The organism is Duganella phyllosphaerae, assembly GCF_001758785.1.
GTDB lineage: Bacteria > Pseudomonadota > Gammaproteobacteria > Burkholderiales > Burkholderiaceae_D > Rugamonas > Rugamonas phyllosphaerae.
Genome location: NZ_LROM01000085.1, coordinates 57672 through 115342, shown reverse-complemented (window position 1 = coordinate 115342; position 57671 = coordinate 57672). Strand labels below are relative to the sequence as shown.

52 protein-coding genes and 1 tRNA gene (2 of these 53 cut by a window edge) are annotated in these 57671 nt (G+C 63.6%); 21 read left to right on the top strand and 32 right to left on the bottom strand.

Annotated features, from left to right (window positions below):
* The 7 genes from DUPY_RS12700 to DUPY_RS12670 all read right to left on the bottom strand — a co-directional run.
* Positions 1–1218, bottom strand: partial view of a GTPase domain-containing protein gene (locus DUPY_RS12700; protein WP_070248562.1) — the 5' portion only. It extends 246 nt beyond the left edge of the window; the window shows 1218 of its 1464 coding nt (coding positions 1–1218); the start codon lies at positions 1216–1218; its stop codon lies beyond the left edge, outside the window.
* Positions 1219–1226: 8 nt separating this feature from the next.
* Positions 1227–2699: a DUF2868 domain-containing protein gene (locus tag DUPY_RS12695; RefSeq protein ID WP_070248551.1), complete on the bottom strand. Its 1473-nt coding sequence runs from the start codon at positions 2697–2699 to the stop codon at positions 1227–1229.
* A gap of 59 nt (positions 2700–2758) precedes the next feature.
* Complete coding sequence (locus tag DUPY_RS12690; RefSeq protein ID WP_084640690.1) at positions 2759–3502, bottom strand: phosphatase PAP2 family protein; 744 nt, start codon at positions 3500–3502, stop codon at positions 2759–2761.
* Positions 3474–5204 (bottom strand): phosphoethanolamine transferase, encoded by a 1731-nt coding sequence (locus tag DUPY_RS12685; protein ID WP_084640689.1) that lies wholly within the window; start codon positions 5202–5204, stop codon positions 3474–3476. Before DUPY_RS12685 ends, DUPY_RS12690 begins: the two co-directional genes overlap by 29 nt.
* 104 nt (positions 5205–5308) lie before the next feature.
* Positions 5309–6541: a sensor histidine kinase gene (locus DUPY_RS12680; RefSeq protein WP_070248549.1), complete on the bottom strand. Its 1233-nt coding sequence runs from the start codon at positions 6539–6541 to the stop codon at positions 5309–5311.
* On the bottom strand, positions 6528–7217 hold the full coding sequence (locus tag DUPY_RS12675; protein WP_070248547.1) for a response regulator transcription factor: 690 nt from the start codon (positions 7215–7217) through the stop codon (positions 6528–6530). Before DUPY_RS12675 ends, DUPY_RS12680 begins: the two co-directional genes overlap by 14 nt.
* A 10-nt stretch (positions 7218–7227) precedes the next feature.
* A complete protein-coding gene (locus DUPY_RS12670; RefSeq protein WP_070248545.1) occupies positions 7228–8013 on the bottom strand; it encodes an enoyl-CoA hydratase in 786 nt (261 codons plus the stop codon).
* A 147-nt stretch (positions 8014–8160) separates the two neighbouring features.
* On the opposite strand from DUPY_RS12670, the gene DUPY_RS12665 reads away from it, so the two are divergent.
* Positions 8161–8598, top strand: coding sequence for a universal stress protein (locus DUPY_RS12665; RefSeq protein ID WP_070248543.1), 438 nt, complete (start codon positions 8161–8163; stop codon positions 8596–8598).
* Here the strand turns inward: DUPY_RS12665 and mltA are convergent, their stop codons facing one another.
* Together mltA and apaG are read right to left on the bottom strand one after the other, a co-directional pair.
* Positions 8599–9762: a murein transglycosylase A gene (gene mltA, locus DUPY_RS12660; RefSeq protein ID WP_141749527.1), complete on the bottom strand. Its 1164-nt coding sequence runs from the start codon at positions 9760–9762 to the stop codon at positions 8599–8601.
* 167 nt (positions 9763–9929) lie between these two features.
* Complete coding sequence (apaG, locus tag DUPY_RS12655) at positions 9930–10304, bottom strand: Co2+/Mg2+ efflux facilitator ApaG/CorD (protein ID WP_070248540.1); 375 nt, start codon at positions 10302–10304, stop codon at positions 9930–9932.
* A gap of 178 nt (positions 10305–10482) precedes the next feature.
* On the opposite strand from apaG, the gene rpe reads away from it, so the two are divergent.
* The 6 genes from rpe (at position 10483) to trpC (ending at position 16144) form a co-directional block, all read left to right on the top strand.
* Positions 10483–11154, top strand: a complete 672-nt coding sequence (gene rpe, locus DUPY_RS12650; RefSeq protein WP_070248538.1) for a ribulose-phosphate 3-epimerase — start codon at positions 10483–10485, stop codon at positions 11152–11154.
* Position 11155: 1 nt separating this feature from the next.
* Positions 11156–11869, top strand: coding sequence for a phosphoglycolate phosphatase (locus tag DUPY_RS12645; RefSeq protein WP_208600037.1), 714 nt, complete (start codon positions 11156–11158; stop codon positions 11867–11869).
* Positions 11870–12080: 211 nt separating this feature from the next.
* Positions 12081–13583, top strand: coding sequence for an anthranilate synthase component I (gene trpE / locus DUPY_RS12640; protein WP_070248537.1), 1503 nt, complete (start codon positions 12081–12083; stop codon positions 13581–13583).
* A 1-nt stretch (position 13584) separates the two neighbouring features.
* A complete protein-coding gene (locus tag DUPY_RS12635; RefSeq protein ID WP_070248535.1) occupies positions 13585–14148 on the top strand; it encodes an anthranilate synthase component II in 564 nt (187 codons plus the stop codon).
* A 49-nt stretch (positions 14149–14197) separates the two neighbouring features.
* A complete protein-coding gene (gene trpD, locus DUPY_RS12630; protein WP_070248558.1) occupies positions 14198–15241 on the top strand; it encodes an anthranilate phosphoribosyltransferase in 1044 nt (347 codons plus the stop codon).
* A 102-nt stretch (positions 15242–15343) separates the two neighbouring features.
* On the top strand, positions 15344–16144 hold the full coding sequence (trpC, locus tag DUPY_RS12625) for an indole-3-glycerol phosphate synthase TrpC (RefSeq protein ID WP_070248533.1): 801 nt from the start codon (positions 15344–15346) through the stop codon (positions 16142–16144).
* 16 nt (positions 16145–16160) lie between these two features.
* Here the strand turns inward: trpC and DUPY_RS12620 are convergent, their stop codons facing one another.
* From DUPY_RS12620 to DUPY_RS12580, 9 genes are all read right to left on the bottom strand, one after another.
* On the bottom strand, positions 16161–16478 hold the full coding sequence (locus DUPY_RS12620) for a DUF3325 domain-containing protein (protein WP_070248531.1): 318 nt from the start codon (positions 16476–16478) through the stop codon (positions 16161–16163).
* The gene (locus DUPY_RS12615; RefSeq protein ID WP_070248529.1) at positions 16471–18150 is read right to left on the bottom strand and encodes a PepSY-associated TM helix domain-containing protein; all 1680 of its coding nucleotides are present in this window, start codon (positions 18148–18150) and stop codon (positions 16471–16473) included. The genes DUPY_RS12620 and DUPY_RS12615 overlap by 8 nt, the downstream gene beginning before the upstream one ends.
* Positions 18151–18193: 43 nt before the next feature.
* Positions 18194–18490, bottom strand: coding sequence for an iron uptake protein (locus tag DUPY_RS12610; protein WP_070248527.1), 297 nt, complete (start codon positions 18488–18490; stop codon positions 18194–18196).
* Positions 18491–18768: 278 nt separating this feature from the next.
* The gene (locus DUPY_RS12605; protein WP_070248525.1) at positions 18769–20586 is read right to left on the bottom strand and encodes a M61 family metallopeptidase; all 1818 of its coding nucleotides are present in this window, start codon (positions 20584–20586) and stop codon (positions 18769–18771) included.
* Between the two features lie 14 nt (positions 20587–20600).
* Positions 20601–21170 (bottom strand): nucleotidyltransferase family protein, encoded by a 570-nt coding sequence (locus tag DUPY_RS12600; RefSeq protein ID WP_070248523.1) that lies wholly within the window; start codon positions 21168–21170, stop codon positions 20601–20603.
* Positions 21171–21176: 6 nt separating this feature from the next.
* Complete coding sequence (locus DUPY_RS12595) at positions 21177–23417, bottom strand: xanthine dehydrogenase family protein molybdopterin-binding subunit (RefSeq protein ID WP_070248521.1); 2241 nt, start codon at positions 23415–23417, stop codon at positions 21177–21179.
* A 9-nt stretch (positions 23418–23426) separates the two neighbouring features.
* On the bottom strand, positions 23427–23885 hold the full coding sequence (locus DUPY_RS12590) for a (2Fe-2S)-binding protein (protein WP_070248519.1): 459 nt from the start codon (positions 23883–23885) through the stop codon (positions 23427–23429).
* A 46-nt stretch (positions 23886–23931) separates the two neighbouring features.
* Positions 23932–24666: a DsbC family protein gene (locus DUPY_RS12585; RefSeq protein WP_070248517.1), complete on the bottom strand. Its 735-nt coding sequence runs from the start codon at positions 24664–24666 to the stop codon at positions 23932–23934.
* A gap of 25 nt (positions 24667–24691) precedes the next feature.
* Positions 24692–25912, bottom strand: a complete 1221-nt coding sequence (locus tag DUPY_RS12580; protein WP_070248516.1) for an FAD-dependent monooxygenase — start codon at positions 25910–25912, stop codon at positions 24692–24694.
* A gap of 77 nt (positions 25913–25989) precedes the next feature.
* On the opposite strand from DUPY_RS12580, the gene DUPY_RS12575 reads away from it, so the two are divergent.
* Positions 25990–26065 (top strand) — tRNA-Phe (locus DUPY_RS12575).
* A 95-nt stretch (positions 26066–26160) separates the two neighbouring features.
* Here DUPY_RS12575 and DUPY_RS12570 read toward each other — a convergent pair.
* Positions 26161–26733 (bottom strand): histidine phosphatase family protein, encoded by a 573-nt coding sequence (locus tag DUPY_RS12570; protein ID WP_070248557.1) that lies wholly within the window; start codon positions 26731–26733, stop codon positions 26161–26163.
* 208 nt (positions 26734–26941) lie between these two features.
* On the opposite strand from DUPY_RS12570, the gene DUPY_RS12565 reads away from it, so the two are divergent.
* The 8 genes from DUPY_RS12565 to DUPY_RS12540 all read left to right on the top strand — a co-directional run bounded on the left by DUPY_RS12565 (position 26942) and on the right by DUPY_RS12540 (position 31694).
* Positions 26942–27994, top strand: coding sequence for a stealth family protein (locus DUPY_RS12565; protein ID WP_084640687.1), 1053 nt, complete (start codon positions 26942–26944; stop codon positions 27992–27994).
* Between the two features lie 32 nt (positions 27995–28026).
* Entirely contained in the window at positions 28027–28722 is a 696-nt protein-coding gene (locus DUPY_RS12560) for an SDR family NAD(P)-dependent oxidoreductase (protein ID WP_229255346.1), read from the top strand.
* 109 nt (positions 28723–28831) lie between these two features.
* The gene (locus DUPY_RS12555; protein ID WP_070248514.1) at positions 28832–29161 is read left to right on the top strand and encodes a YciI family protein; all 330 of its coding nucleotides are present in this window, start codon (positions 28832–28834) and stop codon (positions 29159–29161) included.
* Positions 29162–29255: 94 nt separating this feature from the next.
* On the top strand, positions 29256–30026 hold the full coding sequence (locus tag DUPY_RS12550) for a ParA family protein (RefSeq protein ID WP_070248512.1): 771 nt from the start codon (positions 29256–29258) through the stop codon (positions 30024–30026).
* A gap of 109 nt (positions 30027–30135) precedes the next feature.
* A complete protein-coding gene (locus DUPY_RS12545; RefSeq protein WP_229255345.1) occupies positions 30136–30681 on the top strand; it encodes an MFS transporter in 546 nt (181 codons plus the stop codon).
* Positions 30669–30962 carry an MFS transporter gene (locus DUPY_RS28885; RefSeq protein ID WP_229255344.1) on the top strand — a complete coding sequence of 98 codons (294 nt, stop codon included), beginning with the start codon at positions 30669–30671 and terminating at the stop codon, positions 30960–30962. The genes DUPY_RS12545 and DUPY_RS28885 overlap by 13 nt, the downstream gene beginning before the upstream one ends.
* Before the next feature lie 10 nt (positions 30963–30972).
* Positions 30973–31179, top strand: a complete 207-nt coding sequence (locus tag DUPY_RS27215) for a DUF2256 domain-containing protein (protein ID WP_071651629.1) — start codon at positions 30973–30975, stop codon at positions 31177–31179.
* 23 nt (positions 31180–31202) lie between these two features.
* On the top strand, positions 31203–31694 hold the full coding sequence (locus DUPY_RS12540) for a host attachment protein (RefSeq protein ID WP_070248511.1): 492 nt from the start codon (positions 31203–31205) through the stop codon (positions 31692–31694).
* A gap of 15 nt (positions 31695–31709) precedes the next feature.
* Here the strand turns inward: DUPY_RS12540 and DUPY_RS12535 are convergent, their stop codons facing one another.
* From DUPY_RS12535 to DUPY_RS12495, 9 genes are all read right to left on the bottom strand, one after another.
* Entirely contained in the window at positions 31710–34610 is a 2901-nt protein-coding gene (locus DUPY_RS12535) for a M16 family metallopeptidase (RefSeq protein ID WP_070248510.1), read from the bottom strand.
* Entirely contained in the window at positions 34600–37473 is a 2874-nt protein-coding gene (locus DUPY_RS12530) for a TonB-dependent receptor (RefSeq protein WP_084640685.1), read from the bottom strand. The genes DUPY_RS12535 and DUPY_RS12530 overlap by 11 nt, the downstream gene beginning before the upstream one ends.
* A gap of 95 nt (positions 37474–37568) precedes the next feature.
* Positions 37569–38543: a FecR domain-containing protein gene (locus DUPY_RS12525; RefSeq protein WP_070248505.1), complete on the bottom strand. Its 975-nt coding sequence runs from the start codon at positions 38541–38543 to the stop codon at positions 37569–37571.
* Entirely contained in the window at positions 38540–39028 is a 489-nt protein-coding gene (locus tag DUPY_RS12520) for a sigma-70 family RNA polymerase sigma factor (protein WP_070248503.1), read from the bottom strand. The genes DUPY_RS12525 and DUPY_RS12520 overlap by 4 nt, the downstream gene beginning before the upstream one ends.
* 127 nt (positions 39029–39155) lie before the next feature.
* Positions 39156–41786: a TonB-dependent receptor gene (locus tag DUPY_RS12515; RefSeq protein ID WP_070248501.1), complete on the bottom strand. Its 2631-nt coding sequence runs from the start codon at positions 41784–41786 to the stop codon at positions 39156–39158.
* A gap of 276 nt (positions 41787–42062) precedes the next feature.
* Positions 42063–42464 (bottom strand): YgiW/YdeI family stress tolerance OB fold protein, encoded by a 402-nt coding sequence (locus DUPY_RS12510; protein ID WP_070248499.1) that lies wholly within the window; start codon positions 42462–42464, stop codon positions 42063–42065.
* A 90-nt stretch (positions 42465–42554) separates the two neighbouring features.
* Positions 42555–43916 carry an ATP-binding protein gene (locus DUPY_RS12505; RefSeq protein ID WP_070248497.1) on the bottom strand — a complete coding sequence of 454 codons (1362 nt, stop codon included), beginning with the start codon at positions 43914–43916 and terminating at the stop codon, positions 42555–42557.
* The gene (locus DUPY_RS12500) at positions 43906–44571 is read right to left on the bottom strand and encodes a response regulator (protein ID WP_070248495.1); all 666 of its coding nucleotides are present in this window, start codon (positions 44569–44571) and stop codon (positions 43906–43908) included. The genes DUPY_RS12505 and DUPY_RS12500 overlap by 11 nt, the downstream gene beginning before the upstream one ends.
* A 46-nt stretch (positions 44572–44617) precedes the next feature.
* Entirely contained in the window at positions 44618–45298 is a 681-nt protein-coding gene (locus tag DUPY_RS12495) for a DNA-binding protein (RefSeq protein ID WP_070248493.1), read from the bottom strand.
* A gap of 216 nt (positions 45299–45514) precedes the next feature.
* On the opposite strand from DUPY_RS12495, the gene DUPY_RS12490 reads away from it, so the two are divergent.
* Entirely contained in the window at positions 45515–45970 is a 456-nt protein-coding gene (locus DUPY_RS12490) for a fasciclin domain-containing protein (protein WP_056147126.1), read from the top strand.
* A 115-nt stretch (positions 45971–46085) separates the two neighbouring features.
* Positions 46086–48776 (top strand): bifunctional acetate--CoA ligase family protein/GNAT family N-acetyltransferase, encoded by a 2691-nt coding sequence (locus DUPY_RS12485; RefSeq protein ID WP_070248491.1) that lies wholly within the window; start codon positions 46086–46088, stop codon positions 48774–48776.
* Between the two features lie 95 nt (positions 48777–48871).
* Here the strand turns inward: DUPY_RS12485 and DUPY_RS12480 are convergent, their stop codons facing one another.
* Positions 48872–49591, bottom strand: a complete 720-nt coding sequence (locus DUPY_RS12480; protein WP_070248489.1) for an NADPH-dependent F420 reductase — start codon at positions 49589–49591, stop codon at positions 48872–48874.
* A gap of 206 nt (positions 49592–49797) precedes the next feature.
* Positions 49798–50718: a transcriptional activator NhaR gene (gene nhaR / locus DUPY_RS12475; RefSeq protein ID WP_070248487.1), complete on the bottom strand. Its 921-nt coding sequence runs from the start codon at positions 50716–50718 to the stop codon at positions 49798–49800.
* A gap of 144 nt (positions 50719–50862) precedes the next feature.
* Here nhaR and DUPY_RS12470 point away from each other — a divergent pair, with 144 nt between their 5' ends.
* Together DUPY_RS12470 and DUPY_RS12465 are read left to right on the top strand one after the other, a co-directional pair.
* Positions 50863–51819: a TerC family protein gene (locus DUPY_RS12470; RefSeq protein ID WP_070248485.1), complete on the top strand. Its 957-nt coding sequence runs from the start codon at positions 50863–50865 to the stop codon at positions 51817–51819.
* Positions 51820–51874: 55 nt separating this feature from the next.
* Complete coding sequence (locus DUPY_RS12465) at positions 51875–52285, top strand: TerB family tellurite resistance protein (RefSeq protein ID WP_070248483.1); 411 nt, start codon at positions 51875–51877, stop codon at positions 52283–52285.
* A gap of 28 nt (positions 52286–52313) precedes the next feature.
* Here DUPY_RS12465 and DUPY_RS12460 read toward each other — a convergent pair whose 3' ends face one another.
* The gene (locus tag DUPY_RS12460; RefSeq protein ID WP_070248481.1) at positions 52314–55079 is read right to left on the bottom strand and encodes a M16 family metallopeptidase; all 2766 of its coding nucleotides are present in this window, start codon (positions 55077–55079) and stop codon (positions 52314–52316) included.
* Positions 55080–55246: 167 nt separating this feature from the next.
* Between DUPY_RS12460 and DUPY_RS12455 the strand changes: the two genes are divergently transcribed.
* Positions 55247–56170: a DUF2167 domain-containing protein gene (locus tag DUPY_RS12455; RefSeq protein ID WP_070248479.1), complete on the top strand. Its 924-nt coding sequence runs from the start codon at positions 55247–55249 to the stop codon at positions 56168–56170.
* A gap of 66 nt (positions 56171–56236) precedes the next feature.
* Here DUPY_RS12455 and DUPY_RS12450 read toward each other — a convergent pair whose 3' ends face one another.
* Positions 56237–57671, bottom strand: partial view of a M28 family metallopeptidase gene (locus tag DUPY_RS12450; RefSeq protein WP_070248477.1) — the 3' portion only. 224 nt of this gene lie beyond the right edge of the window; the window shows 1435 of its 1659 coding nt (coding positions 225–1659); the start codon falls outside the window, past its right edge; it ends in the stop codon at positions 56237–56239.

The window sequence follows — 57671 nt, the reverse complement described above, 5'->3', positions numbered from 1 at the left end:
CAGCACGCCGACTACGACCAGGTTACGCATGAAAGCGTCGGTAAATTGCACGGCAGCGACGTTGCGGTCGGTGCTGGCGTTGAAACCCCAGGCGGCGCCGGCAAAAGTAAGCGCCCCCACCACCCCGCCGATGATGGCGCCGCCGCCTAATGTCAGACCGCCGGCCATTACGTCGGCCGACAAGCCGGTGGCGGCACCAGACAACATGGCGCCCAGCAAACCGGCTTGCGCCTTGTCGATCGGTGCGCGCACGGCAAAGCTCTCGCGCACGCGCTCGTTGATCTTGCCGGCGTCGGTGGGGTCAAGCTGGTGCAGGATCAGCAGCTCGCGCGTGCTCTCGATCGAGCGTTGATTGAGGCGCGCGACCAGGGTAGCCATCGCCCGGTCCTGGCGCTGCTGTTCCTCGTTCTTGCCGATGCCCACCACCTTGAGCGCGGACTTGAGCATGCTCCTGCTTTCTTCCACTACCTGTTCGCTGTCGCGCGCGGCAGTGGCCAACTGGTCAGCAAGCAGATGGGTGGCGCGGTCGTAGCGCTCGGCATTGCGTGCCTGCCAGGTGGCGAACAACCGGGCATAACCGGCCTGCAGCGAGGGGTCGAGCAGCTTGCCGACGGTGTCGTAAAACACCCGCTCGTGCACCCAGCAGCGCGCGAAGGCGTCCAGCGCCAGCACTTCGCGCACGGCCGGATACTGGCGCAGGTGCTGGCGCCAGCGCTCCTGCTCGGCGTGTTCTTCGCCCAGCGGGCGCGGGCGGCCCACCTGGTTGAGCAGCACCACGACCGGCTTGTCGAGCCATTCGAGGATTTTCATTTCCGCCGGCAGGTAGCCGGTGTCGCGCGGATCTTCCGACGAATTGACCAGGTACAGCACCAGGTCGGCCGATTCACGCGCGGTGCGCATCGCCTGCTGGCTGAGCCAGAACGGGCGGTCGCGGTAGCGGTCGATCACTTCGCGCAGGAACCAGCCGATCGGGTTGCCCGCTTGTCCCAGGCGCTTGAGCAGGCGCACCGAGTCGCCAAAGCCCGGCGTATCCCACAGTTGCAGCGCGTCGCCCTGCGGCGTGGTCAACAAGGTATGCGATTCGGCGAAGATGGTGACGTGGGCGGCATCGCGCACCTCGCCGATATCGACGCCAACCAGGGTGCGAGCCAGCGTGGTTTTGCCATTATTGGTGTGCGAAATCAGCGCGAACTGGATCTGTACACCGTCTTTTTGCATGGAAACGGTCATTGTGGGGTCGAGAGTGGCAGCCCGGCTTCGAGCGGATGGGCACCAGGGTTGAGCAAGTTGACCACCGTGGCCCTGGTGTGATGAAAGTGGCAGAACTGCTGCCACAGCGCCACGCGCTCGGCCAGGCGGGCGCGGTCGTCGGGGTGGTCGCCCATGCGTTCGACGTAGCTTGATTCGTCCAGCAGCACGGCAATGCCGCGCGGCGACGACTTGACCAGGTAGTCGAGGAAGGCGCCGTGGTTTTCCTTCTCCGGGGTGGCCGTGATATTAAAGAGCACCGCAGTGATGTTGACGTTGGGGTCGGTCAGATCGACTTCGCGCAGGATCTCGCGCGCCTCTTCACCATAAGCGCTCGATGGCCGCAACATCATGCGGCCCTGCTCGCCGAACGCCATCACTGCGACCTGCACCAGGCCCTGGTGGCGCACCTCGTCCACCGTAAAGCTGTACGGCAGCACGCGCAGCAGGCCGCCGGTGGACACGCCGATGGTGTCATTCAGGCGGCGGAAGTACGGATGGTCGAGGTCGATCGGGAAGCGCCTGGCGAAATGCGCGGCGCGCAGGTTGTAGGCCAGCGCCAGCAACAGGCGCGGCAGCACCACGAACAGGAAGATGGTCGCCGCATATAAATGCACCCAGCGCGCCCCGCCCTCCGCAAGCGTGGTCTGCGGGAAGCGCAGTGCCTCGATCTCGGCCAGGGTAAAACCTTGTAAATTAAATATGAACATCGCCGGCGCGAACAGGAACGACAGCAGGCCATGCACTTGCGACGCATTGAGGAAGGTGCTTTCCCAGCCGGCGCCGTACTGCGCCAGCAGGCCGCGCGCGTACAGCGAGGCGACGGCGCCGAGGGAAAACAGCGCCGCGCTCAAGTGAATGGTGCGGTTGAGCCGGGCGGCCGTCAGTTTGGCGCTCAGTTGCGCCCACTCGCCCATAAAGCTGAGCAAGGCGGTGGCCAGTACCGGCGGCATCTTGCGCGGCAGGACCAGCTTGCCCACGCTCAGGCGGCGCACCATGCCATCCTTGGGCCAGCCCGGCGCACGCGACGGAATGACCAGGCTGATCAGCAATCCTATATAGACCACGAAGTTCCAGGCCAGGATCAGCAACAAGGGCGCGGAGAGCAGATCGACGCGGTGCGGATCGGTAATGCGGTCGAGCGCCACGCCCAATACCAGGGCCAGCAACGGCAGCGCCCAGGTCAAACCTTGCAAGCCGTAGCGGCGCTTGGCAAAGCTGGCAAACGCGGGATTGCGCTCGGCCAGGCGCTTGAGCAGCAGGTCGGAGCGCTGCTGCAGGAAATCGTCGCCGGTCACCTCTGCGTGCTTGCCCGAGGCTTGCCACTGCGCCAGTTCGCGCGCGCTGCGGCTGGCGTACAAGCGGTCGTCTTCGCTGAGAATTTCCTGCTTCTGGTCGGTGGTTTCGATGGCGCGGACCATCACCACATCTCTCGCGATTTGCTCGTTCATGGAATCCCCGTTATAAGTTAAACAACCTGATAGCGGGGATTGTGACGTACTTTATGAAATCAGGCCAACGCTGCACGCCCCTTACGTGAGCCGAGTATCCGATACAGCAAATAAACGATCAGCACCGCGATCCAGATCGACCACAGGGTGTGGGTAAGGAAATGGGCGCCGCGCAACTGCTGCATCCAGCCCACGGCAAAGCCGAACGCCAGCATGAGCGCACCCACGGCAGCGGCCATGCGCGGACGCGCCGGCAGCCAGAACACGGCCAGCGCCAGCAGCCACAGCGCGCTCGAGGCGTGGCCAGCCGGCAGGCAGTGACCGGAAGGTATACCGGCCGGCATCATTTCCAGTAAGCGCACATACGGCTCGTCGCCACCGTAGCGCTGCAAATCCCAAGGGCAGTGCGAATCGCTGAAACGCTTGAGCAGGCTGATGGCCGCCGGCACCAGCAGCGCCGACAGCGCCAGCACGCGCATGCCGGTGCGGCGCGCAGCAGTCCAGCGACGGATCGGCTTGAAGCAATCCCAGCTGGCCACGCCCACCACCGCAAAACCCAGCACCTGTAGCACGGTCTTCAGAATTTCGTGGTTGAAGCGCTCGGCCAGCCAGGCGTGCTGCCAGGGAAAGACGTTATGGGCGCGGTCGAACATGGCGTCGGCCAGGGCCAGGTCGAGATCGGTGTTATTGCCGATCCACAAGATCAGCAGGCCGGCGACGAGCAGTGCCCACTCCACCGGCCGCAACAGGGCGATGCGACGTTTGGCAGGAATATCAGGGCTGGTTGGCAAGGGTACAGGCATGGAACATATCCAGTTGCGGGTTGTAGACGGCGGTGTTGATGTTCAACATGCCCAGGAACGAGTGGAACACATTGTCGTGCGAGAACTCCTGGTCGCGCCGCGCTTCCATGCAGCGCTGGTCGATATTGAAGCGGTCGCGGAAATTCTGGTCCAGCCACAGCATGAACGGGATGTGGCGCTGCTCTTCCGGCGAGATGATGTACGGCGCACCGTGCAAATACATATTCTTCTCGCCCAGCGATTCGCCATGGTCGGAGAAATACATCATCGCGGTCTCGACGTTGTTCTCGGCGCCGGCCGCACGCAGCAAGTCGATGGTCTTGCTGAGGAAATAATCGGTGTACAGGATGGTGTTGTCGTAGGCGGCGACAATCGACTCGCGCGAACATTTTTCCAGTTCATTGCTGGTGCACACCGGGCCGAAGCGCTGGAATGCCGGCGGATACCGCTTCCAGTAAGCCGGGCCGTGGCTGCCCTTCTGGTGCAGCACGATCACGAGGTCGCGCTTGCCGTTGCGGATAATCTCGGGCAAGCCTTGCAGCATGCGCTCGTCGTAGCACTCGTCCTTGCCGCAGAACGGATCGCCGGCTTTCACTTCCGACATGTCTTCGTAGGTGACGCGGTCGCAGGCGCCCTTGCAGCCGGAATTGTTGTCGCGCCACAGCACGTCAATGCCGGCGTGACTGATTACGTCGAGCAAGCCCTCCTGCGCCTTGGCCTTGTCTTCCGAATAATTTTCACGCGTCATGCCGGAAAACAAGCAAGGCACGGAAATCGCCGTCGCCGTGCCGCACGAGTGTACATTTTTAAAATTGATCAGGCCGGCCTGGTGCGACAACAGCGGATTGGTGTTGCGGCTGTAGCCGTTGAGCGAGAAATTCATGGCGCGCGCAGTTTCCCCCACCACCATGATGGTCACCGTGCGGCGCGGCGCCTGCACGCCTGCCGTGGGGTGGTCGGGCGGTTGCGACCACAGCTTGCCCTTCATGGCGTCGCGGCCCATCGGTTCCACCACCAGCGGCTTGGCGAAGTGATGTTTGAAATAAGAGTTGGTGGCCTGGATCACGTTGGTGGGCGTGAGCAGGAAGCGCATTTCGCGGTACTCGCGCACGGCCGGCGCCAGGGTCTTGAAGAATGTCATCATCAAGATCCCCGCTGCGCACACCGACAGCAGGAACACGATGGCATTGGTGACCACGCTGCGGGTAATCGACGGATAGCGCAGCTTGACGTGGTAGACCAGCAGCGACGGCAACACGCCCAACATGGCCATGGTGAACAGCAAATCCCAGCTCAGCAGCTCCTGGGCTTCGTGCGGATCGGTTTCCATCACGTTCTGGACCATGGCAGCGTCGATGGCGATGCCGTAACGGTTCATGAAGTAGCTGGCGCCGGCAGTCATGAAGAACAGCGCGATCAGCACCGGTTTGAGCAGGTAGCGGAACCCCACCAGGCTCAAAAAGGCGTTGAACACCAGCGCCAGCATGGTAAACGCCCCCAGGTACAGCGGGATATTGGACGCCTGCAAGCCGCCGGTGGCCACCACGAAGGTTTTCCAGAAGCTGAAGTTGTAGGCCAGGACCAGGAACACCGCGGCGGCCAGCGTCAGTTGCATCGGATGCAAGGTCAGCTGACGCAGGCGCGGCAGGATGTTGGTGCGCAGTGCCTGTGGCAACTGCATGGTCAGGTTGTGAACGTTCACGCGAGGCTCCAGAAGTCTAGCCTCTACCTTACAAACCTGCCGGTCAAATCGCCGTCACGGCGGCGTTAAGATTGCGTTAAACCAACTTAATTTTGTGATTAGTTTTATGGAAAGCGAATCTCGAACACGCTGCCGCCCCCTGCTCTCTCGCTGTAATGCAGGCTGGCGCCCAGGTAGGCGCAGATGCGCTGCACCAGTCCCAGGCCCAGGCCGGTGCCGGAAGAGCCGCTACCGCTGGCGCCCAGTGGCGCGGCCTCGTGCAGCACCCTGGCGCGCGCGGCCGGTGGCAGGCCGGGGCCGGTATCCTCGACAAACAGCGACCGGTCTTGCAGCACCACCACCACTTCACCCTCCAATGTATACAGGCAGGCGTTGCGCACCAGGTTGCCGACGGCGGCAATCATCAGCTCGCGCGGCGCGGTGACCAGGAAGTCGAAGCCGCCGGCGTAGCGCAAGCTCAACGGCTTGGCGCCCAACAGCGGCTGGCTGCGCGCGCATTCCTCGGCAGCCAGTGCGGCCATCGAAACGGGCGCTGCTTCGAGCTGCTCGGGCGAGCGGGCGAGGCGCAGCAGCACCGTGATCGAGTCGGACGCATCGCGCGCCGCGCGGTAAATGCGCTCGGAGGCGGCCTGGATCGCCGGGTTGCCCGGCGCCTGCGCCATGATCACCTCGGCCGCGCCGCTGATGACGGTGAGCGGCGTGCGCAGCTCGTGGCTGACGTCGCCGGTAAAGAAACGTTCGCGGTCCAGCACCTCGGTCAGCTCGGTGGTGCGGGCGGCAAAGGCGCGCGCCAGGATGCCCAGCTCGTCGGGACTGTCCTGCAGCGGCAGGTCGGTGCGGCGCGCCTGCACGGCCGTGGCCAGGTCCATGATGGGGCGCACCACGCTGTTGCCGATGAACGCCCCGAACATCAACGATGAGACCAGGAAACCGGCAAACCCGATGGCAAACATGCTGTAGACCACCAACTCGATTTTTTCATAGGCGCTGGCGTGGTCCACCACCACGTAGTCGCCGGCAGCATCGCGCCCGGCCAGCACGTGCAGATCCACGCCATCGACGGTGATTTCGTTGGCGCCCTGCGGCAGGCCGCGCAGCGACTGCGGAATTTCGGCATCATGGAAAAAGCTCAGGCCGGCCGGCATTTCCACCGGCAGGCCGCCCGCCTGGCGCGGCGACGCCCAGGCCGCCACTTCCTCGAGGCGCTCGTCGACCAGCTTGACCTCGATCCCTTCGACCGCCACGGCGGCAATGATGGCAAAAAACAGGCTGGCGACGGCGGCAAACAGCAGGTAGGCAACGACGATACGGCGGCGCAGGGATTTAAAGGGGGGCATCGGAGGCGAGTAATTTGTAGCCTATGCCGGACACGGTGCGCAGCATGGCAAAGTCGTAGGGTTTGTCGAGCACCTGGCGCAGCGCATGGATGTGCGTGCGCAGGGCGTCGCTGTCGGGGCGGTCCTCGCCCCATACTTGCTGCTCCAGCATGTCGCGCGGGACCAGCTTGGGCGCCTGGGTCATCAGGCACTTGAGGATGATGTAGCCGGTCCTGGTGAGCACCAGCGGCGTGCCGGCGCGGTGCACCTCGAATTTTTCGGTGTCGAAACGCAGGTCGCCCACCGCCAGCACGGCGGCGCCGGCAGTCTGGCCACGCGCGCGGCGTACCAGCGCGTTCAGGCGCACTTCCAGTTCGACCAGCGAGAACGGCTTGACCAGGTAATCGTCGGCGCCGCTGTCGAAGCCGGCCACCTTGTCCTGCAGCGTGTCGCGCGCGGTGAGCATGAGCACAGGCGTGGCCTGGCGCAGCTCGGTGCGGATCTTGTGGCACAGCTCCAGCCCCGTCATCCCCGGCAGCATGACGTCGAGCACCATCACGTCGTACTCGTGCTGGGCGGCCAGCGCCAGGCCGGCGTAGCCGTTGGCGGCCGAGTCGAGCACGTGGCCCTTCGGCTCCAGGAACGCGTACAGGTTGGCCAGGATGTCCGGATTGTCTTCGATAATCAAGATCCGCATGGAATGCCGGTCACAGTCCGTCGAAGTTGGCGGGACGCTTGGCCAGAAAGGCCTGCATGCCCTCTTTTTGCGCCGGCGTGCCGAACGCGGCCTGGAACAGGCGGCGCTCGTAGGCCACGCCATCGGTCAGCGGGGTCTCGAAAGCGCGGTTGACGGCGTCCTTGACCATCATCGCCACCGAGGTGGGCATGGTGGCGATCTGTGCCGCGATCGCCAGCACTTCCTCGATCAGTTTTTCGGCCGGCACCACGCGCGAGACAAGGCCGATACGCTCGGCCTCGGCGGCGTCGATGGTGCGCGCGGTGAGCAGCATGTCCATGGCCTTGGCCTTGCCGATGGCGCGTGGCAGGCGCTGGGTGGCGCCGGCGCCGGGCGGCACGCCGATCTTGATTTCAGGCTGGCCAAACTTGGCGGTGTCGGCGGCGACGATAAAGTCGCACATCATGGCCAGCTCGCAACCTCCGCCCAAAGCAAAGCCTGCCACGGCGCCGATGACCGGCTTGCGCACCTTGAGGATGTGCTCCCAGTTGCGGCTGATGTAGTTGTCGCGGTAGGTGTCGGCATACGTGTAGTCGACCATGGCGGCAATGTCGGCGCCAGCGGCAAACGCTTTTTCGCTGCCGGTGAGGACGATGCAGCCGATGGCCGGATCGGCATCGAAGCTGCGCAAGGCGTCGCCAAGTTCGTCCATCATGTTGTCATTGAGGGCGTTCAGGGCCTTGGGACGGTTCAGGCGGATCAGCGCGGTCTTGCCGTGTACTTCGACGATCAGGTCTGCATACGGTGCTTGTTGCATGATGTTCCTCCACGGTGGCATAGGTATGGCGTCGATTGTAGCGTCTATCCCGGGCCGGGGCATGATCGTGGTCGTTGTAGTAGCGTGCGACAGGAATCGCGCCAAGATATTAGGCTCACTCCCATCAACCGCCAACTGGAGTGCACCATGTTCAAATCGATTCTTTTCCCTACCGATGGTTCCGAACTGTCGGAAAAAGCCACCGCCACCGCCGTGCAGTTCGCCATGCTGCACCAGGCCCGCATGGTCGGCATCACGGTCGTGCAACCGGTCGCCATGACCCCGATCGGCGATGCCGGCGTGGTCGTGGACGTGGGCGACTTCTCGGTGCAGATGCAGGAAGCCGCACGCGAACACATCGACAAGCTGGCCGCCGCCGCCAATATCGCCGGCGTGCCGTTCGAAGGCATCATCTCCACGTCCACCGTGCCGTTCGAGGAAATCATCGAAGCGTCGAAACGCTTCAACTGCGACCTGATCATCATGGCCACCCACGGCCACACGGGGCTGGACAAATTCCTGCTGGGCAGCCAGACCGACAAGGTGTTGTCAAACACCACCTTGCCGGTCCTCGTGCTCCGCTGATTATTTAGGCAGCAGCACCCACACATTGCCGCGCTGCTTCATGCGGCCGGCATTTTCTGCCGCCTCGGTACCGAAGCCGAAGAAGTAATCGACGCGGATCGCACCACGAATGGCGCCGCCCGTATCCTGCGCCATGACCAGCCGCTGCATCGGAATGTCGGTGTTGGGCTGCGTGGTGCTCAAGAAAATCGGCGCGCCCAGCGGCAGCTGGGTAGGATCGATCGCTACCGAGCGCTGCGGCGTGAGCGGCAAGCCCATTGCGCCTTTCGGGCCGATCTTCGGATCGGGCAAGCGCTCTTCCTTGAAGAACACATAGCTCGGATTGGCGTTGAACAGTTCCTGCATGCGGGTGGGATGGCCGGCAATCCAGGCCTTGATGCCTTGCGCCGACGCCTGGTCCAGCCGCAGTTCGCCCTTTTCCACCAGGTACTTGCCGATCGACTTGTACGGATGGCCGTTCTGGTCGGCGTACGCCACGCGCACGGTTTCCTGGGTATCGGTCAGCTGCACCCGGCCAGAGCCCTGCACTTCCAGGAAGAACGCTTCCACCGGGTCATCGACCCACAGCAATTCCTTGCCCTTGATCTCGCCGGTATCGATCTCGGCGCGGGTAGGATATGGCACCAGCTTCTTGCCCACCAGCTTGCCACGCAGGCGCATCCCCTTCAAGTCGGGATAGACGCTGGCGAGGTCCACGGTGATCATGTCGTCCGGCACCTTGTACAGCGGCGTCTGGTACGGTCCACCCTTCTTGCGGGCGCCGCGCAGCAGCGGCTCGTAATAGCCGGTAACCAGGCCGTCGGTGGCGCCATCGGGCGCGACCACCTGGTTCGGCACCATGAATGCCTCGAAGAAGGTGCGGATGGCCTTGTCGTCGTTGCCGTTAACGGTGCGGGCGATGTTGCACGATTCTTTCCAGTTGGCTTGCTTGGCCAGCGAGGTGCACGAGGCCATGAAGGCGGGCCATGCGGCGCGGACGTCGTCGCGGTCCCAGCCAGGCAAGGCCGAGAAGGTGCTCGGTACCAGTTGCAGCTTGGCTGGCGGCGTGGCCGGGGTGGTTGGCGTGGTGGCGGGCGGCACGACCGGCGGCTTCACGGTCGGCGCCGGCTTGGCGGACTGGTCGGATGGAATGGGAGTCGTGGTACAAGCGGCCAGCGCGAGCATGGCAACACTCGCCGGAACGAGTAGACTACGGCGGGAAAAGTTCATGGAGAATCGCTATGTGGATATTGTTGTTGGAAGTGTGCGTGGCGCTGGGCCTGCTGGTGTTCCTGGTCTGGTGGACGATGTTCCACGGCCGGACCAGGAATAAACGCAAGGACAAACGTTAATCAGTGCAAGGTACGCGGCAGCGACAACACGAATTCGGGAATCTTGGCCTCGAACTGGTGGCCGTCTTCGGCCACGCAGAAGTATTCGCCGACCATCGAACCCTGCGGTGTTTGCAGCGCCGAGCCGCTGGTGTATTCGAACTGTTCGCCCGGTTGCAGCAGCGGCTGGTGGCCGACCACGCCCAGGCCGCGCACTTCCTCGATATGGTTGTTGGCATCGGTAATAACCCAGTGGCGCGAAATGAGCTGCGCCGCCACCGTGCCGGTGTTCTTGATGGTGATGGAATAGGTGAACACGAAACTCGTGCGCTCCGGGTCCGACTGCTCAGGCAGGTACTGGGTTCTGACTGATACAGTGAATTCGTAAGTGGCCATCAAACTTCCCTTAATATTGTCTTTGAATGCAAGTCCTTCATTGCACCGCAAATCGGCAAGGTACGCAAGGACGACTTGGGAGAAATGCGCCCGATCTGCTCTCTAATTAGGCAGACCGGCCACGACCAGCGTAAAATGACGCATCTTTTTTACGCCAGGCCCATGAAGGCCCCCTGCCATGACCCAATACCGCATCGCACCGAGCATCCTGTCCGCCGATTTCGCCCGCCTGGGCGAGGAAGTGCGCAATGTCGTCGCCGCTGGCGCCGACATCATTCACTTTGACGTGATGGACAACCATTATGTTCCCAATCTGACCATCGGCCCGCTGGTGTGCGAAGCGATCCGTCCGCATGTGCAAGTACCGATCGACGTGCACCTGATGGTCAAGCCGGTGGACCGCATCATCCCCGACTTTGCCAAGGCTGGCGCCAACATCATCACCTTCCACCCGGAAGCGTCCGATCACGTCGATCGTTCGCTGCAACTGATCCGCGACCACGGCTGCAAGGCCGGCCTGGTGTTCAACCCGGCCACGCCGCTGAGCTACCTCGAGCACGTGATGGACAAGATCGACATCATCCTGATCATGTCGGTCAACCCGGGCTTTGGCGGCCAGTCGTTCATTCCCCACGCGCTGAAAAAAATCGCCGACGCGCGCCGCCTGATCGATGAATCGGGCCGCGACATCATGCTCGAAGTCGATGGCGGCATCAAGATCGACAACATCGCTGCCGCTGCTGCTGCCGGCGCCGACACTTTTGTCGCCGGCTCGGCCATCTTCGGCAAGCCAGACTACAAGGCCGTGATCGACGCCATGCGCGCCAACCTGGCCAAGGTCGGAGCCTGATATGACCATGGTGACCGTATTGGCCGGCGTACGCGCAGCAATCATCGACCTCGATGGCACCATGCTCGACACCATCCCCGACTTCCACGTGGCCTTGAGCGGCATGCTGGCAGAACTGGAACTGCCACCGGTGGCGCGCGAGCAGATCGCCGTCATGGTGGGCAAGGGATCGGAAAACCTGATCCGCGCCGTGCTGGCACTGCAGTTAAAAGAAGACCCGTATTCGCCGCCGGTTGAAGCGCGCTTCAACGTGGCCATGGAAGCGTACCAGCGCCACTACCTGGCGATTAACGGTCAGCACAGCGCGCTGTACCCGGACGTGCTCGAAGGATTACAAGCGATGCAGGCCGACGGCCTGCGCCTGGCCTGCGTGACCAACAAGCCGATCGCCTTCACCACCCCGCTGTTGAAGCTCAAGGGTCTCGATGGTTTCTTCGAGTTGGTGTACGGCGGCGACTCGCTGGCGCGCAAGAAACCGGACCCGCTGCCGTTGCTGACCGTGTGCGCCGACTTCGGCCTGCAACCGGCGCAGGTGGTGGCGATTGGCGACTCGTCCAACGACGCGCAAGCGGCCCGGGCTGCGGGTTGCCCGGTGTTGACGGTACCGTACGGTTACAACCACGGTGAATCTGTACAGAATATTGATTCCGATGGTATAGTTATCTCGCTGCTGGACGCGGCGCGCCTGATACGTTCGCAAACTACACCAACTTAGCAGAACAAAGACCGAAATGTCTCTCACCAAAAAACTCACCGTCAACCAACCAGGCTCGATTGAGGCCTGGCTTTGGCGACGCTGGCAATCCTGGCAAGACTAACCTCTGAGCCGTATTGCTGCCGTCCGCACCGCTGGTGCACGGCAGGTTTTTTGAACAGCGCCGCCCTCTCCTCACACCAGTGACCGCGCGGCGCCATGGAGAGCACACATGACCGAACTCGAATTCAAATCGTTGGCCAACGAAGGCTACAACCGCATCCCGCTGATCGCCGAAGCCTTTGCCGATCTCGAAACCCCGCTCACGCTGTACCTGAAACTGGCGCAGTCCCAGAACACCGGCAAGAATACCTTCCTGCTCGAGTCGGTGGTGGGCGGCGAGCGTTTCGGCCGCTTCTCGTTCATCGGCCTGCCGGCCAACACCGTTTTGCGCACGTTTGGCAACCGCACCGAGATCGTCAAGAATGGCGCTGTCATCGAAACCCATGACGGCAACCCGCTCGACTTCATCGAAACCTACCAGAAGCGTTTTAAAGTAGCTGTACGTCCCGGCATGCCGCGCTTTTGCGGTGGCCTGGCCGGCTACTTCGGCTACGACACCGTGCGCCACATCGAAAAAACCCTGGCCAGCTCGCCCAACCAGCCAAAAGATGACCTGGGCCTGCCCGACATCCAGCTGATGGTGACCGAGGAACTGGCGGTGATCGACAACCTGTCCGGCAAGCTCTACCTGATCGTGTATGCGGACACCACCCAGCCCGAATCGTTCAGCAAAGCGCGCCAGCGTTTAAAGGACCTGCGCATGATGCTGCGCCGGGGCGTGGAAGCACCGGTCACCAGCGCCTCGGTCCGCACCGAGATCACGCGCGACTTCGCCAAGGAAGATTATCTGAAGGCGGTCGCCCGCGCCCACGAATACGTGATGGCCGGCGATTTGATGCAGGTGCAGATCGGCCAGCGCCTGCGCAAGCCTTACGTCGATTCGCCGCTGTCGCTGTACCGCGCGCTGCGTTCGCTGAACCCGTCGCCGTATATGTACTTCTACAATTTCGGCGACATGCAGATCGTCGGCGCGTCGCCCGAAATTTTGGTGCGCAACGAGACCCTGGCGGACGGCGAAAAAAAGGTCACGCTGCGCCCGATCGCCGGCACCCGCCCGCGCGGCGCCACGCCCGAGCGCGACGCCGAACTGGCCACCGAACTGCTGGCCGATCCGAAAGAAATCGCCGAACACGTGATGCTGATCGACCTGGCGCGCAATGACCTGGGCCGCATCTCCGAGACCGGCACCGTCAAGGTCACCGACCGCCTGGTCATCGAAAAATACTCGCACGTGCAGCACATCGTTTCCAACGTCGAGGGCAAGCTGAAAAGCGGCCTGTCGAACCTGGACGTGCTGCGCGCCACCTTCCCGGCCGGCACGCTCACCGGCGCGCCGAAAGTGCGGGCCATGGAAGTGATCGACGAGCTCGAAATTTCCAAGCGCGGCATCTACGGCGGCGCCTGCGGCTACCTGTCGTTCGGCGGCGAAATGGACGTGGCGATCGCCATTCGCACCGGCGTGATCAAGGACGGCATGTTGTACGTGCAGGCTGCCGCCGGCATCGTCGCCGACTCGATCGCAGAAATGGAATGGCAGGAAACCGAAGCGAAGGCGCGCGCCGTGCTGCGCGCTGCCGAACAAGTACAAGATGGCCTGGATGGGGAGTTCTGACATGCTGCTGATGATCGACAACTACGACTCCTTCACCTACAACATCGTCCAGTACTTCGGCGAACTGGGCGAAGACGTGCGCGTATACCGCAACGACGAAATCACGCTCGAAGAAATCGAAGCGCTGAATCCCGACCGCATCTGCATCTCACCCGGTCCGAAAGACCCGGCGCAGGCCGGCATTTCGATCGCCGTGCTCAAACACTTCGCAGGCAAGAAGCCGATCCTGGGTGTCTGCCTGGGCCACCAGGCCATCGGTGAAGCGTTCGGCGGCAAGGTGATCCGCGCCAAGCAGGTCATGCATGGCAAAACCTCTCTTATCGCGCATACCGGCGTGGGTGTCTTCAAGGACTTGCCCTCGCCGTTTACGGTGATCCGCTATCACTCCCTGGCCATCGAGCGCAGCTCCTTGCCAGCCTGCCTCGAAGTGACGGCATGGACGGATGACGGCGAAATCATGGGCGTGCGGCACAAGGATTACGACATCGAGGGTGTGCAGTTCCACCCCGAGTCGATCCTGTCCGAACACGGCCACGCCTTGCTGAAGAACTTCCTGGTTCGTTAAGCAGTCCGCTGTAGTACATCTGCGTAAAAATTTGAGAGAAGGATTGGTCATGGCGATTACCCATCAAGAAGCACTGCTGCGCTGTATCGAACACCGCGAGATTTTCCACGACGAGATGCTGCACCTGTTCCGCCAGATCATGTCCGGCGAAATGTCGCCCACCATGGTCGCGGCATTGACCATGGGCCTGCGCGTGAAAAAAGAGACCATCGGCGAGATCGCCGCTGCTGCGCAAGTGATGCGCGAATTTTCCACCAAGGTGCCCATGGCCGACACCACCGGCCTGCTCGACATCGTCGGCACCGGCGGCGACGGCGCCCACACCTTCAATATCTCCACCACCGCCATGTTCGTGGCGGCGGCGGCTGGCGCCCGCGTGGCCAAGCACGGCGGTCGCAGCGTGTCGTCGTCGTCGGGCAGCGCGGACGTGATCGAGGCGCTGGGCGCCAACATCAACCTCAAGCCGGAACAGATTGCCCAATCGATCGCGCAAACCGGGATCGGCTTCATGTTCGCACCGAACCACCACGCGGCCATGCGCCACGTGGCGCCGGTACGCAAGGAGCTCGGCGTGCGCTCGATCTTCAATATCCTGGGCCCGCTGACCAACCCGGCCGGCGCACCGAACATCCTGATGGGCGTATTTCACGCGGATTTGGTCGGGATCCAGGTGCGGGTACTGCAACGCCTGGGTGCGCAGCACGCCATCGTGGTCTATGGCCGCGACAATATGGACGAAGTATCGCTGGGCGCCGGCACCATGATCGGTGAACTGGTCAACGGTGAAATTCGCGAATACGAAATCCACCCGGAAGACTTCGGCCTGCCGATGATCGCCAGCCGCAACCTGAAAGTGGGCGACGCCGCCGAATCGAAAGCGAAAATGATGGAAGCGCTGCGCGGTGAACCGGGTCCCGCTTTCGACATCGTGGCGCTCAATGCCGGCACCGCGTTGTATGCTGCCGGGGTGGCCGATTCGATAGAAAACGGCTTGCAACGCGCGCGCGCGGCGATTACCTCCGGCGACGCCTTGAAAAAAGTTGAACAATTTGTGCAGGTTACACAGAACCTTGGTGCCGGTAACAGGGAATGAACGCAGACCAGGCAGCGTTATCAACAACGCTGCCGCGCGCCGATCCGTCATCCTCGCGAACGCGGGGATCCATAAAACGCCCGAATAAGTGAACCGCAAACCATGTCCGACATCCTCAATAAAATCCTGGCTGTCAAAGCCGACGAAGTAGCCGCCGCAAAAAAACACCGCAGCTTTGCCAGCCTGCGCGCTGACGTCGAATCGCACACCGAGCTGCGCGCCCAGCTGCGCGGCTTCGAAGCGGGCCTGCGCGCCAAGATCGACGCCGGCAAACCCGGCGTGATCTCCGAGATCAAGAAAGCGTCACCGTCGAAAGGCGTAATCCGCGCCGACTTCCACCCGGCCGATATCGCCAAAACCTACGAAGCCCATGGCGCGGCGTGCCTGTCGGTGCTGACCGATGAACAGTTTTTCCAGGGTTCGGCCGCGTACCTGGAGCAGGCGCGCGCCGCGTGCGCGCTGCCGGCGCTGCGCAAGGACTTCATGATCGACATCTACCAGATCTACCAGGCACGCGCGATGGGAGCCGATGCGATCCTGTTGATCGTCTCGGCGCTGGACCACGGCTTGATGGCGGAAATGGAAGCGGTTGCCCACGAACTGGGCATGGGCGTGCTGGTGGAAACCCACGACGGCGACGAACTGACTGCCGCGCTGCGCCTGAAAACCCGGCTGCTGGGGATTAATAACCGCAACCTGCGCACGTTCGAAGTCTCGCTGGACAATACTCTGGGGCTGCTGGACCGCATCCCGGAGGACAAGCTGGTGATCACCGAATCGGGCATCATGGTGCCGGCCGACGTGGAACGCATGCGCGCGGCAAACGTGCACGCGTTCCTGGTCGGCGAAGCCTTCATGCGCGCGGAAGATCCGGGCGCAGAGTTGGCGCGCCTGTTTAACTAAGCTTTAGCCCGAAAATTTAAGCCTTAGTCCAGAACACCAGGGGGGCCAGCGCGCTGGCTTTCCAGGTGAGCGTAAACGCCACGATCACCGCCGCCCCCGCCACGCTCATCACCCACACCAGCGACGCCATCGACGCCGAGTCGACCATCAGGCACAGCACCAGGGAAGTGAGCAGCGCCACCGCGCCCAGCAAGCGCAGCGACCTGACCGTGGCCGGTGGACAGGCCGCTTTGCCGCGCACCTGTTCCCAGTGGTTTTCCATCGACAGGGCCAGCCAGCCCATGCCCATCACGGTGACGACCAGCGCCACCAACAACATCAATGCATCAGGCATGACCTGCCTCCATCACCGGGGTGTTGACTGTCATCGTGCTCTCGGCGCGCAGTTGCAGCTTGCGCGCGGCCATGGCGGCCAGCACCGCGCCGGTCAGCATGAACAGGTCAACGCCGGCCACCGGCCAGTAACCGTTGCCGATGGTGCGCAGCAGGTGGTCGCCGGTGGTGATCCAGTTCAGCACCGGCGCAGCCACGCCCAGCACCGCGATGGCCAGGCATTGCTCGCGCCAGGCCGGGGCAATGTGGCCCTCGGCCACCGGCGCGGTGCGCCAGAACGCATGCGCCATCGCCACCACCCAGGTACCCCAGAAGCAGTATTGTTCCATGTCGCCGCGCAGCGGCCAGCCTGACGGCATCACGTCAGGCAGCAGGCGGTTGGCGATCAACATGCCCAGCGCGGCGATCATCATGCCGGTGAGCGTGGTCACGCCCAGCGCATCGACAATGCGGGCGCCACTGCTGCCCTGTTTGGCGTGCTGGCGCTTGCGCTTTTCGACAAAGAACAGGAAACCGGTGGCGATACAGGCGCAGCCGAGCAGCCCGCCCAGCACATACAGCCAACGCAACAGCCAATGGCGGAAGTGCTGCAAGTGCAGGCCGGTGAGGAATTCGTTGATGCGGCCGACAGCGGTGGGCGGTGGATCTTCCCGCATCACGACGCCGGTGGATGCCTTGAAGTGGATGCCCTCGCCGGTCAGCGCAATGCGGTCGGTACCGGCGCGATAGACGCTGACATAACCGTTGGCGTCGCCCACGTGCTGCATGAACAGCAAGCCGACATCGCCAGCCATGCCTTTTTCGGCCCAGCGGCGCTGCGCTTCCTTGACCATGGCGTCGACCGAGGCCATCTTGGCCGGGATGCCGGCCGGGTCGTGCGGCAGGCCGGTTTCCAGCGCCTCGTGTTTTTCGTGCTGGTCGTGCAAGGCTTCGAGCTGGGTGTGGCCGATCGGGAAGTAGATGCCGGCAAAAATCACCAGGCCGGTAAAGGCGAAGAAGAAGTGAAACGGCAGCGCGACCACGCCGGTCAGGTTGTGCAGATCGAGCATGCTGCGCTGGGTGGTCTTTTTAGGCCGAAAGGTAAACAACTCGCGGAAAATCTTGCGGTGCATGACCACGCCGGTGACCAGGGCCACCAGCATCATCAGCGCGGCAAAGCCGACGATCCAGTAGCCGACACCTTTCCAGTTCAACGTGAGGCTGTAATGCAGCGGGTAGAAAAACCCGCTGCCGACCTTGAGGCGGTCGTCGGGCAAGGCGGCGCCGGTGCGCGGATCGACCGTGCGCTGGGCGTAAATCAGGGTTTCCGGATCTTTGGCGTTCGGCACCTCGTAGCCGGCGTACAAGGTCAGCACCGGATCGCGATGGGTGGTGTAAGCGGACCAGCTGCGAACCTTGTCGAAATGTTCAGGCAGCGGCCCGTTGACCAGCGGCTCGGTGAACGCGCGCGCTTCGGGCAGCGGCTGCATGTCCTGGAAAATCGGGCGCATCAACTTGTCGAACGACGGCATCGGTTGCGGCTCGAAGCGCGAAGCGGGAATCGCCCAGCGGTCGATCTCGCGGTCGAACACCGACAGCGAGCCGAAGAAAAATACCACCACCAGGACAAAGCCCAGGGCCAGTCCGAACCAGGTGTGTACCCAGGCCATCGACTGTCTGAAATTCTGCAGCATTGGAAAAACTCCGTAAGTGTCGGTTGCTCAGTTGCTCGGCTATTTAGACGACCAGGCTCTGGATGCCGGTGGCCGCTGCCGCCAGGATCACGGCGCCAGCGACCAGCACCAGCCACACGCGGTTGATGTTGCGGGCAGCAAAAGCGGCCAGGAAGATGATCAAAAACACCAGGAAGCCGATGATGGCGGACAGGTGTTCGGCATCATGAAATTCCATGTCGGCGGCCACCATGGCGGCCATGCCGAACGCGACCAGCCCCCAGGTAAAGGCATAGCCGCCGAGGACGGCAGCCAGCGTTCGCGAGACGATGTCGCGGCGGGAAATCGAAGCAGTGGCCATGATGAGCGCAATTTAGCGAATGAGAATTATTCGCATGATAGCAGCATTGTACGCGGCTTGGTGAGCAGGTTTCTGCCAAAAGTGGCGGCGGATGGGGCCGATAACGGAGCTTTGTGCCGGATGATGGCGTAAATATGCCGAAATTTGGCATGAGAAGAGCGTAACCCGGCCATCAGGATTTGCGATACGCAGACGTGACCACGTAGGGTCGGACCCCATACGGGGTCCGACCCTGGTTGGCGTTGCGGGTCTGGTTGGCTTTGCGGGTAAAAAAAAGCCTAGCGCGCAGCGCTCGGACGCAGCGGCCCGGCCGATTTTTTCGCCACCGGATCGAGCGACAAGGTAATGCCCGGCACCCGGTCACCCTGCAAGACGGCGCTGAAAGTCATCAACTCGTCGCGCCGGAACGCATGGATTTCCACCGTGCTGCCCACCGCGTAGCGCGACAGCAAACTGTCCAGGTTGGTGGCAGTCACGCGCAAGCCATCGACCGCCACCAGCACGTCGCCGGCCGACAAACCGGCCAGGTGCGCCGCGCCGTTTTCGTGCACGGCAGATAACTTGCAGTCACTGCCGTCGCGGCCCAGGTTGGCGTCCAGGCTGGGCTGGGACGACTTGCGGTCGTCCACATACTTGACCCCGAACGGCGCCAGCAGCTTGGCCAGCGGCACGTCCTCGGTGCCGCGGATGTACTTGTCGAAGAACGGTTTGAAGCGCCCGCCGCTGATCTCGTCAAACAGCGCTTCCACCTCGGCCGGGGTCACGCCCCTGCCAGCGCCCTGGTAGAAGTCGCGGCCATACCGCTCCCACAAGGCGCGCATCACGTCGTCGAGCGACTTCTTGCCGCCGGTCTTGGCGCGGATGCTGAGGTCGAGCGCCAGCGCGATCAGCGAGCCCTTGGTGTAGTAGCTGATGATGGCGTTCGGTGCGTTTTCGTCCTGGCGGTAGTACTTGCCCCAGGCGTCGAAGCTCGATTCGGCCACGCTTTGCTTGGTACGGCCGCTGCCGCGCAACACGCTGCCGATGGTCTTGCCCAGCAATTTGAAGTACGTCGGCTCCGCAATCAGGCCGGAACGGACCAGCATCAAGTCGTCGTAGTAACTGGTAAAGCCCTCGAACAGCCACAGCAGCGGTGAGTAATTTTCCACTTGCAGGTTGTACGGCGCAAACGCGGCCGGCTTGATGCGCTTGACGTTCCAGGTGTGGAAATACTCGTGGCTGCACAGGCCCAGGTATTGCAGGTAGCCGTCGCCGATATCTTTCGTGGTGGCCGCAGTCGTCGGCAAATCGCCACGATTGCAAATCAGCGCGGTCGAGGCCCGGTGTTCCAGCCCGCCGTAGCCGTCGCCCACCGCCATGGTCATGAACACGTAGCGGTCCATCGGCGCCTTCTTGGCCTTCGGCTCGAAGAAGGTGATTTGCGTCTCGCAAATGCGTTTCAGATCCGTGCACAGGCGCGCGAGGTCGAGGTTCGGCACACGGCCGGTGACCACCACGTCGTGCGCAATGCCGTGCGCCTTGAAGGTGGCCAGCGCAAAGTCGCCCTGCTCCACCGGATGGTCGATCAATTCGTCGTAATTCGAGGCGATGTAGGTGCCGTAGCCATAGCGTTTGGCTTTGAGTTCCGGCAGTGCGGTGGCCACGCGCCAGGTTTTGCCAGCTTCGTCAGCGGGACGCTGGATGTCCACCACGTGCGGCGTTTCTTCCTGGCCCAGTACGCGCAGGAACACGCTGGTGCCGTTAAAGAAGGCGTGGTTCTGGTCCAGGTGGGCGGCGCGCACCGACAGGTCCCAGGCATAGACTTCGTAATGCAGCGTAAGCGCGGCCGCGTGGTTTTTCAGCGGCGCTGCCTGCCACGAGTGTTTATCGAGCTTGGTCAATTCGACCGGCTGGCCGTCCGACTCGGCGCGGATGCGCACGATATTGCGCGAGAATTCGCGGATCATGTAGCTGCCCGGTATCCAGGCCGGCAGTGCAAACACCTGCCCCACTTCGGACGGCGCCGCCACGGTCACGGTTACGTGGAACAAATGGGCCGCCAGGTCATGGCCCACGATGGTGTAGACGATGGCCGGGGTTTTAGTCGTTTTCTTCATCTGAGTCCTGGTAATTACTCTGTCAAATCGGCAGGCGTATCGATATCGCGCACCACGCCCTCGTCGTCCACCACCACCTCGCGCACGGGATGGCTGTTGACGATGGCGCGTGCGCCCTGGTCGCCGTCCAGCGCCAGCAACAAGGGTAAATGATAACCGCTGAACGCGACCGGGTTGCCACGTCTGCCTTTATAGACAGGCGCGGCGATGTTGGCGCCTTTGTTGATCGCTGCGGCCAGCGACCGCATGGTGGCCGGCTGCACCCACGGCATGTCGCCCAGGGCTATCAGCCAGCCCTCGGCGCCGCGCGTGTACTCGATGGCGGTAGCCAGCGATTCGCCCATGCCCAGGTCGGCGTTTTCCGACACGCGCACTTCGCAGCCCAAACGGCCCAGCAGCGCGGCCACGCGGTCGTCGCCGGGCCGCACCACGGCCAGCACGCGCGGCAGTGAGGCCAGCATGTTGCGCGCGCTCCTAGCCACGACCGGCTCGCCATCGACCAGTTGCAGCAGCTTGTTTTGCACACCGGACGGGTCGAACCGCTTGCCCCGTCCGGCCGCCAGCAAGATACCGGTCAGCGCCATGGCGCCTTAGGCGGAAGCCAGATCGAACGGCAGCTTGCGCAGGCGCTTGCCGGTGATCTTGAACACCGCGTTGGCAAACGCCGGCGCCAGCGGCGGCAGGCCAGGTTCGCCCATGCCGGTGGGCGGATCGTTCGACGGCACGATGTGGACGTCGATGGCTGGCATGTCGGTCATGCGCGCCACCGAGTAGTCGCTGAAGTTCTGCTGCTCGACCACGCCGTCCTTGAGCGTAATGGCCGCGCCGGGAATCGTCATGCCCAGGCCCATCAACGCTGCGCCCTGCACTTGCGCTTCGATGGTGAGCGGGTTGACGGCGGTATTGCAATGCACGCCAGCCGTGACCTTGTGCAGCTTGGGCACGCCGTCCTTGACCGACGCCACCACCACGTACGCCACCACGGTGTTGAACGATTCGTGCACGGCCACGCCCCACGCCTGCCCTTTCGGCAGCGCTTTTTTACCGTAGCCCGACTTGGCCACGGCCAGGTCCAGCGCGGCGACGTGGCGTTTGCCTTTCTCGCCCATGATCTTCTTGCGGTAAGCCACCGGATCCATCCTGGCCGAGTGCGCGGCTTCGTCGATCAGCGTTTCCATCACGTAGGCAGTGTGGGTGGAACCCACCGAGCGCCACCACAGCACCGGCACATTGGCCTTGGCGATATGGGCGCTCAGGTTGAGCGGCACGTCGTACGGTTCGCCCATGCCTTCGACCATGGTGGAGTCGACGCCTTCCTTGATCATCATCGGCTCGAACATGGTGCCGGCGGCAATCGACTGGCCCACGATCACGTGGTCCCAGGCGACAATATTGCCTTGGGCATCGAGGCCGATGTCGGCGCGGTGCACGTGCGACGGGCGATAGTAGCCTCCCTTGATGTCGTCCTCGCGGCTCCACACCACCTTGACCGGATCGGTCTTGCCGGCCGCGCGCCATACCTTGGCAACGTTGACCGCTTCGACCAGGTAGTCGGACGACGGCACGCCACGGCGACCGAAGCCACCGCCGGCCATCATGGTGTTCAGCACCACCTGTTCAGGCTTCAAACCGGCGGTGGCGGCAATCGCACCCTGGTCCACGGTCTGAAACTGGGTGCCGGCCCACACGGTGCAGCCGTCCGCGCGCAGGTCCACCACGCAATTGAGCGGCTCCATCGGCGCGTGCGCCAGGTACGGGAATTCGTAGACGGCGTTGATTTTCTTCGGCGCGCCGGCGAGCTTGGAGGTATCGGCCTTGCGCGCAGAGGCGCCCGGCTTTTGCGCCAGCGCCTTGAAGTCTTTCAGCTGCTGTGCGCTGCTGACCTTTTCTACCGCACTGGTGTCCCAGTCGATGACCAGTGCGTCGCGGCCCATCTTGGCCGGCCAGTAGCCGTCGGCCACCACCACCACGCCGCTGCCGCCACGGTCGGTTTTCACTTCCAGCACTTCCAATACGCCCTTGATCGCACGGGCTTTGCTGGCATCGAGCTTGCCGACCCTGGCGCCGAACACCGGCGGACGGGCGACTAATGCCACCTTGCTGTCGGGCGCCTTGAAGTCCATGCCAAACTGCTGCTTGCCGGTGGATTTGAGCTTGGCGTCCAGCCGCTTGACAGGCTTACCGATGATCTTGAAGTCTTTCGGATCCTTGAGCGTGACGGTGGCGGGCACCGGCTGCTTCATGGCCGCATCGGCCATGGCGCCGAAGGTGGCGCTCTGGCCGGCAGGGCCGGTCAGCACGCCGTGGGCCGCTTTCACCTGGGCGGGCGTCACTTTCCACTGTTCGGCAGCGGCAGCAACGAGCATCGCGCGCGCCTTGGCGCCGATTTCACGGTACTGCGTGTACGAGTGGGCGATACTGCCCGAGCCGCCGGTGATCTGGATGCCGAAGGCCGGGTCTTTATATTGGTCGCCGGCCGGCGCCAGCGCGCCATGCACCTTCGACCAGTCGGCGTCCAGCTCCTCGGCGATCAGCATCGGCATCGAGGTCTGCACGCCCTGGCCGAATTCCAGGCGATTGACCTGCACCGTCACCGTGTTGTCGGGCGCGATGTGCAGGAACGCGTTCGGCTCGTACACCTTGGCCGGCGGCTGCTGGGCGTTGGCGAAACGGCCGGCGCCGGGCATGAAGAAGCCCAGCACCAGCCCACCGCCGGCAGCGGCGCCGGTTTTCATGAAGCCGCGGCGCGATACGCCCGCCGGCGTGGCGGTAGCTGCCTGCGATACCAGCGCAGCGTCCACGTTATCCTTGTTGATCCATTCAATGCGCATACGTCCCCCTTAAGCGATGGTGCTGGCGGCGTCTTTGATGGCGGCGCGGATGCGTTGATAGGTCCCGCAGCGGCAGATATTGCCGCTCATGGCGCTGTCGATATCGGCGTCGCTCGGCTTTTTGTTGGTGCGCAGCAGCGCGGTGGCGCTCATGATTTGCCCGCTCTGGCAGTAGCCGCATTGCGGCACGTCGAGCTTGACCCACGCATCCTGCACCGCCTTGCCGATCTTGTCGGACTCCATCGCCTCGATGGTGGTGATCTTCTGGCCCACGGCAGCCGAAATCGGCATCACGCACGAGCGCACCGGCTCGCCGGCCAGGTGCACGGTGCAGGCGCCGCACAGGGCCGCGCCGCAACCGAACTTGGTGCCGGTCATATTCAGTTTGTCACGCAGCGCCCACAGGATGGGCGTCGACGGATCGGCATCGACTTGTACGTCCTTGCCGTTGATGTTCAAAGTGATCATGTAAATCTCCTGGAGGACGACCTGCTGGTTTTGGACTGGCGGACTGCTATTTTAATTTTGCGAACTTTGCTTCGAGCGTCTTGGTATCTACCGCGCCTGGCAGACGCGAACCATCGGTGAAGATGATGGTCGGGGTGCCGGTCACGCCGATCTTGCGGCCCAGCGCGACGATTTCCTGGTTGGGCGTCTTGCACGATGCCGGCGCGGCCGGGGGCTGCTTGCCGGTCAACATCCAGTCGTCCCAGGCCTTGTTGCGGTCGGGCGCGCACCATACGCCGGCCGACTTGGTAAACGAGTCTTCGCGCAGGATGTTGTACAGGAAGGTGTACACGGTGACGTTGTCGATCTCGGTGAGCGTAGTCTTGCGGAACTGCTTGCAGTAGCCGCAGTTCGGATCTTCGAACACCGCGATCACGCGCGAGCCGTCGCCCTTGACGGTCTTGAGCGCCTTGTCGAGCGGCAGATCGGAGAACTTCACGCGGGTCATTTCATCGATGCGCTCGCGCGTGAGATCGACGCCGGTGGTGAGGTTGAAGACATGGCCGTTGAATACATAGGTGCCGGTTTTGTCCGTGTACAGGATGTCGCTGCCCATGCGGATTTCATACAGGCCGCCGTACGGCGTGGCCTTGATCGAATCGACCTTGACGCCTTCGCCCAGGCGCGGCTCGACGATCTTGCGCAGCTCTTCTTCCGACGGCGCTTTTTGCGCATCCTGCGCATTGCCGCACGACGCCATCAATACCGACAGCAGGACCAACGCCAACTTACTCTTTCTCATAACTTCTCCGATAAACATGACAGACTCACTTGCCCATGGCGTGCGAGATCAAACGGCGCTTGAGCACCGGTATTTTGTCGAGCAGATTCAAGCCCAGGTTGCGCACCGCGCGCAGCGGCTCGGCGTCGGCACCAAACAGGCGCGCCAGGCCGTCGGTGGTGACCTGCATCAGCAGCACGTCTTCCTTGCGCGCGCGCTCGTAGCGCGCCAGCACCCGCGCGTCACCCACGCCGCGTTGCGGTTCGCGGGCGGCCAGCGTTTCGATCAATTGCGCTACGTCGCCAAAGCCCAGGTTCATGCCGTGGCCGGCCATTGGGTGGACCACGTGGGCGGCGTCGCCCACCAGCGCCACGCGCGGCGACGTCATGGCGTGCGGGCGGATCAGGCGCAACGGAAAATCGCGCACCAGTTCCGGCTGCAATGGCGTCAGTGCGCCGAGTGTGTCGGCCGCATATACGGCCAGGCGGTCGGCGATCTGCTGCGCCGCTTCGGCGCGCAGGGTATCGGCCAGCGCATCGGGCGCCGACCAGACGAGCGACACCTGGTTGCCCGCCAGCGGCAGCAGCGCGACGATACCCTGCTCGCCCGTGAACCACTGGTGCGCGGCGCCGTGGTGCGGCTTTTCGCAGGCAAAATTGGTCACCACGCCGCGCTGACCATAGGGGCGGTAATCGAGGCCGATATCGCACTGGCCACGCACCCACGACTCGGCGCCGTCGGCGCCCACCACCAGCTGCGCTTCGATGCTGCTGCCATCGGCCAGCTTGACGGTGGCAAGGTCGTCGCCGCGCTGCAGCGCCGCCGCACGGCCACCGACGATGGTGACGTTCTGGGCAAAGCGCAGCGCCGCGTCGAGCGCCTGGTTCAGGTTGCGCTCTTCCAGTATCCAGGCCAGCGTATCGGTATGGGCGCCGTAGGCGTCGAACGCCAGGCCGCCCGGCTTGGGACCGTCGCCGTGAATGATCATCGCATCGACGGGCGTGACGCGCGCGGCATCGAGCGCGCCCCACACCTTGAGCGACGACAGCAGCCGGTGCGCCGTGTGATTGAGGGCATACACGCGCGCATCCCAGCCTTCGGCTGGAGTAGTTACCGGCGCCGCCGGCGGCCCCAGCAGAATCACCTTGAGGCCGGCGTTCGCCAGCCCCAATGCCGTGGTCTTGGCAATCGCACCATTGCCGACGATACAAATCTCGGCGCTTAAGGTAGAAGCGGCGGAGGTGGACGGGGACGTGGATTTATTCATCCGACCATTATAGCGTTTGTGTGGAATAGAAATTGACGCTTGCGCTTTTTCCGGAGCCTGCTATAATTCTGGTCCTTGGCCTGGTAGCTCAGTTGGTAGAGCAGAGGATTGAAAATCCTTGTGTCGGTGGTTCGATTCCGCCCCGGGCCACCAAGAACAGTCTTAAACGAAACGCCGATCCCTGCAGATCGGCGTTTTTGTTTCCGGAACAGAAAGCCTCGCGCCCGGTCGATTTCCTTATCTGACATTCAGCTTTCCAGCTGCGCCGGAGAGACCGTCGCTTCGATGACCAGGCCCCCATCGGGCCTGCGCCCGGCGATGACGAACTCGCCCTGTTCCACGTATTGACCAACAAGCGCGCGGATGTTCACGTCGTGGGTCACCAGCACCAGGTTGGCGGCATCCTTGTACCGCGCCAGATAACTGCGCAGCTGCGCGAGTTTTCGCGCGCGCGCCGCTTCGTCATCCTGGAACATCGAATCGATCATCGGACTGGCTTCGACCCGTCCGAACGCCAGCCGGGCAGTGTCCAGGCAGCGGCACCAGCGGCTCGACAGCACGGGTCCGACCGGCACCGCGTTCTTGCGCAATGCCGCGCCGATCCTGACCGCATCGGCGCGGCCGACCTGCGACAGGTTGCGCTGGGTGGCGCACGCAGCTAGCCTGAATCCGGGCGGATCGCCAATGCCAGGCACCGTGGCGGCATGGCGCATCAGGATAACGTAGCCGCCGCGCTGGAGCAGCGGCCACGGCGATTGGGCGGCCTTGGCAACAGGCGCTGCGCATGCCGCCAGTGCGGCGAGAAAATGGCGTCGGTACATGGATGGGCCCATTGGCGGAAACGGTCGGACGGTCCGATTGTACCGCCATCGGCAGCGGTCGGCCGCTTACGCCCGGCCCGTTACGGCAACGATAGCGGGACAAAGCCCGGCTCCAGCAGCCACCTGTCCCGCAAAAATATATTCTTAAAGCACAGGGAATTGTCGAAAGTAACTACAATCGGGGGTTACCGATCGAGAAAGAATCCCCATGTTGACCCCAAGCGTGCCGTCTGCTCCGTTGGCGCCTTGCACTGCCGCGCATCACGCCAGGCTGCCCTGCCTGAGCCACGCAGGCACCCCGACGCCAGACGCCGACCGCATCGACGTCGTCTACCTGTGGGTGGACGGGGCCGATCCGCGCTGGCAGGCGAACCGGCGCGCAGCGCAGGCACGCAGCGGCGATACGGCCGGCGCGGCGCGCTTTGCCGATGTGTCGGGCCGCTACCGCGACAATGGCGAACTGCGGTACAACCTGCGCGCGTTGCAGCGCTTTTTCCCGGAACACGGGCACGTGTACATCGTCACCGATGGCCAGTGCCCGGCCTGGCTGCGGGCAGGACCGGGCGTCAGCATCGTCGATCATCGCACCCTGATGCCGGCCGCAGCACTGCCGGTGTTCGACTCCGGCCATATCGAAAGCTATCTGCACCACCTGCCCGGCCTGTCCGAACGCTTTATCTACTTCAATGACGACGTTTTTCTTGGCGCGCCTTTCGATGCGGCATGGTGGTTTTCCGAGGCTGGCCTGGCGGTCTTCAAGGAAGCGGCACTGCTGCCCGATTACCCGGCGCCACAGCCGCATGAAAGCGCGCTGGTGAATGCGTCGCTGCTGTCGCGCAGCTGGCTGTCCGCGCGCGACCCGCACTACCGCCACGTTCCCCGCATCTTCGCCCACTCGCCGCGGCCGATGCTGGTGAGCGCGATGCACCAGCTCGAGCACGAAGCGCCGGAACTGTTCCATGCCGTGCGCAGCACCGTCTTCCGTTCGTGGGCGGTGCCGCCGCTGATTCCCGACCTGGTGCCGCGCTGGATGGTGCACCTCGGCCGCGCGATCGTGCGCGAATGCGCGTCGGCCTACCTGTCGAGCGGGGCGGCCGACGCCACCGAACAATTCGGCGAACTGCGCGCCAGCTTCGGCAAGCTCGACTTTTTTTGCATCAACGACACCAGCGACAACGCCGCACCCGACACACCGCAACTGCTGCTCATTGGCGATACACTGAAGCAGCTGCTGCCCTGCCCTTCGCGATTTGAACACTGAACCAATTCAACATGCACCAGGAGCCCGCCATGATGGACAGTCTTCCCGACCAGTTTCACGCGCTGGTGATCGGCGCCTCCGGCACCATCGGCGCCGCCTTTGTCGCGTTGCTGCGCGCCTCACCGCGCTGCGCATCGGTGCACGGACTGCATCGCCACTCGTCGCCTGGCCTCGACTTTGCCGATGAAAACAGCGTGGCCGAGGCCGCGCGCCAGCTCGCGGCTGGCCCGCGCTTGCACCTGATCATCAACGCTGCCGGCTTGCTGCACACGCCAGCGTTCATGCCGGAAAAGCGCCTCGCCGACCTCAACACCGTGCAAATGCAGGCCACGTTCGAGGCCAACGTGTTCGGGCCGGCGCTGCTGTTGCGCCACTTCGCGCCATTGCTGGACAGCCAGCGCGCCGTCGTGGCCATGCTGTCTGCCAAGGTGGGCAGCATCGGCGACAACCGGCTCGGCGGCTGGTACAGCTATCGCGCCTCGAAGGCCGCGCTCAATATGATGGTCAAGACCGCTGCCATCGAAATCGCGCGCAGCCAGAAGAACAGCGTCCTGGTGGCGTTGCATCCGGGCACCGTCAACTCGCAGCTGTCGCGGCCCTTTCGCGGTGACGCCATCGGCCGCCCGGCGCACGACGCCGCCAGCGACATGCTGCGCGTGCTCGATGCGCTCACGCCGGCCGACAGCGGTTCGTTCCGGTCCTACACCGGGGATGAACTGCCGTGGTAGTGTCCGGTGCGCCGTCGAGTGCATGTCACAACGTGCGTCACAACGCGCGTCATCGAGCAGGGAGCTCTGTTAGGATTTTATCCAGCGATCTCTTTACTGGAGGATCATCATGGAACAATTTCTGCTCGTCTTCAGGGGCCCGCCCGCAGGTGCCTCGGACGCCACGCCGCATGATGGCAACCGCTGGCATGCCTGGTTTCAGCAACTGGGCGCCGCGCTGGTCGACCGTGGCAAGCTGTGTAGCGGCAGCGTCGAAATCAAGACGCGACTGACCGGTCCCAACATCTCTGCCGACACCCTGCACGGTTACTCCGTGATTGCCGCTGCCGACTTCAACGAAGCCGTCAGGCTGGCAACGGACTGCCCGGTATTCGATGAAGAAGGCTGGGTGGAGGTGGCCCATATCGAGGTACCGACGGGCGAGACCGACGTGCGTTGAGCGCGCCTGCTCAAGGCGATAAGTGATCTTTATATCGCTTGCCCACGCCAGTTCATCTAGAATGGTTGCATTTCCATCACTACACGGGCGTGCGATGAAACGGGTGATCTTCAATCAAAAAGGTGGCGTGGGCAAATCCACCATCGCGGTCAACCTGGCAGCCATCGCTGCCAGCCAGGGCAAGCGCACGCTGCTGATCGACATCGACCCGCAATGCAATTCCAGCCGCTACGTGCTGGGCGCGGCGGCGCACGACGCCACGCCGACACTAAAAGATTACTTCGAGCAGGTGCTCAGCTTCAGCCAGTTTGCCCAGCCGGCCGGGCACTACGCCCACCCCACGCCGTTCGACAACCTGTCCATCATCGTCGCCCACCCGGAGCTGGGCGACCTGCAATCGAAGCTCGAATCGCGCAACAAGATCTACAAGCTGCGCGACCTGCTGCGCGAACTGGGCAAGGAATACGACCAGATCTTTATCGATACGCCGCCCGCCTATAATTTCTTCAGCCAGGCTGCCTTGATTGGTGCGGACAGTTGCCTGATTCCGTTCGACTGCGACGATTTTTCGCGCCAGGCGCTCTACACCCTGATCAACAACATCAAGGAAATCAAGGCCGACCATAATGCCGACCTGGCCATCGAGGGCATCGTGGTCAACCAGTTCCAGCCGCGAGCCAGCTTGCCGCGCAGGATGGTCGAGCAACTGACCGAAGAAGGCTTGCCGGTGTTCGAGAACAAGCTGTCGAGCTCAATCCGTATTCGTGAATCGCACGAGCGCAACCTGCCGATGATCCATCTCGACCGGAATCACAAGCTGAGCCAGGAATACTTGGCACTGTACGGGGAGCTGAAAAATTCCTGACGGGAAGTGCCCCGCTCGCTTTCCCTATGCATCCCACCGAACTTACATCCTGGGCAATTTCGTTTACTCTGCAAAAGATTGATGCTAAGAAATTGCCAAGGATTCAGTCATGCCCTCCCCTTCAGAAGCGCCCGCCAAGCCCACAACGCCCGATACCAAGGAAAGCCGCTTTGTTTTTAAGGTAGCCATCGCAGCTACCATGGGGGCGCTGGCATTCGGTTACGACACCGGTGTCATTTCGGGCGCCCTGCCCTTCATGAGTGCGCCGCTCGATCAGGGTGGCCTGGGCCTGCCCCCAGTGACCGACGGCATCGTCACCTCGGCCCTGGTTTTTGGCGCTGCCATCGGCTCGCTGATGGCAGGCACGTTGTCGGACAAATACGGCCGCCGCACCACGCTGATGGGCTTGTCGCTGGTGTTCCTGATCGGCGTGCTGGGCACGACGTTTGCCCCCTCGGTGGCGATCATGGTTGCCATGCGCTTCGTACTCGGCCTGGCCGTCGGTGGCGCCTCGTCCACGGTGTCGGTGTTTATCGCCGAGATGGCGGGCCCCAGTCGGCGCGCCCGGCTGGTCAGCCAGAACGAGCTGATGATCGCAAAAGTTACGCCGCGCTGGCCTGCATCCTGTGCTTCCTGCTGTTCATGCAGATGCTGATTTCGCCCGTGTACTGGTTGCTGATGTCGGAACTGTTCCCGATGCATGTGCGCGGTGTGCTGACCGGCACCGCCGTGGCGTGCCAGTGGGTGTTCAATGGCTTGGTGGCGCTGCTGTTCCCGATTGCCATGGCGCATTTCGGCAGTGCGACGTTCTTCGTGTTTGCTGGCATCAACGTGCTGTCGCTGATCTTTGTGGCGACCTGCCTGCCGGAAACCAAGGGCAAGTCGCTGGAGGGGCTGGAGCAATTCCTGGAGAAGGAACTCGGCAAGAGCACCTGAGGAGAACCACATGGCCAAGATGCGCAAGAAATCAGAGCTGCCGACCAAGCTGTGCGCGCATTGCCAGCTGCCTTTTACGTGGCGCAAGAAGTGGGAGCGTGACTGGGAGCAGGTGAAGTATTGTTCGGAGCGGTGTCGGCTGGCTGGTCGTCGCTGCGACGGTGCGCCTCATTTACAGGACCGTGCCTATACTGGATCTCCACGCGTAAAACGTTGACGCTACGTTGAAAGGAGATCGATATGGACACTACATGGATAGTCACCGCCAACGCCGGACGGGCCAGAATTTTCAGCGCGCAAGATCCGGCCAAGCCGCTGCAGGAGCTCGAAGACATGGTCAATCCGGCCATGCGGCTGCGGGTGACCGAGACCGAGCCGGACAAGATAGGCCCCACGGCTGCCACCAACACCGGCCACAATATCGGCGGCACCCAGGGCGTCAGCCTGGCCCACAACGCCAAAGCCGGCGCGCCCAACAAGGCCTACCAGCCGGCCCATACGCCAGCCGAACAGGAAGCCGAACAGTTCGCCCGCGATATCTCCGCCCGACTGCGCGAGGCGCAGCAACAAGGCCAGTTTCAGCGCCTGGTGCTTTGCGCCTCGCCACAGTTTCTCGGGGCGCTGCGCGCGGTGCTCGATCCGCACGTGAAGTCGTTCATTGAACGTGAGATTAACAAGGACTACACGCAAGCCAACGAACAGGAATTGCGCGAGCACTTGGGAACGAAATAAGAGCCTGCGGGGCACTTACGGCAGTACAGCTGGTTTCGGCAACACCTTCACCACCACCAGGTCGCCGACCAGCCTGAACTCCTGCGCCAGTGCGCGCACGCTCTCGGGCGTCAGGCCTGCCGCCAGTTGCGCGCTCTCCTTCAGGTAGCGCGCGTCACCGTAGCGGTTGTAGCTCAGCTGCAGGCGGTTGAACTGGGCAGTGGCGTCGGTCTTGCGCTTGCCCTCGTCGCTGCGCATCTGGCGGATTTCTTCTTCCAGCATGGCCGTGTCGATCCGGGCTGGCAGCTGCTCCAGCACTGTCTTGGCCAATGCCCACAGCGCATCGAGCCGTTCCGGTGCGGCGGTGAACGACAGCTCACTGGCCAGGCGCCCTTGCGGCTCCAGGCTCAGCTTGTAGTTAAGCCGATAGATGCCCGCCTCTTTTTCGCGCAACTCCGTGCGCAACTGGCGATACACGATGCGCGAGACGATGGCCGTACGCATGGCCCGCTCGGGCGACCAGGCCAGGGGCTGGCTGCCGTGGGCGCGCACGCTGCCCTGCGGCTCGATGCCGATCGCCAACCGGGTCTCGCGATAGCCGCCCGCTTGCTGCAGCGCCGTGGCAGACGCAGATGTGGATGCTGGGCCGGAAAAGGCCGATGCGGGTACCGGTGCGGATACCATTGCGGTTGCGGTTGCCGGTGCCGGTGCCGCTGCAGCTGTAGCTGTAGCTGTAGCTGCAGCTTGACGCACAATGCCGGCCAGGTGACGCTCCACCAGCGCCTTCACGGTCGCTTCATCAACCGGGCCGCTGACGAAATACGTCACCGGCAACGCGCGCAGTTGCCGCCACTGGCGGCGCACCCGTTGCAAACCGGCCTGGCTGTCGAGTTCCTGTACCGCCGCCAGGTCCGGCATGGCGTCGCCCGGCAACTGTTCGCCATAGCGCAGGCGGCTCATCTCGCGGCCGGCGCGCTCGCCGGCGCTGTCGGGACGGCGCGCACTCTGGCGCGCCAGCTGTTCGCTGGCGTCGCTCAGGGCGGCCTGCGAAATATCGGACTGCACCTGGCCGGCCGCGTACAGCTGCAACAAGTCATCAAGCTGCGGCGCCGGCACTTGTGCGCTGTAGGTCAGCTGGGTTTCGGTCTGCTGTTGCGACAGCCGCACCTTGTGCGCCGCGCTCCAGCGCGCCAGTTGCCCCAGCTCCTGGCCTTCCAGGTCGGCGATGTTGCCCAGTTGCGCAGCCAGTTGCCACTGCCAGCCGGGCGCGCCGGGCAGCCGGTAGCCGGCGCCTGACTGGGCGGCAAAGCGCATCACCGCGTCGTTCGGGGCGTGGCGCCACACCACCACGTCGCCATTGCCCAGGGTCCAGCGCTGCACGCCCCCGCCCAGGTCGTCCTGGCGCAGCACGGCGCCAGCCGATTCGATCTCGGGCAGCACCACGGCCGGCAAGGCGGCCAGCGCCTCCTTGTGCACCTTGACCAGCGCCGGCAATGGTTGCGCAGCGAGCGTCTTTTGCAATGCCAGCACTTCAGCGGCAGGCGGCAGGGTGAGCGGGCTCAGGCCCGGCGCCAGCATGAACACGGCGCGGTCGGGCGCGTCTATCCACGCGCGCACGCGGGCGTTCACTTCGACCGGCGTGATGGCGTCGGCGATGCGGGCGATCTGCGCCTGCTTTTGCTGCGGATCTTGCAGCACGCGCCCGGCCTGCACCGCGCCGACCAGCATTTGCTGCCAGCCCTGGAAATCACGCGCGGCCTGCTGCTGCGGGCCCTTGGCGTTGATGCGGCGGATCTCTTCAATCTCGGCGCGGATGTCGTCGTCGCGCAAACCGTCGCGGCGCACACGCTCGCGCATCAGCAAAATCTGGCGCAGGCCGGCCTGGTGGCTGCCCACCGCCACGCTCGACGAAAAGCCCAGCGATGCGGTAGCGTCACCGAGCTCGCCCTTGCTGCTGGTAAGCGACGACACGCCTGCCGGCAGGTTGCCGGCAGCCTCGCGCACCAGCGCGCGCAGGCTGCGTTCTGCAACACGGTCCACCAGGCGCGCACGCAAGCCGTCGTCGTCCTGGCGCTGGTCCACGGTAAAGCGGTTGATGAAACCCACCTGGCTGGTGCCGCTTTCCGAATCCTGCAAGCGCAGGATTTGCAGCTGGTCGCGCAATACCGGGTCGGCAGAGTTGCGCTCTGGCAGCGCGCCCGGCGTCAAACCGTTGAAGGCGGCGGCGATCTGCGTGCGCAGGGTTTTCGCATCGACATCGCCCACGACCACCAGCGCCATATTGCCGGGGCGGTACCAGTCCTGGTAAAACTTGCGCAGCGCTTCGGCTGGCTGGCTGCGGATGCTCGCTTCGGTACCGATGGTGGGCCGCTGCGGATACAGCGAGCCTTCGCGCAGCATGGCGCGGCGCTGGCGGTCCATGCGCTCGCGCACACCGAGTTTGCCGCGCCACTCTTCCAGGATCACCTGGCGCTCGCGCTCCAGTGCATCCGCAGGAATCTGCGCGCCGCCGGCAATTTGCGCCAGCGCGCCCACGCCGGCCGCGATGCTGGCCGGCTTGTTGGCGGCCATCAGCTGGTACAGGGTGCGCTCGAAATTGGTTTGCGCGTTGTAGTGCTTGCCGATGCGCCAGCCCTGGCTTTCCAGGTACTTGCCCACGCCCTCGGGGTGGGCGGTGGACGCCTTGAACACCATGTGCTCGACCATGTGCGCCACGCCGGACTGGTCGTCGCGCTCATCGAGCGAACCGGCGCGCACCACCAGTTGCAGCGAGACCGTGTTGCCCAGGCTTTTGCCATCGACGATGTAGTACGTAAAACCGTTAGCGAGCTGGCCGCGCTGCACCCGTTGATCCCAGCGGAACGCTTCAGCCGCCGTGGCGGTGGACACGGTAAACCACAGGCCGATGACAGCGATGAGTTTGAATTTAGAAGTCATAGCCGATCTCCAGTGCGATGGTGCGACCGCGCTCGTAGGTCACATACGCTTCGCTGACGGTCATCTTGTTCTTGCGGTTGGTGAGATTTTCGATGGTCAGTTTCACGTCCAGCTCCTGGCGCTTGTCGATGCGCGGCGACCAATGCACCACGGTATCGATCGCCAGCGACGTCGGCAACCGGGTGAGCTCGAAGTTCGGGATAGCCGCGCCCTCGTACTGCGCCGTGCCACGGCGCGTGTAACTGTCGTAGCTGCCGCGCACGCGCAACATGTTGTTGACGGTCAGGTGCCGGGCCGGCAAGGTGGTCATGGCGCCAACGCGCACAGTCCACGGGCGGTTGTAATTGTCGGCAGGCATTTGCGAATAACGCATCACGGTACCGCCGTAGTTGATCAGCTCGTCGGTGAGCAAAGCGCTGCTGTAGGTCTCGGCGTAGGTCGAGTAGTTGGAATTGGTATCGCTCTTGTTGGCCGCTACCCACATGCGGTTGACGGTGCTGCCAAGCTTGAACGCGCGGGCGTTCGACCAGCTCACCGTCCAGTCCCTGGTTTCGCTGGCGCCGTTGTTGGTAAACACGTAGCACTGATTGGCATTGCAATCGGCCTGTCCGGTCAGCAGCCGGCGCACGATCTGGTCCTTGCCGTCGCGATGGGTGTAACGCACGCTCAGTGGCCCGGCCAGCAGGTCCGACTCGTAGGTCAGGCCGGCCGTCAGCTCGTCGTCATGCGGCGAGTTCACGTCTTCCAGGCGGTTGAGCGGCTTGCTGGCGGTAATCGGGCCCCAGGTCAGCGTGGTACCGATACGCTGGCGGGTGGTCTTGAGCAGGTTGACCTTTTCCTGCATCGCGATGCCGAACAGGTTGCGGCCATAGTAACGGTTGGCGCCCAGGTCGAGGGACAGCGGATCGCTGACCTGCCAGCCGAGTTTTATGCGCGGTGCGAAGTTGGTCTGGCCCGCCAGCGAATCGCGGTCGCCCCGCACGCCGGCGCGCAGCGAGAAGCCGCCCCAGGTCGCTTCATCCTCGAGGTAGGCGGACGTGGAGTGCGCATCGACGGTGAACCCGCCGGTGTTATAAATGATCAGGTTGCGGAAATAATCGCCCTGTCCGCGCGTGAGCGTCGGCGAAGTCGAACAGGCCTCGGTATCGACGGTGCCGTCCGCCATCTCGCAGCGCGAGATGGCGCCGGTGGTGGCCAGGTTGGCCGGCGTCAGGTAGTGGTACTGGTCCTTGAGGCGGGCGTAAGTGCCCTCCTGCTTGCGCAGTTCCAGGCCGCCGGCCACGCGGTGCGTCACGGCGCCGGTTTTGAACGGCGTGAAAGCGGCGCCCAGCTTGTACTCGAGCGACTTGGTCTCCTGGTCGATATCGCCCCAGGCGCCTTCGCCGCTGGTCGGGTTGGTGCCGGTGGGGTCGCCCCAGTTCTTCGCCTCCGACCAGCGCCAGTTGCGGTACAGGTTCGCTTCCCCGCGGCGCGATTGCCGGCTGCGCGACCAGGACAGCTGGTTGGTCACCCTGGCCAGGTCGAAGCGCGACTCCAGCCGGCCGCTCAAATTCAAGCCGCCGGACTTGATGGTGTAATCGCTGTCACGAAAGTTTTCGAGAAAATAGCTGTTGTCCGATGGCGCGTAAGCGAGGGTCAACTCGCCCTTGTGGATGCCTTGCACCGGCGTGTAATCGGCTTTGACAACCAGCGTATCCTGCTTGCGCTCCTGCGTGACTTCGCGGCTGACGGTGGTGCTTTCGTTCGCGGTATCGAAGCGCTTGAGGGGGATTTCCGACTTGCGTCTTACGCCGCTCACCAGGACGCCCCAATCGGTGCCGATGCGCGCTTCGGCAGTGGTCTTGTAGGTCCATTTCTTGAAGCGCGGCTGCAAGTCGGCGTTGGACGACTGTTCGAAGTCCTCGCGCTGGGCCGGATCGATCAGCAGTTCGCTCCAGCTCGACGAGCTGTAGCCGACAGCGACCTTGCCGCCGAACTGCTTGCGCGCCGAGCAGATCTTCGCCTTGACTACGCCGCCCGTAAAGCGACCATACTCGGCCGACACGTTGGAGTCGAGCACCTCGATCTCGCACAGGATGCTGGCGTCAACCGCCAGCGATTGCGACGCGCCCGGCACGAAATCCGGGCTGCCGCTGATGATCTTGTTGCCGGGATCGATGCTGTTGGAGATCGACACGCCATCGAGCAAAATCTCGTTCTGGTACGGCTTGGCGCCGTGGATGCTGATCTCGGCCGGCGCAATTTCACCACCGGTGGCCGACGACAGCAGCGATTCGTCGAATTGCACGTTCGGATTGATGCGCAACATGCTGGTCAGGTCGCCGTTGATGGCGGCCGCATTGCTGATCATTTCGCGGTCCAGCTTGTCCACCGTCCCCAGCGTGGACGCCTGCACGTGAATCGCCTGCAGGGTCGATGGTACGTCGCTGGCCGCGGTCTTGCCGCCCCCAGCAGTGGCAACAGCAGGAGCAACTGCCGGCCGTTCGCGCAGCACGAAGCCGCCCGACCTGTTCATCACCGCATCGTACCGGGTACCGGCCAGCAGCGCCTGGAAGCCGCCCTGCACATCGTACTTGCCCTGCAAGCCCTGCGATCGCGCGCCGCCCAGTTTGCCGGCGTCGAACACCAGCACCACGCCCGCTTCGGCAGCGTAGCGATTCAGCACCTCGGCCAGCGGCGCCGAGGCGATGGCGTAAGCCTTGGTGGGCTGGCTGCGGACAGCGCCACCCGCATCGTCGGCGGCGATGGCGACGGTGGCCGGCAGCAGGATGCCAGCACTGAGCAAGGCGGCCAGCAAGGGGCGGATACGCAGTTGACGATTGCGCGCTCGGCCTGTTACGGCACTCTGGAGGACAAGGTTCATTTTTGATGGAAAAGTGATCGACTTGCCTGTAGGCCGGACCACAACTGAAAAAGTACCGTCTTCCGGCAAAATATTTTTGCGACGGTGGTACTGGCCTAGCGGGGCCGCAAGCGCCAGCCGTCGCCGGCCGGGTCCAGCCGCAGCCCGAGGCCGTCGGCGAGGGTGCGCAGCGAACGCTCGGCGGCGTCGATGCGGAAGGTGCCGGAAACGCGCCGCACGGCCAGCGCCGGCGCCACCTCGATGTGCTGGCCCGAGTACAGTGCGAAGCGCTCGGCAAATTCGGTCAGCGGCATATTGAGCGCGGTGAGCAGCCCCCGGGTCCAGGCGTCTTCCGGGAACAGCGCGGTCTCCGGGCGGCCGCTGGCGGTGCCTGAAAACAGCACGCGCTGCCCTGCTTCCACCCGCACCCGGGAGCCGGACAGCGGCTGCACCTCGGCCGCGCTCTGCTGCACCGCCAGCACCGTGTGGGTGGCGAACAGGCTCACGGTCAGCCGTGTGCCGAGCGGGCGGATCACGCCGTCGCGCGCCAGGATGCGCAGCTTGCGCCCTTGCGGATCGCGCCCGCTGGTCAGTTGCAGCACACCGGCGTCCAGGTACAGGTCGCGGTGACCGGCATCGTAGGCGATACCCACCCGGGTGCCGGACGCGAGCCACAGGCGGCCGCCGTCGGGCAAGCTGACTTCGCGCCGCTCGCCTTTGGCGGCGACGATCCAGTCGATCTGCGGCGCGGCCGGGGCCTGCTGCCAGGTGGAGGCCAAGCGGTAGCCGATACCGCCGGTGGCGATTACACCCAGCATGGCGAGGACCTGGCGCCGGGCACTTTGGCTGCGGTGGACCTTGCGCTCGACCTGATTGCGTTCGGCCTGCTGCAACACGTGCGGCGCCTGGCGCGGCGCCGCCGCCAGCAGGCTTTGCAGCTTCTCTACTTTTTCCCATGCCCAGCGGTGGGACGGATGGGCGTCATGCCAGTGCTGCCAGCGACGGCGGTTTTCGGACGAGTCGTCCTCGGCCAGCAGCAGGAACCAGTCGGCAGCCGCTGCCAGCGGCAGGTCGTCGTTGGTTGTGGTCACAGGCACTTCAGGCATTGCACCACCGCCTGCTGCATGTATTTTTTAACGCTGCTTACCGACACGCCCAACTGCGCGGCGATGGTGGCCTGGTCCAGCCCCTCCACCTGCGCCAGCAAAAAGGCCTGGCGCACCTTTGGGCCGAGGTCAGCCAGCAGGCGGTCGATGGTCAGCAGGGTTTCGAGCAGGATGGCGCGCTCTTCGAGCGACGGTTGCAGCGACGGCGGCACCAGCGCCAGCTCGGACAGGTAAGCCTGCTCGATGTCGTGGCGGCGAAAGTGGTCGATCATCAGCCCGCGCGCGATGGTGGCCAGGTAAGAGCGCGGCTGCGTCACCTCGGCCACGCAGGCGCCCGATTGCAGGATGCGCACGAAGGTGTCTTGCGCAAAGTCGGCCGCGCGGTCGGAGCAATGCCCGAGGCGCGCGCGCAACCAGCCGGTGAGCCACGGCCGGTGTTCGCGATACAGACTTTCTACACTGACATCCACGCTAGGCCCTGCCCATCCAGAATTAAATGAGAACTATTATCATTTAAAAGTGGTTGAGTGGCAAGCAAATTAAAACGCACTGTGGGCCGAAGGCCGCACAGTGCGTGGGTTTGAGGCAGATGCGTGGTTAGAACTTCAGGCGCATGGTCAGTCCAACTACCCGGTCATAGCGGCGGATATCGCGTGGGTTGCTGGCGATGCCGTGGTAGTCGTGGTACGTGCGATCGAGCAGGTTTTCCATGTCCAGCGTGAAGCCCAGGTTGTCGGTCACGCGGTACGAGATCGAGGCATCGGCGGTCTTGATCGGATCGACGATCAGGTCCAGCGGCCCCACCGGCGCGGCCAGGGTGCGGTAGTTGAAGGTATCGACAAACTTGCTGCGCCAGTTGTAGGCCACGCGTGCCGACCACTTGCCGCGCTCGTACAGGCCGACGATGTTGTACGAGTTTTTCGACAGACCGGCGAACGGTACTTCCTTGCCGTCATCGACCAGGTGGCCCTTCAGGTACGTGTAGTTTGCCTCCATGCCGAAGCCGCCCAGCCAGCCCGGCAGGAAATCGAAGAACTGGCGGTAGCCGAATTCCACGCCTTCGAGCTGGCCCTTGTTCACGTTGCGCGGACGATCCATGCGGTACCGGTTGCCGTCGATGGTTTCCAGCGCCAGCGACCGGATGATGTAGTTCTCGAACTTGTGCTTGAACACGGTGGCAGTCAGGCTGCCGGTTGGCGCAAAATACCATTCCAGCGCAAGGTCGGCGTTCTTGCCGGTCACCGGTTTGAGGTCAGGGTTGCCGCCGCTACCGCCATAAATACCCTCGCCGTCAGGCGTCGCGCCCAGCGATACGCCCGGGTTGAAGTCGCCGAAGGCCGGACGCTGGATCGCCTTGCCGGCGTTGAAGCGGGCGATCAGCTTGTCGGTCAGACTGGCCTTGACGGTCAGGTTGGGCAGCACGTCGGTGTCCGACACGTTGCGGTTCACCGGCACCGGCACGCCGTTGATGTTGCTGAAGCCGTTCACGTCCAGTTCGGTCTTGACCACGCGCACGCCCAGCGTGCCTTCGACCGGCACCTTGCCGGCATCAAAGCCGAAGCGGGTCTTGCCGTAAAAGGCGGTGGTGTCTTCGCTGTTGGTGTAGAGCGAGTACGGGTCGGCCGGCGTCTTGCCATCGCGGCCGTACAGCTTGCGCCAGGCGTCGATATTGGCGTGCTGGTACTTCTCGCAGATCACCAGCCAGCGGTTCATGCCGTAGTCGTTTGCCAGCGGCATCGACGGGCAGGTCAGGCCTGGCAACGAGGAGACGGCCGGCAGGTTGGCAGGCGCCGGCAGGAAATTCAGGCTCTCGTGCTGGTACGACGATTTGCGCTTGGCCAGCCGCACACCACCCGAAAATTCGCGGAAGAAGTGTTCCTCGCCAGCGTTCCAGGTGACGTCGCCGCGCCAGTCGTTCGAGCTGCCGCGCGAACTGGACCAGTTGTCGATGAAAGCGCCCAGCGTGTAGTTGTTCGGGTCCAGCATGTCGTAGCCGGGGTAGTTGTAGTAGGCGCCGCCGTCACGGTAGGTGCTGGCCGTGATGGTGGTCGGATGGGCCGACATTTCCATGATCGGCATTTCCTGCTTCCACTTGCTGTAGGTCCGCACGAATTCGCTGCTGACCTTGAGCGACGGCGTGACGTTCCAGCGGCCGCCGATGGCGCCCTGGTGGGTTTCGGAATCATCCTGCGGCGTCTGGTTGGAACTCAATGCACCCAGGTTGCCGGTAGAGGTCATGGTATCGACCTGCTTGGTGCCGGGGAACAGCGTGTATTTGCTGTCGGCATTCCAGCCCATGCTGCTGATCATGAACTGGCGTTCCATGTCATGGTCGATGCGGGTGGACCAGCCCTCCGCGTACAGCTCCACGGTGTTCGATGGCCGCCACTGGAAGGCCCAGTTGCCGGCGTAGCGCGTGCGGTCGCCACGGGCGTTGGTGTGGCCCAGGTCGAACGGACCGGTGACAGTCGGGTCGCTGGTGATGGTATTCGATGGCGGCGAATTCCACGCCACCTCATCGTGGTAGCGTCCCAGCTGGTACGACAGGCCGAATAGCGCGCCGAAGTCGCCCCACGAGGTTTTCCAGCGGTTCGAGACCATGCCCGATACCTGCGGGTCGCGCGTATTCGATTTGTCGCGGTCTTCCACGCGCGCGGCCAGGTTGCCCGAAAAACCGGCAAAGTCGAACGGACGCGCGGTGCGTACGTCGATCACGCCGGCGGTGCCCCCCTCCACCATCTCGGCGCTTTGTGTCTTGTAGACGTCGATGCGCGAGAGCATGGTGGTTGGAATGTCGGCCAGGTACAGGTTGCGGTTATTGGACGTATAGACTTCGCGGCCGTTCAGCAGCGTGGTCAGGCCGGGCAGGCCGCGGATGATCACTGAACTGGCCTCACCGCCTTCGCGACGGATCTGCACGCCGGTCACTCGGCCCAGGATTTCGGCGACATTTTTGTCGGGGAATTTACCGGCTTCTTCGGCGACGATGGAATCGATCACGTCGTCGGCGTTTTTCTTGATGTTTTGGGCGCTCTGTGCCGCGCGACGCACGCCGGTCACGACGACCGAGGTCACCGGCTTGGCGGCCTCTTGCTCGGCCACAACCTGGGCGTCCTGCGCCCAGACCGAAGCACTGCTCAGGATGCCGGCGCCGGCCAGCACGGCAACGGTCAGTTTGATTTGCAGGCGTGGGGATGCTGCGTGACGCCCGAAGCGGTGTGCGCTCATGATATCTCTCTCCAGTGTTATATTTTTTGTCGGTGCACCGGACCGAAGACCCAATGCAACCGGTGCCATCTTAGAGAGCGCGCAATCGGTGAACCAATCACATTTTTGCGCGACCTGATACCGAAACTATTATGTCGGCAGCAGATCCTGTGCTGTTTTCGGGATAAACCGGGGGCGTGCGGGGCGCGCAAAAAAAAACCGGAGCGCACAGGCGCTCCGGTTCCTGCTGCGGAAATGAGACAGATCGCGCAGAATTGCGCTTGTTTATTCGGCAAATTATTGGGCAACCTTGACCTGCTTGACGTCGAAGGTCGATTCGCCAAAGGTTTCCTTGTCGAACTCACCGGTCAGTTCCACCAGCGTGTTCTGGTCGATGTTGACGCCTTGCGGGAAGTGCTTGGCGTCGATTTCCACCGTGATCTTGCCGCTGGCATCGGTGAACTCGTAGTCTTCGCCGCCCTTGTGGCTGGTCAGTTTGCCCTTGAGCTTGGCGTACTGGTCGTCCTTGCCGTTGGCCAGCAGGTCGTTGGCGGTGCTCATCGCCACGCTGGACGGGCCAGTATAGCCGGTGGCGGCAGGCTTGGTGGTCGGGCCGGTATAGCCGCCCGACTGGGCGATGGCCAAGGTGGAACCGGCGAGTAATGCGGTCAGGCAGGTGACCTGGATAAAACGTTTCATGGTGTGGTCCTTTCGTGGTGGGCTTGGACGTATTACACCGAGCGGACATTAACCGGATCTTAATATCGGATGCTTAATGGTTTAATGGGCTTAATGCGCCGGCAGATCCATGGTCACGCCGAGACCCTGCCCTTCGAGGCCGGCGCCGAAGACCAGCGCGCCGCCATGCAGCTCCACGATGCGCCTGACGATCGACAGTCCCAGCCCGCTGCCGCCCTGCCCTGCCTCGTGCCCGAGCACGCGGAAGAACCGCTCGGACAGGCGCTGGCGGCTCGCTGCATCCACGCCGGGGCCATTGTCGCGCACGGTGATGACGATGCGCCCGGCGGCACGCACTGCGTCGAGCTCGATGCGGGCGCCGTCCGGGCAGTAGCGCACCGCGTTATCGAGCAGGTTGCGCACGGCGATCTGCAGCATGGCCGGATTGGCCTGGGCCACCGCGCCGGTACAGCGCAGCACCAGCGTGATGCCGCGTCGGGTGACGTTGTCGGCAAGCGTCGCGCGCAATTGCTCGCACAGCGGCGCCAGCGGCACCGGCTCGGTGGCCAGCTGTTCACGCGTGACCGGATCAAGGCGGGCGAGCGCCAGCAGGCTGTCCACCAGCGCTGTCACGCGGGCGATATCGTCGCGCAGTTTTTTGAAGGGCGCGGCCAGCGCGGCGTCCGGGTGCTGGCGCTGCAGCAGCTGCACGTGCATGTGCAGGCCGGCCAGCGGCGTGCGCAGCTCGTGCGCGGCGTCGGCGGTGAAGCGGCGTTCGGCCTGCAGGGCGGCGTCCAGGCGCCCCAGCACGCCATTGAGGGCCTGTACGATGGGCAGCAGTTCGCGCGGCTGACCATCGACCGCCACCAGCGCCAGATCGTGCGGCGTCTTGGCGGCAATCGCGGACGCGGTCTGGCGCAACGGTTTCAGCACGCGGTGGATCAGCAGCCAGCACACCAGCGCCAGCAAGGCCAGAAAACCGGCGATGGGCAGCCACAGGTGCTCGGCCAGTTCTTCCAGGATGTCGAGCCGCTTCTTGTGCAATTGCCCCACCTGCACCTCGAAGCGGCGCGCGTCGTCGCGCACCACGAACACGCGCCAGCGCTGCTGGCCCTGGCGCGGATCGGCAAAGCCGTGGTCGTCGTCGAAGCCGGCCACGAACGGCGTGGCCGGCGCGCCGCTGGTGCGTTGCAGGACGCGGCCATCGACCACGATCTGGTACTGCATGTCGACCTTGCGCTCGCTGGTGCGGCCAGCCTGGGCCCGTGGCAGCAGGCCGCGTTCATTCCAGTCGGTGGTGGCGGCCAGCAGCATATAGCCCGATTCCTCGAGTGCGTCGTCGAACACGTCGTTGGTTTCGTGCCAGGCGATGTAGGTGACGATGCCCAGGCTGGCCAGCCACAGCACGGTGCTGGCAGCAACGATGGCGACGAGCAGGCGGCGCCGCAGCGACCACGATGGTTCAATCACCATCGTGCTTGAGCCGGTAGCCGAGGCCGCGCACGGTGACGATGCGCTCGCCGCCGAGCTTCTTGCGCAGGTTGTGGATGTACACCTCGATGGCGTTGCTCTCCACTTCGTCGCCCCAGCCGTACAGGGTTTCTTCGATCTGGGCGCGCGAGACGATGCTGTTCTTGCGCAGCATCAGCGCGTAGAGCACGTTGTATTCGCGCGCGGTGAGCGCCACCGGCTGGCCGGCCAGGCTGGCCTGCTTGGTTTCCAGGTTGAGCGCCAGGTCGTCGTGCACCAGCGCGTTGCTGACCTGGTCGGCGCCGCGTCGCACGGCAGCGCGGATGCGGGCCGACATTTCCTCGAGTTCGAACGGTTTGACCAGGTAGTCATCGGCACCCAGGTCCAGCCCTTCCACGCGGTCAGACAGGGCGTTGAAGGCGGTGATCAGGATCACCGGCACCCGGTTGCCGGCGCCGCGCAGCTCGGCCAGCAGGGCGTCGCCGGTCATGCCGGGCAAGCCGCGGTCGAGCAGTACGCAGTCGTAGCGGTGGGTCATGAGCGCGGTCTGCGCCGAGTCGCCGCGGCGCACCCAGTCGACCGCGTGCTGGTCGAGCCGCAGCCAGGCCAGGATGGTTTCGCCAAGAGAGGTGTCGTCTTCGACTAACAGTATGCGCATGGCGGGCGAGTGTGAGGATCGAAGATGAAGCGAATCTTAATGCAGCTTAGCCGCCGCCGCGTACCTGGCGGGCATCCAGGCGTGCTCGCAGTTCCTGGATCTCGGCGGCGAAGTTGTCACGCGCGGTAATCGCGCCCACCAGTTCCATTTCGGCGGCCAGGCGACGGTCGGAATCGGCGGCGGCAGCGGCCACGTTGCGTTCGAGCTGGTGGCGCAGGTCGGCCAGCTGGCTGTCCTTGCCTTCGATGGCCAGGTGGTCCTTGGCCTTGCCCACCAGCGCGTCGGTGGCGATCTGGCGCGCGTTGCGCAGTTCGGCCTGCAGGCGTTCGATCTGTTCGTCGCGCTCGGCCAGGATTTCCAGCGCCTCGTCGCGGGCGGCGGTCACGCTGTCGCGTTCGGCCTCCAGCCGGGCGCTGGCGTCGAGCAAGGCATCGAGGTCGCCGCCGGTTTGCTCCAGGCCGGCGCGGTTGGCGGCGCCCGCCTCGTCCGCGTATTGTTTGGCCCAACCGGCCAGCGCGGCGACCAGTTCGGCGGGCATCTCCGGCGCGGGCGCCGGCGTCGATTGTGCTTGCGCGCTGCGCCAGGCAGCCAGGTGCTTGTGCATGGCAATCGATGCCGGCTCGCCCAGCGCGCCGCTGACGGCCTCGATGGTGACCGGCTGGCCATTGCCCTGCAAACCTGCAGCCGCTGCCGCAACCGCGTCGAAGGTGATCCCTGCACTTGCCATGACTTGCTCCGTATGAGTTTAGACAGCCAATATAAACGAAAAGCCCCATTTTTCCCATTAGCAATAGGACGATTCACCACAGCCATTGAACCGTCATTGAACCGATATAAGCAAACACGGGAGCAGCGCACAGTATACATGTTTCAGTTTGGCCGATACTGTGACACACATGCCGGTTCAAAGACCGGTTCAACCACCACTCCGAGGAGCAGGAAAATGAAGAAATTTTTGATGGCAGCAGCATTCACCATGGCCTTTGGCGCCGCCCAGGCAGCAGACATCGTCGATACCGCGAAAGCGGCCGGTTCCTTCAACACCCTGGTCACGGCAGTGCAGGCGGCCGGCCTGGAAAGCACCCTGAAAGGCCCGGGCCCGTTCACCGTGTTCGCGCCGACCGACGCGGCTTTTGCCAAGATCCCGAAAGCCAAGCTGGACGCACTGCTGAAAGACAAGGCCGCGCTGACCAAGGTGCTGACCTACCACGTGGTACCAGGTAAAGTGATGGCCGCCGACGTCAAATCCGGCGACGTCAAGACCGTCGAAGGCGCCTCGGTAAAAGTGGCCGTCAAAGGCGACAAGGTCATGGTCGACAAGGCCCACGTGACCAAGACCGACATCGCCGCCGACAATGGCGTGATCCACGTGATCGATACCGTGCTGATGCCGAAGTAATCCCGTAGCAGGACCAGGGAAACCGCAGGTTCCTCTCCGCAGCGCTTGCGCCACCCACCGGGTGGCGTTTTTTTATGGGAGCTGTAAACCAGGGCTTTTGCGCTATCATCGCCGCATGGATAACCACTACCTCACCCCGCTGTTCGCTCCCAAGTCCATCGTCGTCTTCGCCGGCCGCGATGACCAGCCGGACAGCCAGACCCAGACTCAGACAAGCTATGGCCGCAGCATTCGCGCCCAGCTGGAACAAGGCGGCTTCACCGGCCCGGTCAGCTATCTCGACATCGGCATGACCGGCACCCTGGCCGACCTGGCGCAGTCGCGCGCCGACCTGGCCGTAATCGCGCTGCCGCACGACCAGCTGGCGTTCGCGCTCGAGGTGGCCGGCCGCATCCAGTGCCGCGCAGCGCTGATCCTGTCGTCGAGCGTCGATCCGGCGCTGGCTGCGGCACTGGTTGCCATCGCCAAGCGCCACGAGATCCACCTGCTCGGCCCCAATTGCCTCGGTTACCAGCGCCCGCGCCTGCACCTGAACGCCAGCGTGGCCGGCCCGCTGGCCCGCCCCGGCAGCCTGGCGCTGATTTCGCAATCGGGCGCGCTCACCACCGCCATTCTCGACTGGGCCGACAAGAACGCCGTCGGTTTGTCGGCCGTGGTCTCGCTCGGCCCCAACACGGCGGTGGACCTGGCGCAAACCCTCGATTTTCTCGCCACCGATCCGGCTACCCAAAGCATCGTCATCTGCATGGAGGGGCTGACCAATGCGCGCCGCTTCCTTTCGGCGCTGCGCGGTGCGGCCAACACCAAGCCGGTGATCGTGCTCAAGGCGGGCAACGCCACCGCCGCCTCGCAGGCGGCGCTCACCCACTCGGGGGCGATGGTGCTCAGCGACGTGGTCTTCGATGCGGCGCTGCGCCGCACCGGCGCTGTGCGGGTGAAATCGTTCGTGCAGCTGTTCTCAGCCGCCAAATGCCTGGCATCGCGTTACCGGCCGGTGGGCCCTCGGCTGGCCGTGGTCACCAACGGCGGCGGCCCCGGCGTGCTGGCGGCCGACTGGATCCACGAACTGGGCCTGCAGCTGGCGCGCCTGTCCACCACCAGCATCGACGCACTGCGCCCGCTGGTGCCGGAACACGCCACGTTATCGAACCTGCTCGACCTGGGCGAAGACGCCAGCGCCGACGCCTACCGCGAAGCGGTGCTGGCCTGCGCGCGCGACAGCCAGGTCGATGGCATCCTGGTCATCTACTCGCCCAAGCTGGGCGGCGATCCGGCCGGCGTGGCCCGTGCCGTGAGCGCCCTGAACGCGGGCCTGGGCAAGCCGCTACTTACCTGCTGGATGGGCGACAGCCAGGTAATCGAAGCGCGCCAGGTGATCAATACCGCTGGCCTCGCGACGTTCCGCACGCCCGAGGCGGCGGTCGATGGCTTCAGTAACATCGCCTCGTTCTACCAGAACCAGCAACTGCTGCATCAAACACCACCGCCGCTATCGCAGCTGGCCGACCCGGACCTGGACGGCGCGCGCCTCTTGATCGAAAGCGTGCTGGCCGAGCGGCGCAAGGTGCTCACCGAGATGGAATCCAAAGCCTTGCTGGCCGCGTTCCACATCCCGATCACGCCCACCATGCTGGCGCGCAGCGCCACCGAGGCGGTGCTGATCGCCAGCCAGCTCGGCTACCCGGTGGCGATGAAGATCGACTCGCCCGATATCAGCCACAAATCCGACGTGCAGGGCGTGGCGCTGAACGTGCTCACCGCCGCCGGCGTGCGCGACACCTACGACGACATGCTGGCCACCGTGCGCCGCCTGCGTCCCGACGCCACCATCAACGGCGTGACCTTGCAGAAGATGGCCGGCAAGCGCCATGGCCGCGAGCTGTTCATCGGCGTCTCCACCGACCGCCTGTTCGGCCCTGCGATCAGCTTCGGTGCCGGCGGCACCATGATCGAACTGATCGCCGACCGCGCCACCGAACTGCCGCCGCTGAACCAGTTCCTGGCGCAGCGCCTGATCGGCCGCGTGCGCGCCGCCGACACCCTGGGCGAATGGCGCGGCGCACCGCCAGCCCAGCGCGAAGCGATCGAACACATTCTGCTGCGGGTATCGGAAATGGTGTGCGAATTGCCGCAGCTGCGCGAAGTGGACATCAACCCGCTCATCGTCGACGAATACGGCGCGCTGGCAGTCGATGCGCGCATCGTCATCGATGCGGCGCCGCCGTCATCGCACAAGTACGACCACCTGGCCATCCTGCCTTACCCGGCCGCCTACACCCAGCAATGGCCGCTGCGCGGCAGCGGCTTGTACACGCTGCGCCCGGTGCAGCCCGACGACGCCTTCATGCTGCAGGAGTTCGTGCGCGGCCTGTCGGAAAAATCGCGCTACTACCGCTTCGCCTCGTCACTGCGCGAACTGTCGGTGCCCATGCTGGCCAAGTACACGCTGATCGACTACGACCGCGAAATGGCGCTCGTCGCCGTGCAGACGCTGCGCACGCCGGGCGCCGACGGCGGCTTCGTCGAAGCGGAACGCATCCTGGGCGTATCGCGCTACATCGCCAACCCGGACGACAGCAGCGGCGAGTTTTCGCTGGTGGTGGACGACCGCTTCAGCGGCCAGGGCCTGGGCACGCGGCTGATGCTGGCGATCATGGACGTTGCGCGCGATAAAGGACTGAAGGAGCTCAACGGCCTGGTGCTGGTGAAGAACAGCGGCATGCTGAAACTGATGGCCAGCTTGGGGTTCCAGATCCGGCCGTACGAGGATGATCCGGATTTCCGGTTGTGCTCCAAGCCGCTGTGATTTAACAGCCAGGGTCGCGGAGTACGGCGCATGCCGCTTTGCACAGCCCCGCGATCATTCCTGGCACACTACCTGGCTAGGCTGCGACACCTTCCTCAGGTGGAGCCCTTTTCAGCCATTTCACGTTCGAGCTTGGCGTGATTTGCCAGGTATTCGGCGTGTTGCGCTTCGCTGCGCTGTGGCCCCAGCTTGCTGAACAGCTCGCGCAGTTGATCGGCCGGCAGATCCGCACCGTAACATGGCGTCCCCGGTTGCTGACGCCAGGATTCGTGCAGGCTGCCGTCATCGACGGCGTCAAAGCCCATTTCTTCGACCAGCGCCATCACTTTTTGCTTGGCCCCAGCATCGTCGCCGGCGACCGGTAGTGCAATACGACCGGCAACACCCTTGGGCAAGCCCTTGGTTCGAATATGTTCAGCAAAAATGTTATTGAAGACCTTAATCACCGGACGGCCCAGATGTTGCTGCACCCACTCGCTTTCCGTGAGGGAACCGGACTCCAGCTCCGGCATGTGGCCGTCGCGAAGGATGGGGTAGTAGTTGCTCGTATCGATGACTGGCACGTCGGCGGCAATGCCGGTGAACAGATCTTTGGGTAACTGGGGAATATTTTTGAGTGGAATGGTGACCACGATAATGTCGCCATGCCGGGCAGCTTCCTGAATCGTCACAGGCTTTGCGCCTGTTTTTTGCGCCACGTCTTGCAGCGTTTCTGGCCCGCGGGAGTTGGCGATATGTACCGAATGCCCCAGGCTGACCAGTCGCACTGCCAGCGCGCTGCCGATATGACCGGCACCAATGATTCCAATGTTCATAGAGTCCTCAAATTTAAAAAGTTATGCACGACGAAAAATTTCTCGGTGCAGTTAACAACTGCAACTCCGAGACACTTCTTCTTGCTGATGAATGCGCTGATCTTACACATCAACCCTGGGAGGAGTCGTACGGTTCTGTTGGGCAACCGGCCGATGCCCAACCAGGAAGATGACGAGGGCGAGACATTCGCGCCCGGCCCGGCCACTCACGCGGTGAGCGTCTGCCGCGCCGCCTGGCTGATCGCCTGCGTGGCCGGATGGCTCAAGCGGCGCTCGGTGGTAATCGCGTACACCTGCTCGCGCAGCGCCGGTATTGTCCCCACCAGCACCATGCCGGACTGGCCGTTGTGGGCGTCGGTCAGGGTTTCGGCAATCGCGACCGGGGCGAAGAACAGACCCGCGCCCGACTCGCCGAAGGCCTTGATCATGGCGCTGTCGTCGAACTCGCCCACCACGTGCAGGCGCGGCACGTGGGTGTGCAGCCACTGCATCAGCTTGGCGCGCACGGCGAAATCCTCGCCCGGCAGCAGCAGCGGCATATTGTTCAGGCAGGCTGGAAAATCACCGACCAGGGTGGCGGCCAGCGATGGCGCCCCAAATACGCCCAGCTCGCTCTCCCCCAGCAAGTGGTTGTAGCCGCGCACGCTCAGGTGGCTGGGCATGGGACGGTCGGCGATGATCATGTCGAGCCGGTGGATCGCCATGTCGGCCAGCAGCGCCGCCAGCCGCCCTTCACGGCAGATCAGCCGGGTGGGTTCGGCCAGCGACAGCGCCGGCGCCACCAGCCGGCACGCCACCGCTTTCGACACCGAATCGGAGACGCCCACCCGGAAACTGCCGACCGTGGTGGTGGACTGGTCGCGCACCACGTCGAGCAGGGCGTCGCCGGCGCTGAAGATATCTTCGGCGTGGCGCAGCACGCGGTTGCCGGTCTCGGTCAGTTCCAGGCGCCGGCCCACGCGGCGAAACAATTCCACCCCCAGGGTGTCGGCAAACTCCGTCAACTGGCCCGAGATCGACTGCGGCGTCAGGTGCAACTGTTCGGCCGCCTTGGCGATGCTGCCGCTGCGCGCCACCATCCAGAAATAGCGTAAGTGTTTGTAGTTCAGGGCAGATACCGTCGCCATGCTTTTCTCCCAAGCTTTCCAATACATCGAAATTTACGATGAATTAGTAAAGTATATTCGAATTGTACGAACAATCGTACGCTCTTATGATGGCTACGGGTTGATCGATAACATTCATCTATTTTCATGCAAGGAGGACCGTCAATGACCGGATTAGAAAATATTGCCACGGCGCCCATGTGGGCCGGGTTCGTGGCGTTCGTGCTGGTGATGCTGGCGCTGGACCTGTGGGTCTTTGGCGGCAACAAGGCGCACAAGGTGTCGATCAAGGAAGCGGGCGCGTGGTCGCTGGGCTGGTTCAGCCTGGCGCTGCTGTTCAATGCAGGCCTCTGGTACTACCTGAAAGGGACCGTTGGCCCGGAAATCGCCGAGCAAAAGTCGCTCGAGTTCCTGTCCGGCTACCTGATCGAGAAAGCGCTGTCGGTCGATAACGTGTTTATCTTCCTGCTGATCTTTACCGCGTTCGGCGTCAAGCCCGAATACCAGCGCCGCGTGCTGATCTACGGCGTGCTCGGTGCGATCGTCATGCGGGCCGTGATGATTCTCGCTGGCGCCTGGGTGGTCAACGAGTTTAAATGGATACTGTACCTGTTCGGCGCGTTCCTGCTGTTCACGGGCCTGAAAATGCTCAAGGCGGTCGATGAAGAACCGGACGTCAAGAACAACCCGGTGCTGAAATGGGCACGCAAGGTGTTGCCGGTGTCGGAAGCTGACCACGGCGAGAAGTTCATCGTGACCAAGGACGGCAAGCGCTACGTGACCACGCTGTTCCTGGTGCTGATCCTGATCGAAGTGACCGACCTGATCTTCGCAGTGGATTCGATCCCGGCGATCTTCGCGATCACCTCCGATCCGTTCATCGTGTTCACGTCGAACATGTTTGCGATTCTGGGCTTGCGGGCGTTGTACTTCCTGCTGGCAGACGTGGCTGACCGTTTCCACCTGCTCAAGTATGGCCTGGCTCTGGTGCTCTGCTTCATCGGTCTGAAAATGCTGCTGCTGCCGTGGATCCACATCCCGGTGCACATCTCGCTGACCGTGGTGGCGTCGCTGATTGCTGGTAGCGTGATCGCCAGCCTGTACGCCACCCGCAAGAAGTAATCATTGCAACATGCCGGGCAAGTCCAGCTTGCCCGGCACATCAAAGGAAAAGACTATGCGACATTATGAAGAAAACAGTGCCAGCGCCGCTGGCCGTATCGTGGCCCTGGCGATGGTGGTCGATGGCGCGCTGGCGCCGTCCGAACTGCGCGCCCTCACCCGTTCGCACCTGCTCGAACACATCGACATCGACATCGATACCTTCCACGGCCTGCTCGAAGACCTGTGCAACGACTTGCTCACCAGCTCGGTCAAGCAGGGCCACGTGGAACTGGAACCGGCCACCATCGACAGCCTGCTGGCCGAAGTGACCGAGCCCGACCTGCGCCGCCGCCTGCTGCGGGCAATGTGGGCAATTGCCGACGCCGACGGCGTGCTGGCTGACGCCGAAGCCACCCTGCTGGCCCGCGCCTGCGCCATGTGGTCGGCGGAGTCGCGGTTCATCAAGGAAAGCGCCGGCGCCTGACGCTGCAGGCAGCGCTTACAGGTAACCCTTACTGCAGGTTGCCATCAGCATCGACCTTGCGCACCTCACCGAGCTTGAGTTCGCGCACGCCGGCCTCGATCTTCTTCACGTCCCCCACCACTACCCACACCAGCTTGCCCGGCTCGATCACGCGCTTGGCCAGCGCATTGGCGTCGGCCGGCGTCATCGACGTGATCTTGCCGGTAATGGTGTTGTAGTAGTCTTCCGGCAGCTGGTATTGCAGGATGGTGCTGTAGGCGCCGCCCAGCTGGCCGGCGGTCTCGAATGAGCCCGGCAGCGACAAGGTTGAATTGTCCTGGGCTTCGCTCAGCTCGGCCTGGGTGATCGGCTTGGCGCCGGCGATGTCGCCATACTCGCGCACCAGTTCCTGCAACGCTTCCTTGGTCTTGTCAGCTTGCACCGGCGACGTGCTCAGGTACAGGCCCTGGCCACGCGCCGGCAGCACGCTCGAGCGCACACCGTACGACCAGTGCTTGTCCTCGCGCAGGTTCATATTGATGCGCGAACCGAAGTTGCCGCCGAAGATGTTGTTGACCACGCTCAGTTGCACCGCTTCCGGGGCATTGCGTGGCGGCGCCAGTTGCACCGCGTAGATCATGCTTTGCTGCGCGCCCGGCTTGTCCATCAGGTACACGCTGGTTTTCTCCGGCTGCGCCACTTGCGCGATATTTTTCTTCGGCACGTCGCCAGCCTTCCAGCCGCCAAACGCTTTTTCCAGCTGCGGCAACACTTCCGCCAGGGTGGTGTCGCCCACCACCAGCAAGGTGGCGTTGTTGGGCTTGAACCAGCTCTGGTGATACTTGACCAGGTCGTCACGGGTAATGCGCAACACCGACGCTTCGTTACCGCTGCCCGACAGCGGCAAACCGTAGGCATGCTGCTTGCCGTAGACCAGGCCCGGAATCACGCGCAGCGCCATGGCCGACGGATTGGTTTTTTCCCGGCCGATGGCAGCGAGCTGATCCTTGCGCAGGCGGTCCAGTTCCTTCTGTTCGAAAGCCGGATGCAGCACCACGTCGGCATACACGTCGAGCGCTTGCGGCAAGGTGGCCTTGAGCGTGTTGAGCTGCACGAACGAACTGTCGAGGTTGTTGTTGCTGGAGATCTGCGCGCCCAGCGATTCAACTTCCTCGCTGATTTTTGCGGCGTTGCGCTTTTGCGTGCCTTCGTCGAGCATCGACAAGGTCAGGCTGGCCACGCCGGGCAGTTCATGCGAGTCCGACGAATAACCGGCATCGACGATCATCGACAGGTTGACCACGGGCGCGGCGTGGCGCTCGGCCAGCACCACTTTCAGGCCGTTCGACAAGGTGGCTTTTTGCATGGCCGGCAGCTTCAACGATTCGGCCTTGCCCAGCGCCGGCGGCTTGCTGCGGTCGAACTTGGCGGTGGTCGTGTAGTTGGTCGGGAACGGCTGCACGTCGAGCACATAGTCGCCGTCGGCCAGCCACGCGTTCATGGCCTGCTTGACGGACGCCGGCGTGGCCGCCTTGACCGCCTTCAGGTAATCCTTGTAGCAGTCGGGATTGCCGGTGTAGGTCTGGCAGCTGGCCAGCAAGTCGCTCTTGCCGCCGAAGCCGCCCACGCGTTCGACGATGCGGGTGTATTGCGCCAGGATCTTGGTCTTGGCAATCTCCAGCTCGGCGGCGGTGGGACCGCTTTTGAGCAGCGCCTGCAGTTCCTCCTCGGCCTGGCGTTCCATTTTGCCCGAGTCGGCGCCGGGACGGGCCGTGAGCACCATGTAGAACTGGCCGGCGATCTCGGACGTCGAGTTGCTGGTGTCCACGCTGGTGGCCAGCTGCTCCTTGTACACCAGGCGCTTGTACAGGCGCGAGGTCTTGCCCTCGCCCAGCACGTAGCCGCCCAGGTCCAGCAGCGGCTCGATCGGGCTCTTGGCACCAGGCACGTTCCACACGCGGTAGATGCGCGCCTGCGGCACGCGGTCCTGCACCGTGCTGCGATGGGTGCCGGTGCGCTTGGCGATCCACTCGCTGTGCTTGGCCAGCGGTGGGCCAGCCGGAATGTCGCCGTAGTATTGTTCGACTTTTTTCAACGCGTCTTCGGGTGTGATGTCACCCGACAGCACCAGCGTGGTGTTGTTGGGACCGTAGTTGGTCTTGAACCACTCGGTCACGTCGGCCATGCTGGCCGCGTCGAGGTCGGCCATCGAGCCGATCGTGGTCCACGAGTACGGGTGGCCGACCGGCCAGGTGTTTTCGGTGAGCAGCTGGCGCGTCACGCCGTACGGCTGGTTCTCGCCCTGGCGCTTCTCGTTTTGCACCACGCCGCGCTGCAGGTCGAGCTTCTTCTGGTCGAGCACGCCGAGCAGGTGGCCCATGCGATCGCTCTCGGCAAACAGCGCGTAGTCGAGCATCGAGGTCGGCACGTTCTGGAAGTAGTTGGTGCGGTCGGGATTGGTGGTGCCGTTGAGGTCGGTCGCGCCGATGCGCTGCAAGGCGTTCAGGTAGGTCTGGTTAAAATTGTCGCTGCCGCTGAACATCAGGTGTTCGAACAGGTGGGCAAAGCCGGTCTTGCCCGGTTTTTCATTCTTGGAACCCACGTGGTACCAGGTGTTGATCGCCACCACCGGCGTCTTGTGGTCTTCGTGCACCAGCAGGGTCAGGCCGTTCTTGAGTACAAACTTTTTGTAGGGAATGTCGGGGATGGCGATATCGGCCTTCGCGACTGGCTTGACGTCGGCCGCATGGACGGACGCAGCTGAGAAGACGGCGATGGACGCCGCAAGGATGGTGCGGCGAAGCGAAATGGTCATGCACTGGCTCCTGAAAGAAAAAGCGCGCCGGCATCAGTGCCGGCGCGCTTTTATTTTATTGTAACTCGGAAAAAGTTAGATATAAATTATTTACCACAGAGGTTACCAGCATTACCAAAGCGGCAATAGTTTCCTGTAAGATACGGCCTTTCTCAAAAGGAACTGTCATGCGCCGTATCGTTATTGCCCTGCTTTGTCTCAGCCTGACGGCTATTCTTCCTGCCCGTGCGGCAGACCCGGTGGCGGCGCAGCCGACCATGACGATGGCGCAGTTTCTTGCCAGCCTGACTTTCCGCGAAGGCAAGATCAAGCTGCCCGGCGACATCGCCACCTTGGATCTGCCATCCAACTTCCGCTACCTGGACCAGGCAGATACCGCCAAGCTGCTCACCGATGGCTGGGGCAACCCTCCGGGCGCCAAGACGCTGGGCATGATCGTGCCGGCTGCCGTCAATCCGCTCAGTCCGGAGGGCTGGGGCGTCGTGGTGACCTACGACAAGGACGGCCATGTCAAGGATGACGATGCCGACACCATCAATTACGCCGACCTGCTCAAGCAAATGCAGGAAGGCACGCTTGAAAACAACAAGGAGCGCAAAGAGCAAGGTTATGCGCCGATGACGCTGGTGCGCTGGGCAGAACAGCCGAGCTACGACAAGGCACAACACAAGCTGTACTGGGCCCAGGAGCTGCATACCGAAGGTGACAAAGACAACGGACTGAACTACAACATCCGCGTGCTGGGCCGAGAGGGGGTGCTGGTGCTCAACGCGGTGGCCAGCATGGACCAGATCGCCTACGTCAAGCGCGAGATGAAAAACGTCACCGCCTTTACCGAGTTCACTCCCGGCAACCGCTACACCGACTTCAACCCCACGAGCGACAAAGTCGCCGAATATGGCCTGGCCGCGCTGGTGGCGGGTGGCATTGCCAGCAAGCTTGGCATCTTTGGCAAACTGCTGGCCTTGCTGCTGGCATTCAAGAAAATCATCCTGATTGGGCTGGCAGCGGCCGGTGGCTGGATTTACCAGCTATTCGGCCGCAAGAAAGCCGCCAAGGCTGCAGCGGTGGATCTGAGCAAGCGCGAGTAAACGCCACGCTGCTGCGGGCGTGGGACTGCAGCCACGCCGCGCTGTGCCCGCTGACGCATTGTTAGCCTAGCGGCGCTCGCCGGCAGTCTTGTCGCGCGCCGCGCGGAACTCGGCGTCGCTGGCCCAGTTCGGCCACGATTTGCCGTCGGCCAGGTCGCGGCCCAGCGCGTACAACATGCCCAGGTCGTGCGCCATGCCGGTAAACTCCCACTTGGGGCTCCACTCGTCGGACGGCTGGTGGTAGTTGTCGGTGGTGTAGGCCTGCTCGGTCTTCTTGCCGGCGGCGATGCCGCCGTCCACCCAGTCGTTACCCGAACCGTAAGAGAACGCCGGCACGCCGCGCTTGGCGAACGGGAAGTGGTCGGAGCGGAAGAAGTAGCCGGCTTCCGGCTTCGGATCGGGCGAATACGCCAGGTTCCATTGCCTGGCCTTGGCCACCAGCTGGTCCAGCAGGTCGAGCCTGGCGCTGCCCGAGATGGTGAAATTGCGCGACAAACCGTGCGGGCTCAATGCATCCATATTGATCACGCCAACCGTGGTGGCCAGCGGGTACAGCGGGTACGACGCGTAGTACTCGGAGCCGAGCAGGCCCTTCTCTTCGGCCGTCACCGCCAGGAACAGCACGCTGCGGGCGGGCTTGGGCGCCTTGCCGTAGGCGCGCGCCAGTTCCAGCATGGCGGCCAGACCGGTGCCATTGTCCACCGCGCCGTTGTAGATCTTGTCGCCCTTGGCATCGGGCTGACCCACGCCCAGGTGGTCCCAGTGGCCGCTGTAGATGACGGTCTGGTCCGGGTGGCTGGCGCCTACCACGCGCGCGGCGACGTTTTTAGACGTGATCACTTGCGCGTCCACCGCGTACCTGCCCGACAGCGTCACGTCTTTCAGTTGCACCGGCTTGAAGTCGCGCGTTTGCGCCAGTTTTTTCAGCGCCTCGAAATCCTGGCCGCCGCGCTTGAACAGGTCTGCCGCCAGGTCGCGCTGTATCCACGCTTCCACCGGGGCATGCGCCTCGGCCGGGTTCTTGCGCACGATGTCGTACATGACGTTGGTATTCGAGTTTTTCACCGTGGCCCACCCGTACGAGGCCGGTGCGGTTTCGTGCACGATGATGGTGCCCAATGCGCCGCGGCGCGCCATTTCCTCGAACTTGTAGGTCCAGCGGCCGTAATAGGTCATGGCCTTGCCGCCGAATTCGCCCTGGCCGGTCTCGAAATCGGGATCGTTGATCAGCACCACGGCCAGCTTGCCCTTCAAATCGACACCCTTGAAGTCGTCCCACTTGCGCTCGGGCGCGGTCACACCGTAACCGACAAACACCAGCGGCGCATCCTTGAAGTCCACCAGCTTGCTGCCGCTCATCGACGCGCGCACGGCCACGTCGTCGCCCTGCCTGAGCGCGTGCGTGCCCTTGGCGTCGCGCACGGACAGCGCGACCGGGCCCTTGATCTCGAAGCGACCCAGCGGCACGTCCTGGGTCCAGGCGCGCTCGCCCGGTTTGCCC

Coding starts and splice junctions, on each gene's coding strand:
- DUPY_RS12695 (WP_070248551.1), bottom strand. CDS start 2,699: ATGAACGAGCAAATCGCGAGAGATGTGGTGATGGTCCGCGCCATCGAA.
- DUPY_RS12690 (WP_084640690.1), bottom strand. CDS start 3,502: ATGCCTGTACCCTTGCCAACCAGCCCTGATATTCCTGCCAAACGTCGC.
- DUPY_RS12680 (WP_070248549.1), bottom strand. CDS start 6,541: ATGCCCCCCTTTAAATCCCTGCGCCGCCGTATCGTCGTTGCCTACCTG.
- DUPY_RS12675 (WP_070248547.1), bottom strand. CDS start 7,217: ATGCGGATCTTGATTATCGAAGACAATCCGGACATCCTGGCCAACCTG.
- DUPY_RS12670 (WP_070248545.1), bottom strand. CDS start 8,013: ATGCAACAAGCACCGTATGCAGACCTGATCGTCGAAGTACACGGCAAG.
- DUPY_RS12665 (WP_070248543.1), top strand. CDS start 8,161: ATGTTCAAATCGATTCTTTTCCCTACCGATGGTTCCGAACTGTCGGAA.
- mltA (WP_141749527.1), bottom strand. CDS start 9,762: ATGCTCGCGCTGGCCGCTTGTACCACGACTCCCATTCCATCCGACCAG.
- apaG (WP_070248540.1), bottom strand. CDS start 10,304: ATGGCCACTTACGAATTCACTGTATCAGTCAGAACCCAGTACCTGCCT.
- rpe (WP_070248538.1), top strand. CDS start 10,483: ATGACCCAATACCGCATCGCACCGAGCATCCTGTCCGCCGATTTCGCC.
- DUPY_RS12645 (WP_208600037.1), top strand. CDS start 11,156: ATGACCATGGTGACCGTATTGGCCGGCGTACGCGCAGCAATCATCGAC.
- trpE (WP_070248537.1), top strand. CDS start 12,081: ATGACCGAACTCGAATTCAAATCGTTGGCCAACGAAGGCTACAACCGC.
- DUPY_RS12635 (WP_070248535.1), top strand. CDS start 13,585: ATGCTGCTGATGATCGACAACTACGACTCCTTCACCTACAACATCGTC.
- trpD (WP_070248558.1), top strand. CDS start 14,198: ATGGCGATTACCCATCAAGAAGCACTGCTGCGCTGTATCGAACACCGC.
- trpC (WP_070248533.1), top strand. CDS start 15,344: ATGTCCGACATCCTCAATAAAATCCTGGCTGTCAAAGCCGACGAAGTA.
- DUPY_RS12620 (WP_070248531.1), bottom strand. CDS start 16,478: ATGCCTGATGCATTGATGTTGTTGGTGGCGCTGGTCGTCACCGTGATG.
- DUPY_RS12615 (WP_070248529.1), bottom strand. CDS start 18,150: ATGCTGCAGAATTTCAGACAGTCGATGGCCTGGGTACACACCTGGTTC.
- DUPY_RS12610 (WP_070248527.1), bottom strand. CDS start 18,490: ATGGCCACTGCTTCGATTTCCCGCCGCGACATCGTCTCGCGAACGCTG.
- DUPY_RS12605 (WP_070248525.1), bottom strand. CDS start 20,586: ATGAAGAAAACGACTAAAACCCCGGCCATCGTCTACACCATCGTGGGC.
- DUPY_RS12600 (WP_070248523.1), bottom strand. CDS start 21,170: ATGGCGCTGACCGGTATCTTGCTGGCGGCCGGACGGGGCAAGCGGTTC.
- DUPY_RS12595 (WP_070248521.1), bottom strand. CDS start 23,417: ATGCGCATTGAATGGATCAACAAGGATAACGTGGACGCTGCGCTGGTA.
- DUPY_RS12590 (WP_070248519.1), bottom strand. CDS start 23,885: ATGATCACTTTGAACATCAACGGCAAGGACGTACAAGTCGATGCCGAT.
- DUPY_RS12585 (WP_070248517.1), bottom strand. CDS start 24,666: ATGAGAAAGAGTAAGTTGGCGTTGGTCCTGCTGTCGGTATTGATGGCG.
- DUPY_RS12580 (WP_070248516.1), bottom strand. CDS start 25,912: ATGAATAAATCCACGTCCCCGTCCACCTCCGCCGCTTCTACCTTAAGC.
- DUPY_RS12570 (WP_070248557.1), bottom strand. CDS start 26,733: ATGTACCGACGCCATTTTCTCGCCGCACTGGCGGCATGCGCAGCGCCT.
- DUPY_RS12565 (WP_084640687.1), top strand. CDS start 26,942: ATGTTGACCCCAAGCGTGCCGTCTGCTCCGTTGGCGCCTTGCACTGCC.
- DUPY_RS12560 (WP_229255346.1), top strand. CDS start 28,027: ATGGACAGTCTTCCCGACCAGTTTCACGCGCTGGTGATCGGCGCCTCC.
- DUPY_RS12555 (WP_070248514.1), top strand. CDS start 28,832: ATGGAACAATTTCTGCTCGTCTTCAGGGGCCCGCCCGCAGGTGCCTCG.
- DUPY_RS12550 (WP_070248512.1), top strand. CDS start 29,256: ATGAAACGGGTGATCTTCAATCAAAAAGGTGGCGTGGGCAAATCCACC.
- DUPY_RS12545 (WP_229255345.1), top strand. CDS start 30,136: ATGCCCTCCCCTTCAGAAGCGCCCGCCAAGCCCACAACGCCCGATACC.
- DUPY_RS28885 (WP_229255344.1), top strand. CDS start 30,669: ATGCAGATGCTGATTTCGCCCGTGTACTGGTTGCTGATGTCGGAACTG.
- DUPY_RS27215 (WP_071651629.1), top strand. CDS start 30,973: ATGGCCAAGATGCGCAAGAAATCAGAGCTGCCGACCAAGCTGTGCGCG.
- DUPY_RS12540 (WP_070248511.1), top strand. CDS start 31,203: ATGGACACTACATGGATAGTCACCGCCAACGCCGGACGGGCCAGAATT.
- DUPY_RS12535 (WP_070248510.1), bottom strand. CDS start 34,610: ATGACTTCTAAATTCAAACTCATCGCTGTCATCGGCCTGTGGTTTACC.
- DUPY_RS12530 (WP_084640685.1), bottom strand. CDS start 37,473: ATGAACCTTGTCCTCCAGAGTGCCGTAACAGGCCGAGCGCGCAATCGT.
- DUPY_RS12515 (WP_070248501.1), bottom strand. CDS start 41,786: ATGAGCGCACACCGCTTCGGGCGTCACGCAGCATCCCCACGCCTGCAA.
- DUPY_RS12510 (WP_070248499.1), bottom strand. CDS start 42,464: ATGAAACGTTTTATCCAGGTCACCTGCCTGACCGCATTACTCGCCGGT.
- DUPY_RS12505 (WP_070248497.1), bottom strand. CDS start 43,916: ATGGTGATTGAACCATCGTGGTCGCTGCGGCGCCGCCTGCTCGTCGCC.
- DUPY_RS12500 (WP_070248495.1), bottom strand. CDS start 44,571: ATGCGCATACTGTTAGTCGAAGACGACACCTCTCTTGGCGAAACCATC.
- DUPY_RS12495 (WP_070248493.1), bottom strand. CDS start 45,298: ATGGCAAGTGCAGGGATCACCTTCGACGCGGTTGCGGCAGCGGCTGCA.
- DUPY_RS12490 (WP_056147126.1), top strand. CDS start 45,515: ATGAAGAAATTTTTGATGGCAGCAGCATTCACCATGGCCTTTGGCGCC.
- DUPY_RS12485 (WP_070248491.1), top strand. CDS start 46,086: ATGGATAACCACTACCTCACCCCGCTGTTCGCTCCCAAGTCCATCGTC.
- DUPY_RS12480 (WP_070248489.1), bottom strand. CDS start 49,591: ATGAACATTGGAATCATTGGTGCCGGTCATATCGGCAGCGCGCTGGCA.
- nhaR (WP_070248487.1), bottom strand. CDS start 50,718: ATGGCGACGGTATCTGCCCTGAACTACAAACACTTACGCTATTTCTGG.
- DUPY_RS12470 (WP_070248485.1), top strand. CDS start 50,863: ATGACCGGATTAGAAAATATTGCCACGGCGCCCATGTGGGCCGGGTTC.
- DUPY_RS12465 (WP_070248483.1), top strand. CDS start 51,875: ATGCGACATTATGAAGAAAACAGTGCCAGCGCCGCTGGCCGTATCGTG.
- DUPY_RS12460 (WP_070248481.1), bottom strand. CDS start 55,079: ATGACCATTTCGCTTCGCCGCACCATCCTTGCGGCGTCCATCGCCGTC.
- DUPY_RS12455 (WP_070248479.1), top strand. CDS start 55,247: ATGCGCCGTATCGTTATTGCCCTGCTTTGTCTCAGCCTGACGGCTATT.